This is a genomic window from Synechococcus sp. 60AY4M2 (assembly GCF_002760375.1).
In the GTDB taxonomy this organism is placed as follows: domain Bacteria; phylum Cyanobacteriota; class Cyanobacteriia; order Thermostichales; family Thermostichaceae; genus Thermostichus.
This window is the reverse complement of the sequence record NZ_AUMZ01000001.1, coordinates 2554136-2602368: the sequence shown is the minus strand read 5'-3', so window position 1 is coordinate 2602368 and position 48233 is coordinate 2554136. Positions and strand designations below refer to the sequence as shown.

Sequence of the window (48233 nt, the reverse complement as noted above, 5' to 3'; positions counted from 1 at the left end):
GTGTGGAGACACACCCCAAAATAATCCGCCGCTTCTCTCGGTTTTACATATCTAGCCATACCAAGCAGCCATACTGAACATACTGTACATTATTTTCAGTATAGTCCAGCGTATCATTGACTAGAGTCATGCTCCCGCTCGTCTTGCCTCCAATTCCCTTAGGATCTGCCGGTGGCGCTGCCGGGTGATGGGGTACAGCCACACCAGCAGGATCCCACCGATTAAAGCCACTGCCGGCAGGGGGCCGATGGCGAGGCGGATGGCCAGCAAGGCCAATTCTGGCTGGAGGGGTGGGGCCTCTCCGGCCACCGAAGGGATAAAGCCGGCCCAATCCAGAGCTTGTCCCACGAAAAACAGCCCTAGCGCCAGGCCCACCTTTTGCAAGAACACCATGAAGGCATAGAAGATCCCTTCCCGCCGCTCCCCAGTGTGCAGCTCGTCCAGGTCGATGACATCCGGCAGCATTGACCAAGGGCCAAGATACACTGTGGCGGAAACCCCGATCCCTGCCAACAGGGCTAGTGCAATCATGAGCCGCTCCTGGCCGGCCTGCAGGAAAAATAGGCCCGCCTGCGAGATGAGCCAAAACCCCGCCCCGATCAGGTACATGGCGCGCTTGCCCAGCCGAGCGCTCAGGCATGTCCAGGCAAACAGGGTCAGCACGGCAACACTCTGAACCGCCAACACCACCAGAGAAATCCACACCTCGGGCAGGCCCATCCAGAAGACGATGAAATAGGGGATGATCGTGGCTGTGAACTGAAAGGCCAGCCAAGAACACAGGTAGATGCCGCTGACAAACAGGTAGGGGCGATTGCTGAAGGCCACCCGCAGTTGCTGCAGCAGAGGCAGCGGATCCCGTTGGGATTGAAAACGTTCTCGTACTCCCCAAAAGCAGAGCAGCAGGGGCACAGCCGAGATGGCCCCAAAACAAGCCCCCGCCAGCAGATGGCCGGCAGCCCGATCCGGCAGCAGGTTAAACAGCAGCGGAAAGGTAACCACGGCAACCATGCTGCCCCCCACCGAGAAGGCAAAGCGAAATTGGTTGAGCCGGGTGCGCTCGTCGTAATCCTGGGTTAGCTCCGCCGTCAGGGAGGCGTAGGGGATGTTGGCGGCAGAATAAAAGGTGTTGAACAGCAGGGACACCGCCAGGTAGTAGGCGAAAAGGGGGCCCATCTGACCGGGAAAAGGGATCCACCACTGAGCTGCAAAAGTCAGGCCAAAGGGGATGGCCGAAAACAGCAGCCAGGGGCGGCGACGGCCCCAACGGCTGCGGGTGCGGTCGCTGAGGATGCCGATGATGGGATCGTTGACGGCATCCCAAAAGCGGGTGATGGCGTAGATGCTGCCGGCCAAGCCTGCCGCCATGCCGACGGTATTGGTGAGAAAGGGCAGCAGGAAAAAGATGAGGATATTGGCCGTCATGCCCGTGCCCAGATCCCCCACCCCATAGGCCAGCTTCGTCCGCAAGCTCAGTCGTTCTCCGGTCATGGCCTGCCTTGGCAAAGGAGAGTCTTACTTAGTCTAGGGGGAAGGGGCAGGCGAGAGGGCTAATTGCCCTTTTCGCGGAGGGGCTAAGAGCGCATCTGGCTCATCGCCTCCAGATTCAACGCCTTGGCCACCTGTTCCGGGCTCATCAAGTTGCGCTCCAACACGATCTGGCGGATGGGCTTGCCGGTTTCCAGGGAGATCTTAGCCACCTCTGCCGCCTGCAGGTAGCCAATGTAGGGATTGAGGGCAGTCACCAAAGCCAGCGTCCCCTCAGCATAGCTGCGGCAGCGATCCGCCTGGGCGGTGATGCCGCGGACGCAGCGCTCGGTAAAGACGCGCAGGCTGTTGTTGAGGATCTGCAAGCTATGCAGGAGGTTATAGGCAATCAGCGGCATCATCGCGTTGAGCTCAAATTGGCCTGCCTGGGCGGCGAGGAGAATGGCGGTGTCCAGGCCGATCACCTGAAAGCAGACCATGTTCAGCATCTCGGCCATCACCGGGTTGTACTTGCCGGGCATGATGGAGGAGCCGGGCTGTACCGGCGGCAGTTGGATCTCTTTGAGGCCAGTCTTGGGGCCGGAATCCATCAGGCGTAGGTCGTTGGCCATTTTGATGGCATCTTGGGCCAGGTTGCGCAGGGATCCCGACAGGTGCACAAAGGGGGCCATGCTCTGCATCGCCGCCATGGGATGGGGGGCCGGGGTAAGGGGCAACTGGGTGTACTCTGCCAGCCGTTGCACCACCTTTTGCCGGTACTGGGGATGGGTATTGAGGCCGGTGCCGACGGCGCTGCCCCCCAGCCCCAAGCTGCCCAGAGCCTGGCTGGCCTCCTCGATCCAGCGGCGGTGCTGGGCAAAGATGGCCGCATAGGCGCCGAAGCTATCTCCCAGCCTTATGGGGACAGCATCCTGCAAATGGGTGCGGCCCGCCTTGAGAATGCCGTGGAACTCCTGTGCTTTCTGCTCCAGCGCCGCCACCAGGTTGTCCAGCGTGCCCAAAAGATCCCGCCGCACCCGCAGCAGGGCCGCCAGGCGAATGGCGGTGGGGATGACGTCGTTGGTGGATTGGCCGTAGTTGACATGGTCGTTGGGGCTGACCCGCTCGTAGCGCCCCTTGGGCTCTCCCAGGATCTCCAGGGCGCGGTTGGCCAACACCTCATTGACGTTCATGTGGTGGGAGGTGCCCGCCCCGGCCTGGTACACATCCACCACAAACTGATCCCGCAGGGATCCCTGGAGGATCTCGTCTGCCGCTTGGACAATGGCCTTGGCCACGTCGGGGGGAATGCAGCCCAGCTCGCCGTTGACCTCCGCCGCCGCTTTTTTGATGAGCACGCAGGCCTCCACGTACTCCGGCAGCGGCTTGAGGCCGCTGATGGGAAAATTCTCCAGGGCGCGGGCGGTTTGGATGCCGTAGTACACCGACTGCGGCAGTTGCCGCTCCCCCATCGCGTCCCGCTCGCTGCGCACTTGCAGTGGGTCTGTCTCTGGAACCATGGCACAGCTCTAGCTGGCAGGTTTTTGGGAAGGTTCCTGTAGAGGTAGGGATCCCTTTTCCTGGAGAGCAGCCAACTGCTGGCTAATCCGCTCGTTGTTTTCCGCCAAGACGAGCACCATGGCCGCGCAGGCCAGATGAACTCCTGCCCGGAATTCGGCCGAGGCTTTGTACTGAGCCAGCGCCTCGCTATCTCCTTCTCGCGGGCTCAGGATCAGTTGCACCGACTTTTGGGCCAACTCTTTCAGTTCCCGTTCCGTTAAACCGAGCTGCACCACTTTTGCCCTCCCTGCTAACCGGAAAACAAGCCCCCCCCTGCCCTCTCACCGGCAGGAGCGCCACTTTGGTTATCCTACCGCGGTTGCTGCCCCAATCCAGCATCCTTCTTCCTTCCAGTGGGTCGGCGAACCCCTAGAAGAAAACAAAAAATGCCGGCTAGTATAGGTGCAGCATGCCTTGCCCTCCTGGCCGATAGACCACTTGGGGGTGCAAGTCCGTCGGCCAGCAAGGGCGCAAAAGAGGCTGCTATTCTCTGAGTACTACCATCTAGGTTGTTGTTCACAGAGAGGAAAACTTGTCCGTAGAACGTCCACTTGACCGCTTGCCCCGCAAGCAGCGCGCAGAGCTGCCGGCCATCAACGAGCGCATCCGCTTCCCCAAAATTCGCCTCATCGACACCGATGGCACCCAGTTGGGGATCATGAGCCCGCGCGAAGCCCTGCGCCTGGCCGAAGAAAAAGATCTGGACTTGGTCTTGGTCAGCGACAAGGCGGATCCTCCCGTCTGCCGCATCATGGACTACGGCAAGTTCAAGTTTGAGAAGGAGAAAAAAGAACGGGAGGCCCGCAAAAAACAACACACCGCCGAGATCAAGGAAGTGAAGTTTCGCTACAACATCGGCGAGCACGACTACCACGTCCGCCTGCGCAGCGCTCAGCAGTTTTTGGGGGATGGAGACAAGGTAAAAGCCACGGTGATGTTTCGCGGTCGCGAGGCCCAGCACGCCGAGTTGGGGGAAGAGTTGCTGCAGCGCTTGTTCAAAGACCTAGAAGGCGTGGCGGAAATGCAGCAGCCCCCCCAAAAGGAAGGGCGAAACATCACGATGATCCTCTCCCCCAAAAAATCCACCTGAGGAGGGATCCCGTCTATGGCTCTTGCTGTTGGGGATCCGGCGCCGGAGTTTACCCTGCCCGATGCCGAGGGCAATTTGGTCAGCCTGAGCCAGCTGCGGGGCCGGCGGGTGGTGCTCTACTTCTACCCGCGGGACAACACTCCCGGCTGCACCCGAGAAGCCTGTGGCTTTCGCGATGCCTACGCCGAGTATCAGGCGCACGGGATCCACGTCTTGGGGGTGAGCGCCGACGACGCCCGTTCCCACCAAAAGTTTGCCCAAAAACTGCAGCTTCCCTTTCCGCTGCTGGTGGACGAGGGGGCCAAGGTGGCCAGCGCCTACGGCGTCTATGGCCCGAAAAAGTTCATGGGCAAAGTCTATAACGGCATTCACCGCACCACCTTTGTCATCGATCCGGAGGGGAAGATCGAGGCCATCATCACCAAGGTCAAGGTGGAGGCTCACGCGGCGGAGCTGCTCAAGCAGTTAACCGGCTCCTAAGCTCTCTGTTGGGGGGTGCAGGGGGAGCAGCCCTGTCGGCAAAGGTGCCTAGGTGTCCAGCGTTCCCGTGCCGAGATTAGGACAAGAAGAGAGCGGGCAGGGGATATAACGATACAAGGTGCCGGTATGGATTCCCCTGGGGCCGTGTCCCGACGCACCCGTACCACCAAGTCGATTCACGACAGCTACCAAATTTTGGGTTTGGCCGGCCAAGGGCAGTATGGGCGCGTGTTCTGTGCCCGGCCCCGCCACGGGGGGGATCTGGTGGCCCTCAAGGAGCTGCCGGCAGAGCGCTTTCCCACCCCCAACCTGCTGCGGGAGCTGCGCTACCTGCTGACATTGAACCACCCCAACATCACCCGCTGCTACGCCCTCGAACATGCCCGTGAGGGGCGCTATTTGGTGTTGGAGTACTGCGAAGGGGGCACGCTGCGGGAGCTGATCGACCAGGTGGAGCGGGGGCTGTGGCTGCCGGTCAAGCAGGTTTTGGGCTTTGTGGATCAGATCTTGGCCGGCTTGGATCATGCCCATCGACAGGGGGTAATCCACTGCGATGTCAAGCCAGAGAATATCTTGCTCAAGCCCACGCCCCAGGGTTGGCAACTGAAGCTGACGGACTTTGGCATCGCTCGTCACCCCCAGCCTGCTCCCGGCGAGATCTCTGCCACCGGCTCCCCCGCCTACATGGCGCCAGAGCGGTTCTACGGCCAGTTCAGCCCCGCTTCTGACCTCTACGCGGTGGGGATCATCCTCCTGGAGCTGTTGACGGGCCGGCGACCCTTTTCCGGCTCCCCCAGCCAGTTGATGCACGCCCACCTCAACCAGCCGTTTGTCTGTCCGGAAGGGATCCCGGCCCCGCTGCAGGAACTGCTGGAGATCACGTTGCGCAAGTTGCCCCTGCGGCGGTTTCGCACCGCGGCCCAGATGCGTTCGGCCCTGGCAACCTTTGCCCGGGAGTGGCAGGAGCCAGCCGGTTGTTGGGTCGGCCCTCGCCTGTCCAGGCGGTCACCTCCCGGCCTGCAGGTCTGGGATCTGCCGGATCCGGGTTTTGTTGGCGAGGGCGGGAGGGAGTCCCTGCCTGAGCAAAAGTTCTGCATCTGTGAAGATCCGAGCGGCTCCCGATCCCCGCTGCTGCTGCGGGTAACCCCTCAGCGGCTGGAGTGGCTGGATCTGCAGACCCTTGCCTCAGGAGCGCCGCCTCTGGCCTGTTTCTCCTTGGCCGAACCGTTGCAGCAAGTGCTGCCCTTGCCGAGCTTCCCGGAGGCTTTGGCTTTTTCCAAAAGCAACCTTTTGCACCTGAGTCCCGCGCGCGTCCGTACCTTGCTGAGTTTTGCGGAGGATTGGCGAGCCACCTGGCTGGCGGAGCGGCAGGAGTTGGTCTGGGCCACTGCCAAAGAAATTGGGGCAGTGCAATGGCTGCCGGCTGGGCCAACCGTAGCTCAACCTTTTCCGGAGTTCCACTGCTACTTTCGCTGGCCTTGGCAGGTGCCAACGGGATCCCTGCTCCGCTTGCTGGCTCTCTCGGAGCATCTGGTGCTGTTGGCGGGATTGGGGCGGCAGTGGGTGGAAATGACTGTGTTGCCCTATCCGGCGGCCTGGCCTCCGCAGACGGGCTCCCAGCCGCTGCGCTATCGCCTACCCCTGGATCCCAGGGGGAGAGTGCTCAGCTTGGGGGAGCGGCTGCTTTTTGCCGGCGGGGATGGAGGAGGCCAGGGATGCTGCCCCCACCTTTGCTCGGTGCAGGTCAACCCGCTGCGGCTGCGCCGCTGGTTTTTGAAGGGGTGGCCCCTGCAAATGGCCAAGGCCCCTTGGGGCGTGCTGCTCCTGTGTCGCGAGGGGGAGGAGTTCTCTTCCCTCTGGCTGTATAGCGAGGGGGGGTATCCCTTGGCCCAGGTGGCCGTGCCCGTCGGATCCGAGGTGTTGCAGGTGGGGCAAAGGGGACTGGTCTGGCTGCAAGTGCCCAAGGCCGGGAAGCCGCAGCAATTTCAGCTTTGGCAGTTGGATCTCAACCAGTTGCCGGCGAATGGCCATGCCGCCGAGGGGGTTGCTTTGGGCTAGCGACGGGTTTTTTGCTTTTGAAATGGCCCTAGCTGAGCTTGGGCTGTTCGGCTAGCTGCTGGAGTGGGCTTGGCGAGCCAATTGCTTGAGAAAGGCCAGCGGATAACGGCTGTGAAGCTGCTGCTTGAGCCGCTCTTGCAGGAGCTCCTCTTGCCAGGGATCCCCCGATTGCAGCCACTCCAGGTAGCTCAGCCCCGCCACCCGCGTCAGATAGGCTCCGCTGGCCGCCTGCAGCGGGATCCCCATGAGCATCCAGGGACTGGCTTTGAGGGCAGAGCCCAGGGCCTGGGTGGCCAGCTCCAGTCCCCCAAGCTGCACGATCATTTGCGCCAGGCTGTGGGCCATTTGTTGAGCCTGCTGCAGGGTGATGCGGCGATCGAACACCTGATGCAGCTCCCCGATCATGCGCGCCTGGATGACCACCCCCGCCAGCATATCCAAAGCCGGAAGGGGGGTCACGGCCAGGGCAGCAGCGGTGGCCCACTGCATCCGCTCCACGATCTGGCGACCCTGGTGGTAGCGCTCTTCCCGCAGGGCCTGTTGGACGGCCTCGCTCAAGGTTTGGGTTTGCAACAGGGCGTTGGCCAGGCGCAGATGGGATCCCTTTTGCTGCAGCAGGCGGGCCATCTGCTGGACCAGGGCGCCTGTATCGGGGGGCTGCGGCTCCCAGGTTTCTTGTCTGGAGCCATCGGGGAAGCAGTAGCGAACCTTCAAGGGCTCCGGGTCGGCGGCAATGGCCACCACCTGCTCAGGGGGAATGACGCCGGCGGTGCGCTGGCGCAGGTGGGCCAAGATGATCTCCACCTCCTCCGGCAACATCTGATCCGTCTTGTTAAGGGCCAGGATGGTGGATTTCCCCAGCCGGGCCAGCTCGAGCAGCTCGGCATATTCTGAGGCCAGCAGATCCCCGGCCACCACCAAAATCAACAGATCCGCCTTCTGGGCCAGGGCGCGGGCCTCCGCCTCGCCGGCGCCGCCGATGGTCAGCAGGCCAGGGGTATCGGTGAGGGAGATGGGGCCACTCCAGCCCTCCAGTTGATAGGTGTGAATGGATCCCTGCTGGGTGGTGCCCAGGGTGGGAGCGGTTTCCCCCACAGGCTGCCCCAGCAGAGCGTTGATGAGAGAGGTTTTGCCGGCAGAAGCGGTGCCGAACACCACCAGGTGCAATTCTTCCTGGGCCAGCCGTCGATCGATCTCCCGCGCCTTGGCCTGCAAGGCGCGACGGCTAATGTCGTCCTGCAGCTTCTGGATAAGGCGATCGACATCCTGCAGATCTGCTTGCACCTGATCCCGCGTCAACTTAACCCGCCGCCGCGGCTTAGCCGCTGGGGTGGGATCCTGTTGCGGTCGGCGAACCTGTTGCCACCAATGGCGTGCCACCAGCCCTGCCGCCACTGTTCCGCCCAGGATGCCGGCCACCGCTAGATCCGCCAGCGGCACCGAATAGGGAGCCACAAAGCTGTAGATGCCCTCAACCCATTGCAGGTATTGGCTGAGAGCCGCCAAGCCCAGCCCCGTCAACAACCACAGCCAAGTGGAGCGCGACAACACCATGCCAACCCACAGCTTGCCCAAATGCCCAATCGGGAACAGATCCTGATCCCCAGGCAAACCCTGAAGATCTATCTAGTCTAGAGATCTGCAAAGGCGAGAGAAGCGTTCGCGAATTTAGGACGGCTGAACCCTCTCCGCTGGCAACCCCGGCGCAAGCGGGCTCCGCAGCCGCTTCTCTAGCATAGGGCTAGCTGTAGCTGGGCATACAGTTTTTGCAAGAAGCTTTGTTTAGGAACAGCTACCCACCGGCAAAACCAGAAGCTGAAGACAGAAAACGCCAATCGAGATCGCCCTCAGCCCAAGTGGCCAAAAAGGACAGGGATCCCTGGCAAAACCGCCGGCGGCTCCAGCGGCGCTGGCAAAAACTCGCCCCCCCGGTAGTCCAATAGCTGCACCAACAACAAATAGCCCACCCCCAGGGCAATGGCCAAAGCTCCCGTCATAATGGCTACCCACTTGGGCCGTTCCACGCTGGGCCTCCCAATCACTGCCGGATTAATAATGCCTGAAGCCTTAGCGAGGTGGGATCAAGACGGTGTCGATGACGTGGATGATGCCGTTGGCAGCTTGAATATCCGCGGTGATCACGTTGGCGTTGTTGATGCGAATCCGTCCGCCCTCAAGAAGGGTGACAGTGACAGGGGATCCCTGCAAAGTCGTCACCTGCTGGCCGGATCTGAGGGCGCTGGAGGGGGCCAAGCCGGGAACCACGTGGTAGGTGAGAATGCGCACCAGCTCTGCCCGGTTCTCAGGCCGCAGCAAGGCTTCCACCGTGCCAGGGGGCAAAGCGGCAAAGGCAGCATTGGTGGGAGCAAAGACCGTGAAGGGGCCTTCTTGCTGCAAAGCCCCCACCAAGCCCGCTGCCTGCAGGGCCGTCACCAAGGTACTGAAGTTAGGGTTAGCAGCGGCAACGGCGACGATATTGGGCAGCGGCGTAGGGCTGGGAGAGAGAGTCGGAGTGGGCGTCGGCAGGGCAATGGCTGTATCGTTGCTGGAACTGTCACAACCGACCAAGGCCAAGCAGGTGGCCGCCGTCAGTCCAAGGGTGAGGGTTTTGCGATTCATAACAAAAGTTAATAACTCAAAACATTCGTCTCCATCTTAGGGTCAAAAGCCGTTCTCGCACGGGTGGCCCTAGAGCAGAGCAGGGGTCACTTTTGCGTAGAAGTGGCTACGGTAAAGTTCGGTATTCTGGGTGTGGTTGCTGGAGGGGAGAAAGGGGATGAACGGGATCGGGATCCCATCTTGGCGGCGGCAACTGCGTCGTTGGCTGCCCTGGGCTGCCCTGCTGCTGCTCCTGGTGGCCATTGGCTACTGGGTGGGCCCCCGACCTCGGCCTTATCCCCAAGAGCCAGAGCTGCCCACCCTGGCCCCTCTGCCGCAGCACCCCCGCATCCGGGTGGCGTTCAACCAAAGCCGCGAGAGCACCTATCGGGATCCCTATCGCCAGGTCTATCGCTACGGCTACAACCTGGAGGAGCTGATCCTCTCCCAGATCCGCTCCGCCCAGCAGTCGCTGGATGTGGCGGTGCAAGAGTTGAACCTGCCCCTGATTGCCCAGGCCCTGGCCGAGCGGCGCCAGGCCGGGATCCCGGTGCGGGTGATTACCGAAAATACCTATGTGCGGGCCTGGCACCAGCTCACCCCTGCCGAAGTGCGGGCGTTGGACGAGCGCAGCCGCCGCAAGTACGAGGAGTACCGCAACTTGGTGGATGTGAACCGGGATGGGCGCCTCTCCCCAGAAGAGATCGCCACGCGGGATGTCTATGCCCTGCTCGATGGGGGGCAGGTGCCCTGGCTGGACGACACTGCCGACGGCTCCAAGGGCAGCGGCCTGATGCACCACAAGTTTGTGATTATCGACGGGCAGCGGGTGCTGACCGGATCGGCCAATTTTACCCTCTCCGATATCCACGGGGATTTCGATGCCCCCGGCAGTGTGGGCAACGCCAACCACCTGCTGCTGCTGGATAGCCCCGAGCTGGCTCGCCTCTACACCGAGGAGTTCAACCTCATGTGGGGAGATGGGCCGGGAGGGTTGCCCGACAGCCGCTTCGGGGTGCAAAAGCTCAAGCGTCCCCTGGAGACGGTTTACCTTGGCGATGCCATCGTGGGGGTACATTTTTCTCCCAGCAGCCGCTCCCTGCCCTACGAGGCCACTTCCAACGGCATCATCGCGGCCACCCTGGCCCAAGCGCAGCAGCAGGTGGATCTGGCCCTGTTGGTCTTTACGGACTCAGGCATTGCCAACCAGCTCAGGCAACTGCGCCAGGAGCGCAACGTGCTGATCCGCGGCGTGTTCGATCCCGGCTTTGCCTTTCGCGACTACAGCCGCACCCTGGAGATGTGGGGGCTGCTGCTCCCGGACGAAAACTGCCGGGTGGACGCGGCCCGCCTGCCTTGGACAGTGCCCGCTTCATCCGTGGGCGTGCCCAACCTCGCCCCGGGAGACAAGCTGCACCACAAGTTCGCCATCGTCGATCCCGGCACTCCTCAGGCCACGGTGATCACCGGATCCCACAACTGGTCAATGGCGGCCAACCACATCAACGACGAAAACCTTTTGATCATCCGTAATGAGCGGGTGGTGGATCACTTTGTGCGCGAGTTCGAGCGGCTCATTGCCGAGGCCCGCTTTGGCCCCAGCCGCCGCCTGCAGCAACAGGCGGAAGAGAGAGCCCGCCTCTGCCCCAGCCCTGTCCCCGTCGCCCTCTCCTCATCTGAAGCAGAGCCGGAGCTGCTGGAAGTCGAGGTGATCTCCGTTCCTGACAGGGGATCCCCTTCCCAGCCGGCTACCCCGCAAGCTTCCCGCGTGAACTTAAACACCGCCACCGCAGCAGAGCTGCAGCAGTTGCCCGGCATTGGCCCGGCCCTGGCGCAGCGCATCATCGAGGCCCGTCCCTTTTCCTCCTTGGAAGATCTACAGCGGGTCAAGGGCATCGGGCCGGCCCGGATTGAGCAACTGCGGGATCGGGTCACCTGGTAGGGATCCGGTCTAGCTCTCTTGAGCCAGCTCCAGAAAGGCCCCCATGCGGCGAAACTTCTGGTAGCGCTCCTCCCGCAGCTCCCGCCCGCTCAGAGCAGATAGCTCCTTGAGATGCCGCAGGAGAGCTTCTTTCAGCGTCTGGGCAGCTTCCAGGGGGGCGCGGTGGGCGCCGCCAACCGGCTCCGGCAAGATCTCGTCAATGACCTCTAGCTGCAGCAGGTCTTGGGCGGTAATGCGCAGGGCTGCCGCTGCTTGCGGCGCTTTCTTGGCATCTTTCCAAAGGATGGCCGCACAGCCTTCCGGCGAGATCACCGAATAGACGGCGTGCTCAAACATCAAGATGCGATCCCCAATGCCAATGGCCAAAGCCCCCCCGGATCCCCCTTCGCCGATGACGGTGCAGATGATGGGGATCTCCAGCCGAAACAGGGTCTGCAGGTTGGTGGCGATCGCTTCCCCCTGGCCCTCGGCTTCTGCCTTAACCCCTGGGTAGGCCCCCGGCGTGTCGATAAAGGTCAATAGGGGCAGGCCGAAGCGGTGGGCATGTTCCATCAGCCGCAGGGCTTTGCGGTAGCCGGCGGGGTTGGGCATGCCGAAGTTGCGGTGGATGTTGTCTTTGGTGTCGCGGCCTTTTTGGTGGCCGAGGATCATCACCGGCTGATCCCCCAGTTTGGCCAGGCCGCCGACGATGGCCGGATCGTCTTGGCCGTGGCGATCCCCGTGCAGCTCAAACCAGTCGTCGCAGATGGTCTGGACGTAGTCCAAGGTGGTGGGGCGGCGGGGATGGCGGGCCACCTGCAGCCGTTCTACGGGGGTGAGCTGGCTGAAGATCTCGCGGCGCAGCTCTTCGGCTTTGGCCTCTAGTTGGCGAATCTGCTCAGAGGCGTCGATGTCGTTTTCTTCGGCCAAGGCGCGAATTTCCTGGATGCGCTGTTCGAGGGCGGCAACAGGCTGCTCAAACTCCAGCAGTAGGCGGTCGTTGGACTTGGTCATGACCGGTTGGCTAAATTTCGGGAGCGTGCTGTGACCGGCAGAGGCTGCACAGATTTCGGGGTCAGGCTTTGATCTTCTCACATGTAGATCCCGTAGGCTAGAGGGAGCAATCCCCCTACTGCCCAAGAGGGATCCCTTGTCTGCTTCTGTCTCTTCTCCCCCTTCACCCCTTCCCCCCTGGCTGCGCTGGGGGGTGGTGGGATCCGTCGTCTTGGCTATCGGGGTGGGAGCCTTTTGGCAATACGGGCGGCCTGAGCGACAAATCCGCGTCCACACGGAGAAATTGCTGCGGGCGGTGGAGCAGCGCAACTGGGATCAGGTGGAGATGCTGGTCTCTGAGGCCTATAGCGATGGTTGGGGCCTGGATAAGCAGCGGGCGCTGGCCTACAGCCGCGAGATCTTCGGGCAATTTTTTCGCTTGCGCTTCCAACCCCAAGCGCTGCAGGTGCAGCTCGGCCCAGGGGATCCCAGTCGCCAAGGACAGGCCACTCTCTGGTTTGTGATCGAGGGATCCGGCGGCCCCTTAGCCAACCTGACGCGGGATCAGGTGAACGCCTTGGAGCAACCCTTCCGATTGAATTGGCAGCGACGGGGTGGGGAGCACTTCCGCTGGGAGCTAACCCGCGTGGAGAATCCAGAACTGCAACTGCCCCCTCTCCCCGCTCAAGAACAGACAGGCCAGAGATGAGGGTCGAACACCAACAGGGGGAGCTGGCCTTCGGCTGGCGGGATCCACTGCACAATACCCCGTTGGCGGGCCTGAGCTGCATAGCGGCTGGGGAGAGGCTGCAACTGGGAAGAGGGCAGACGGCGCAGGAGGGGCTGAGTGGGAATGGGCAGAGCCCCTGTTTCTGGGTTGTCGATCTGGTCGGACAATCCGTCCTCAGAACTGCCTGGCTGCAACAGAATAACCCCTTCCGGTTGAAAAGGGATCCCTCGGCCCAGCAACAAACGACCGGTATCCAAAAGCTGGGGGCCGCCCTCCTGAGCAAGCTGAAACTCTGCCCAGCTAAAAACTCGCCGCGCCCGATCAACAGGGAGGCCGAAGCAGTAGGAGCCCAGTTGGAAAGTAATCAAGGTCTGCCGGTTTCTCAGTTGTTCTTGCCGAGCCAGACGACGCAGGCGCAGAGGGGAAAGCAGGGGCATGGACTACCTCGCCATCAAAACGCCGGTGGAAGGTGCCGAAGAGGCTGGTTGCAGCAGTTGCCGCAGCTTTTGGATCAGCTCCTGTTCCTGGAAGGGCTTGGAGAGGTAGGCGCTGGCTCCCAGCCGCTGGGCCAGTTGGCGGTGTTTCTCGCCACTGCGGGAGGTGAGCATGACCACGGGAAGCTGGTCATACAGGGGGTGGGCACGAATCTGGGCCAGCAAGCCAAAGCCATCCAGCCGCGGCATTTCAATGTCGGTAATCACCGCTCGGATGGGAATTCCTCTCTGCAAGTGCTCGAGGGCCTCTTGTCCGTCGCGAGCCTGTTCAACCCGGAACCCTGCTCTTTCTAGGGTCATGGCCAAGAAGCGGCGCACGTTGACCGAATCTTCCACCACCAGCAGGGTGGGCTGGGCGGCAAACCTGGGCTGGGGAAGGGGATCCCTTGCCGACTGACAGGGCTGATCCCGCTGGGCGAGCAGCCAGCTCAAGAGGGCAGGCGGATCCACGAAAAGAGCGATTCGCCCATCGGCCAAAACCGTACAGCCGGAGAATCCCGACGGCAGAGGCAGACCTCCCTCCACCGGGCGCAGAGTTACCTCTTGCTCCCGCCAAAAGCGATCCACCAACAGGCCATAGGGCCGGTTGTCTTCTACCACCAGCAGCACCACAGGTCGGTCGAGAAGGGGGGTCTCGTCAATTTCCCGGCGAGGCTGCCAGCGCGCGAAGCGAAACCAGTGGCCCACAGGAATTAAAGGGATCTGCTCCCCTTCCCAGAGAAAGGAATCGGCAGGCAACTGCGGGGGGATAAGCAATTCTTCCACTGCGTTGGCCGGAAAAGCCAACATCAACCCCTGGCATTCTGTCAGCAGCACGCGGGTGACGCTCAAAGAAACGGGCAGAGTGAGGGTAAACAGCGTGCCCCGTCCCGGCCAAGATTCCACCTGCACCTGGCCGCCAATTCGTTGCAGGTTGGTGCGTACCACGTCTAGACCCACTCCCCGTCCAGATAGCTCGCTGACTCGCTCGGCGGTGCTGAAGCCCGGCTGGAAGATCAACTCCAGCAGCTCCTGGGAGCTGGCCTCAGCCAGGTCGGCAGCGGAAAACCCTATCTGCAAGGCGCGGGCCCGGATTTTATCCAGACAGATCCCTGCCCCATCGTCTCGCACCGTGATCAGAGTGCGGTTGCCCCGTTGGCTGGCGGCAATTTCGATGAGGCCCTTGGCCGGCTTGCCCTGGGCCAGGCGGGTGTCTGGAGCCTCGATGCCGTGGTCAAAGGCGTTGCGCACCAAGTGCAACAAGGGATCCGCCAAGGCCTCCAAAATCGAGCGCTCGATTAGGGTGGATCCCCCCAAGACCCGCAGCTCCACGGGCTTGCCATGGGCTAAGCTCAGCTCCCGCAGCGCTCTGGGGAAGCGATCCGTCAAATCCGATAGAGGCTGCATGCGCACCTGGTCGAGACGGGTTTGCATTTGCCTGGAGAGGCGGCTGAGCTGGCGGGCGCTGCCTTCGGTCTCCTGCAGGGTGGTGTCGATATCGTGGGTTACCTCATCAATTTGCACAACGGTTTCCATCACCTCTTGGGTCAGCAGGTGCATCTCTCCATAGCGATCCATCTCCAAGAGGTCAAAGGTATCGGCCAAGGTCAGGCCGGGATCCCCTTCTTTTTTCAAGAGCACAGAAGCAGGCACGGTGGCAGCGACGCGGTCGTAGCTGCTGCGCAGGCGGCTGTTGGTTTCTTCTAGAGTGCGAACCCGCCGTTTGAACAAGCTGACCAGCTCCCGCAGCCGTTGCAGGCGACTGTTTAAGCGGTTGCGCTCCCCTATGAGCTCTCCCAACAGCTCCCCCAACTGTTCCAGAGGGCGAGCCGGCACCCGTAGCATCTCGGCAGCGCTTTTGGCCCCGGCTGGAATCGAATCCGGCAGCTCGGTGGCTCCTGCCATTGCAGGGGGAGGGGCTTCTGGCGGGGGGGAAACTGGAGGCTCTGCCGGATCCCAGGAGCTGGGGAGAAGAGCGACCTGACCGACTAGCACCAGGGCCTGCGAGCGTCGCCAAGCTTGTAAAGCCGCCTGAGCAACGGGCAACACCTGCTCCTTGGCATTTGGCGGCAGCGTCTCCAGAGCTTGGACTACTGAGCCGCACAGGGTGGCAAAGGCAGGCAGATCCAACATTTCCCCCAGCGCCCCCAGCTCTTGGGCAGCAATGAGAAACTCCTCCCGCAAACAGGGCTGCTCGGGGTGGGCCAGCACACCTTCCAACCGCTGCAGACAGGCCTCCACCTCGGTTGCAAACAGCAGCACCCGCATATCGCCCCCGGCCTCTGCTGCCAGGACTTGGACGTTGTCCTCAGGCTGCAACTCTCCCAACTGCTCTCGCAATTGATCGAAAAGAGGCTGCACCCGCTCTGCCAGCCAAGATTCGTCCAAAAGCCGCTGCTGGCGGTGCTGCTGGGCTATTTGGCGCATGCAATCCAACGCCGCCAAGAGGTTGCGCTCCACTGCGGGGTCGGCTTTTTGGGGATCCACCTGCAAGATCTTGAAACCATCTTCCAGGCGATGGGCCAAGTCGCTAAGCACCGGAAAGCCCATCATGGCCGCCCCGCCCTTGATGGAATGAGCAGCCCGCAGCAAGCGATCCAAACGGGGGCGATCCAAACTCTGGGATCCCAGGCCCAACACCCCTGCCTCCAGGGTGTCGAGGTAAGCCTGGGCTTCGTCCAAAAACTGCAGCCTAACCTGCCACTCGCGTGGGTCGAGGGAAGTGGGATTCGGCCCCATGCTAAACCGCCTCCCCCACCTTGAAGGTGGACACAGAAGTCTGCAACTGACGGGCAACCGCCACCGTAGCCTGGAGAGAGTTGGCCACCTGCTGCGAGGCTGCCGCCGTCTGGGCGGCAATGTTGGCGATTTGCTGCATCAACTGGCGCACCGTTTGAGATGCATCTGCCTGGGCATCGGTGGAGCGGGCAATGGCCTGAAAGAGCTGGTTCACCTGCCGCGAGACTTCCACAATTTGTCCCAGGCTCTGCTTGGCTGCTTCCACCAAGCGGGTTCCCTCCACCACCTGGCCGGTGCTGGTTTCCATCGCCTGTACCACCTCGCCGGTTTCCCGTTGGATCCCTTCCACAATGCGCTCGATCTCGCGGGTGGCTTCTGCCGACTGGGCCGCCAGTGCCCCGACTTCCTCGGCGACCACCGCAAAACCTCGCCCTTCTTCGCCGGCACGGGCTGCCTCGATACTGGCGTTCACCGCCAAGAGGTTGGTTTTCAGCGCAATCTGGTTGATCAAGGACACCACCTTGGAAATCTGCTGGGAAGATTCCCCCAGCCGCTTCACCTTCTTGGCCGTTTCGGCCACCGTTTCCCGCAGTTGCAGGATGTTTTGCACTGTGCGATCCATAGTCAAGCTGCTGTTGATGGCCGTGGCGGCGGCAGATTCGGCAACGGTGGCGGCCTGTTGGGCTTTATCGGCTACCTCCTCGATTGAGAGCGTCATTTGCTCGACAGAGCGCAAGGTCTCTTCGATTTGGGTGGCCTGTCGGAGAGCGGCTTCGGCCAACTCGCGAATGGCTGCCTCGTCACGAACAATGGATTGGTTGACTTGACCGGCGGCCTGCTGCACTTGAATCACGATGTCGCGCAAGCTCTCGATAATGACGTTGAAAAAGTCCGCCATGATGCCAACTTGTCCGGCTGTTAGCTGCGCCCGCACCGTGAGATCCCCCCGCGAGGCTTCTTTGACCTCGCTGATAAGCTGCAGCAGCTCTCTTTGCAGCGCTTCCGACCGCTCCCGTTCCTGGGCGGCCACGGCTTTTTGCTCCAGCGCCCCCAGGTTACCCAAAGCTTGACCCAGGCGGTTGGCCAGCTCTGCCAAGGTTTTCTGTTCTTCGTCAGACCAGCTCTGGCTTTGGGCGCGGCCTATTGCCAAAAAACCGTAAAGCTCATCGCCACGCACCACCGGCGCTATCATCTCGGCTTTCAGTTGGGCTGTGGCCAGCCTCTGCAGGTAGTCGGCGCCCAGATCTGGCCTAGGCACCGGGCCAAAAGCGTAAACTTGCCCGCCGTGGAGAGCCTGCTGGATCGGAGCCGGGATCCTGCGGAGGAGGGTGCCCAAGGTGTCGGGCAGGCGGCTGTCGTGAGATTCAGCGATAACCTGCGCCTCTTCGGGAGCGGTCAAGCGATAGAAGGCCACTCGTTCGGCACCGAAGCGCTGGCGCATCTCGCCCAACAAGTCAGTTAGGGGATCGATCAGCTCTTGCTCTTGGCGAATCCGGGCAATATCGGCAAACCGCTGGGCCAGTCGGGTGTCGGAAACTTGTCGCTCGTAGGTGGCGTTGCGTTCCCGCACAAAGTTGCGCACCAGGATCAAAATGATCCCCCAGCTCAGCAGCAGAATCGGGAAGCTGATGCCGGAAAAGATCAAAGCCTGCAGCAGCTCTTGCTCGTAAAGCTGGACGCTGGCCTGAATGTTGCTGCGAATGGCCTCCAGGGTTTGGTTGATCCCTTCGGCGTAGATGCGCTTTTGCTCTTCGTACTCAGGGCTGTGCAGCAAGTTGAAAGCCCGTTCCTGCTCGCCGGCCCGAATCAGATCAAAAGCCTGCACTTCCCACTCCACCAGCTTGATGTTGGCTGCTGTGGTTTTGGCTGCATAGGCTTCGTAAGAGGCGGGATCCAATTGCTGAATCTCCGCCAGCACCTCATCCAACTGAGGGACATGGATGTTGTAGCGCTCTTCCCAGGACAGATCCCCGCTGGCAGCGGCCATGCGGGCAGACATGGTCAAGACTTCATCCAAATAGATCACCTGATCGCTCAGGTTTTGCAGGGTGAACTGCCGCGAGATCGCCGGCTCGAACTCGAAATAGGTGCGGGCTACGCTGCCGGCAGAGACGGCAAACAGCAGGGAGCTGATGCCCAGAGGAAAACTGATTGCCAGGGCCAGGCGGGATCCCGCGACTTTGCGTTGGGGCCGGGAAGATGGAGCAGGCCTGAGAAAGAGGGGACGGAAGGAAACCATAGAATTTTGCCTTTAAGTGAGGGTAAGTCGGGGAAAAGGTCGCCAAGATCAAGGGTTTGCCGAGGAATCAACTGAGTTGAGCTTTTGGACAATGGCAAGAGGGTCGAGCACCCAGAGAGGCTCATCCCCTTCCAACACCAGCCCTTTGCAAGAGTCGTAGAAGTTCTCCAGTCGAAAGTTGTTTTGTGCTGCCTGGGCTTTTGTTAAGGGTTGGATCTCCTCGGCGGGCACTCGAGCTACTCCTTTCACGTGTTGGGTTGCCAGGCCCAAGCCTGTTCGCACTGGCGATGCAGAGCCCCCAAATTCTGGGCGCATCACCACCAAGTGGTGTTCGGGCTGCCCAAAGTCCAAGGGCTCTAGGCCGAGAAATTGCGGCAGATCCAGTCCCCAGAGAATGCGATTGCGATAGTTGAACAAGCCCAGCACCCATGCGGGCTGGTTGGGGAGAAGGGTAAAGTGGTGCGGGCCAACAATTAGAGCTTCCTGGGCAAATGCCATGGGCAAAAGGGCCCGACAGTCTACCCCCAACTGTAGATGTAAGTACAGCTCGCCGGTACGGGTAGAAGTAGGGCTGTGTGGGGAGAAAGCTACCGCCATTGCCGTTCTCGCTCTGCCAATTCTAAGACATCTCCTAAGAACAATTCGTGATAATCACAGGGATCCTAACTGGAGGCGCAGCTCAGCAAGGACAGGAGTGGCAAAAATCATGAGCTCGGGCTGAGCACTACTGATTTCACGGCCCGCAAAATGTCTTCGCGGGTAAAAGGCTTGGTCAGATAAAGATCGATCCCTTGCTTCATGCCCCAGAGTTTGTCCAGCTCTTGATTTTTAGAAGTACAGGCCACAACGGGCAACTTTTGGGTTTCCGGGTTTTTCTTGATTTGGCGGCACAATTCCAGCCCGCTCATGCCTTCCATGACCAAGTCCGTCAGCACCACATCGGGTTTGTCGTTGCGGATCTGCTGCAATGCCTCTTGGGCGTTGGCCACCGCTACCACCTGATAGCCTTCTGAGCGGAGGTAATCGCTGATGAGCTGTCGCTCCGAGGCCACATCTTCCACCACAAGAACTTTCACCATGATCGACATCTCCTTATCTCTTTTTCGACGAACCTTTAGAGGGATCCCTAGCTGAGATAGCGAAACACCATCTGCAGCAATTCTTCCTGCCGAAAGGGCTTGGTCAGGTAATCGGTGGCACCGGCCAGGCGCGCCTTCACCCGATCGATCAGACCTTTGTGGCCTGTGACCATCACCACCGGCACATCCTTTAACACGGAGGATTTGCGGATGAGGCTGCACAATTGGTAGCCATCCACGTTGGGCATACCCACGTCCAGCAGGATCAAATCTGGCTTGAGGGTGGTCAGCTTCATCAGGGCTTTCAAAGAGTCGCTGATGGTGTGAATGACCAGGTTGTGCCCTTCCAACAACCGCTGCAACTCGCTGAGCATGGCTTCGCTGTCGTCAATACAGGCCACAATCCAGGTTTTCGAGGCTTGGGGAGATGGGCCTAGATCTGCAAGCCCGTTGGCCAGGTGAAGAGGGACGGTGGGAGTTTCTGAGGGCTGTGATTCTGTCTCAAGCTTGGCCGAGTAGGTTTTGGGCAGCCGATCAAAGGGGGGCTGGGGATCCCGCAGGACAAGGATACCGGCTTTGACCAGAGGATGTAGGCGGCGAGCGATCTGGAGGTCGTCTTGATCGAGAAGGGCGCTCAACTGGCGGAAGCTAAACCCCTTCAGTAACCGGCCTAGCCGTTCCTGTTGCTCGGCGGGAAGGCGTTCTGCCTGGGCCCGGCTGGCAAAGTAGGGCCGTTGGTAGGGGGAGGTGATCTCAGGCCCCAAAGATTGCCATGCCCGTAGCCGCTTTTGGATCAGGTCGAGCAGGGATCCCCCATCCCACTGGCCCAGGGTGGGCACGTTGTCCAGTGGGATGATCTCCTGCTGAAAGCCCCCTGGAACCAGCAACAGATTTTGCAGCACCTCCTCGCCGATCCAAGCATTCAACCTGCGCGCAGCTTCCCAAGGCAGCAGTTGCTCCGTTACCATCCAACTCAGCCCCAGAAGGTCTGCAGGTAGAGGCCCAGTCTCCTGAGCCAATAGCGCCTCCACCTGCCGATGGATGCGTAGGCAATTTTGGCGAGTCAGAGAAAAGACTTGATGGCTGAGCCGACGCAGGTGGCGATCCAAGCGCTCCAAGGGCTCCAAGCTGTGGTGAGCAAACCCCAGGCGACCTTGGTGAAACACCAATGACCAAGTGCCCAGCCCCTCCCCTTTGTCCAAGGCACTGAAATACCGAACAACTCCTGTGAAGCTGACCTCTGCGTTCAGCAGATGGGCCGAGACTTCTGTACAGACGGGGGGACGGTTCATGGGTCGAGAGGACGTGCTCGGACAATTTCCTGCGCTGAGGTTGATGACACGACTGAAGTCTTAGCTACCCCACAAGCCGGTGAAAAAATGCTTTCCAGAATACAGTTCAAGCCCAGCCCTGACCCAGACGAGATCTTTAGATGAGCCAAGCCCAACAAGACGGCCAAGGCTGCACGAACTCAAAGGCAGTTTCAGCGTTCAATTCGTATTCAGAAAAACTCTCCTCCTGGGGAGATCGATGACTATTGCTCATCAGCCAATCTCTAAAGGTGAAGGCTAGCCCTCAGATTGTCTGCTGGCTTTCTTACTCGGGAACTTCCCACGGAAAGCCTGCAAGACAAGATAAAGGTAACCCCGATAAACCTCTTCCGTAAAAATACGGAATTTAGGTCTTCTCCAATTTCCAAAGCTGCTCCAGGTGGGCTTGGCAGCGGCGCAGGAGCTGGCGACTTTCTTCAAAGCTGATCTGCTCCAACGCCTCGGGGTAGGAGCACCAGCGGTAGGCGGCCACCTCCTCCGGTTGCACCTGCAGGGCCGGAGGAGGAAATTGGGGCGGCAACAAGGCCACGTAGTAGGTAACGGTTTTGGCCACTCGGTTCCCCTCTGGATCCGTAAAGGTGTAGGCTTCCTGCAGCGTCAAAGGGTCAGACTGGCCGGGCAGGGTCAGGAGCTGGTAGTCGGTTAGGCCGGTTTCTTCCCGCAACTCCCGCTGGGCTGCCGCCAAGTCGCTTTCCCCCTCATCTTTGTGGCCTTTGGGAAAGGCCCAGTGCCCCTTCTGATGCTGGATGAGCAGGTAGAGATGGGATCCCTGGGCGGGCGGGAGGGGCAGGATCGGGATTACGCCGTAGGCGGCATCGGTCAGCATGGGGAGCTAGTCTCCAAAGAGTTTGATGGCGGGCGGCCTGGGATCGAAAACCCCGTTGGGATCCACCCGCGGGCGCTCCACCCCTTGCAGGGGATAGAGAGGGCGACCCGTGTCGAATTGAAAGAGGTAGATAGGCAACTGGCTGCTCCCCAAAGGCAAGAAGGCTAGGGTATCGATCTGGGTAAGGGCGTTGCGGCTGGCCGGTCGGGTGAGGTTAAAGGCGGCGATGCGGTCTTCCAAGGGGGTCTTGGCCTCGCTGCGTCGGCCTAGGCCAATGCTAAATTGCTGGTTTCCCTGCTCATCCACCCCCAAAACCTGCACATCTCCTAGCTCCACTGGGGGCGTGCTCTCCGGCAGGCCGGCCACCACCGGCGGCGCATCCACCGGCGGCTGCGAGGGCAAAAAGCGCAGCTGCACCCCCTCCGGCAGGATGCGGTAGTCCTGGTAGTCGTGCCGGATGGAAAGGGATCCCCTGAACAGGCGGCGGGTCAGGCCCTCCAGCGTCCAAAACCCGTAGGCCAAATTGATGCGGGTGCTCTCCGGCAGCCAGTAGCTAACCCCTGCCTGGGGATCCGGCACTGCCGCAAACCCTATCAGGGCATAGGCCTGTCCCCACACCCCCGACAAAAACAAGAGCACCTGCCGCGGCAGCCCCGACTCCGGATCCAGCCACAGCTCCCGCACCTGGCCCTCTTGGAGAGGCTCTAAACGCAGATGCTGGACAGGGGATCCCGCCAGAGTTACCCGTTCTGAGGAGAGGACGCGGTAGCGGCTGGGATCAGCCTCTAGATGAAAGCTCACCGAGGGCAGGAGCGCTTCGGGCCGGCTCACGTACACGGAATACAGCTTGAGCAAGTCCGATTGGTTCACCGCTTCCAGTTGCCGCGAATCCAACAGGCGAACACGATCCCCCTCGGCTACCCAAGCCTGCCAACTGCCGTCGCGGCAATAGAGCACATCCAAGGTGGCTGTAAAGGTTTGGGATCCCTCCACCCGCACCTGCTGGCGGTACTGCAAGTTGGGCAAAGGGGGCAGTTGCTTCAAAGCAGCGTTGTAGCGCTCCAGCCAAAGCTGGGGATCCTGGTCAGAGCCTCTCGAGGAAATGAGCTCCGCTTGGGCCAAAGCCAAATCTGCTGAGGGTAAGCCAACTAGCCCCGCAAGCAAAAGCACAACCCCGCCCAGATAGCCATAGAGGGATCCCTGCCGTCGCCACCTTCTTACAGATTGTCCGGGGGGCATCAGCTCACCTTGGCCTACTTTGCTGAATGGGGAGGCTCTCTCCTGTCTCCATGCCTACTCAATGGCAATAGACTGGGGGCCTTGCGTGGAGGCCGGCGGATCCTCCACCCTCAAGCCCTGCGACTCTAGCCAACTGCGCAGCGGATCCTGCCTTACATCCAAACGCAGCAGGCCGCTGAGAAAGCCCCCGCAGAAGACAACAGGGTTGCTCAGAAAGGTCTTCCAGACCTCATTCATCTCCATAGCCGCAACACCAACCACCCCCCCAATCCTAGCAAGGCCGGCAGGTGGGGATCCCCTCCCTTGGCTAGACGGCAATCAACTTCTCTCGGTTTATGTTCTGCAGCACACTAAAAATGCTGTTGCCAATGCGCTGGAACTCTTTACTGCTTTTGTCGGCAAAGTGCAACACCCAAGGGAGCCTGCAAGGCTGAAACCCACTAGCAGGATGAAGCTGGGAGAGATGGTAAGTTTGTATAGCCAGAACTTCCAAAGGAGTGTTGCCGTGTTCATGGACAACTCGCAGCGGTCTTGCGCTGCCAATTGGCACCGAGGACTTCTTAATAGGCTGGCTTGTTACGAGCATAAATGACCTTCGTTCATGGTCAAAAATGACAGTGCCCATTGCAGCATCTTTATATCTGCCTTCTTCTTGAATCCCCATTCTTCCCGCGCCACTTTTGCGCACTCCAACAATATCCACAGCAATCTTTTCTTTTCTTAGTTCCTCAATTGTTTTATCAAATTCGCCTCTTTGAACTAAGCCATCCCTCATCAAAAGAACCTTTCTAGGGTATCGATGAAATTTGTTGTAGAATCTATTGACGAGCTTGGACACGGTTTGATAAATTGCCTCGCCGGAAAAAGTTTCTCCTCTTTGTATATCGGGCAACTCCCAGCCTAAGCTTTGACCATTGGCCAGTACCGCGAAGGCAGAGGTTCCGTAGTAAAGCTCTCGATTCGTCCCCACATCAAAACCAATGGTAAGCTCGGAGCACTCAGGATGATCGAGGGGTTCAAGCAACACGGGTTGCCACGCAGCTTTACACAGAAGTCCTAGTACGACATTTAGAGCTTTGTAGGGGTCAGCTCCAGGAATCATAAACTGAGTTGCTATTCCTGCTCGAAGTGCTTGCAAGCGGATCTTTTGCTTGTGCTCATCAGGCGACAAGGGCATGACAACCAGAACAGTTTTGATCCCTTTGTCGGCCCAGCTTTGCCAAAACCTCTGTTGAGCAAGGTCGCCTTCAGGTAAATCTTGACGGGTTGCGTAAAAGTCTATTTCAACTCTTGCTCCGCTCTTTTTAGCTACTTCAAGTAGGCACTTGCGAACCTCAGTAGGATACTCATGTTTATTATCGTCAAGATTTAGAAGTCCAAACTTTGTCTCGCCAACCCTTGCACATCCTTTGTACCTAACTCTGGCTGGGTTCTCGATTGCTTGATTGTTGCGACCCAGTAGTCTTGGCCTTGGCAGGATATAGCCCTCTATTTTCAGAGGCTGAATTCTCTCTTGAGCAATGGGAGATTTGTAGATTCTTCTTATGATAGTCTCTGCAACTTTTTTAGACTCTTGAAGTCTATATTCTAAACTTTTTCTAAAATGCTCGATGACCGAAGCACTGACTTTTTTACCAGGATTTCTAGCATCTTCTATGCTGGCCAGCATCTCCAAAGTTAAGACAGGCGATAGCCTTCGAGACAGATGGGGAAAACACCCTCGACCTGAAGATACTTTGACTACCCAGGAGCTTTCCACTTCCTCTCTAGGTGCACTGTGCTTCTGCAAATGATACTCCGCTAGACTCATGTTCAGCTCTGGCAATTGAATCTCCCACGGCGACTGTTTGGAAAGGATACCCAGATATTCCCAAGTCTGGCGTTTATCGTATGTATTCTGGACCCACTGGATCGGGACATCTGGATAGTTCTCAAGCCACTCATGCAAGGTCCATGGCGTGTAGAAATGGTACTGAACATCTATCTCTATGTACAGCTCACTGTCCTGGTTGACAACAACATCTATTCTTCTTCCTTCGTGGATTTTCCAACCCTCTCCACAATCAACTTCTTCCTTCTTCCACCAAAGTAAGCTGCCTCCTGATGTTTCAACTTCGGTTTTCCCAGAGTACAAAGATTTGAGACACAGCCGTAGCCTCCTACGCTCAAAGCTTTCGAGGGCATCTTTTTCTTGGACATTGGTGCAGTTTAGAACTCTCTGTCCAATTTCCTCTAGTTCCCCGTCCTTTGTCTTAAGTTTATCGGGGTCAACCTTTTCCCGGGCTATAATGCAGCCCTCTAGAGGAACAGCCACTACACCTAGCTGATTACAAACCCTTGCGAGGGCTTTGTGCTCTTCCCCCGGAGCGGGGAGAGGGTTTGGCTTGCAATGGTATCCGTAGAAGGTGAGATCCTCCTGAGTTAGCCTCTTAACGAAGAAGCGATTAAGAGTAACCTCAACTTTCTTCTGGAGTAAATTCATTGGCAGACTCTAGTTTCAAGTTTCTCTCTAGGATCTCTAGGATAAGCTCTAATTCTCCTGCTCTTCACGAGGGATCTCCAAACAACCCTGGCGGAGCCAAATCTCTGCTGATCGCCTCCGCCTGAAACCGACCGCTCATGCCCACCACCTGCCACTCGGCGCTGCGATTTCCCTGGCGGAAGCGCAGCCGTCGGGCTCGCAACGGCACCACTTCTACAGCTTCTACCAGAAATTGTTGGTATTCGCCCAAATAGTCTCGGTAATCCGGGGGCAAGTCAGCGCTGCTGTTGATTTGAATCCAAAACACCCGTCCTGCTTCGTTGCCATAGGCGCGGATTTGTTCCTGGCCGCGGTATTGCTCCACCCCGCGCAAGCGCTGTCGCCCCACCGGCATGGGCTGTGCCCATTCGGGCAAGGGATCCCCTAAGCTGATCGACCAAGCCGGCCCGCTCAGCCCTAGCCAACAGAGCAGCAGTAGCCCCCAAACCCAAGGCCATCTGTGCAGCGTGCTGTTCCCGGTTTTCAAGGCTCGGCCGAACATGGCAAGTTCTTCTCCGCAAGTGATCCCAATGCTTTTGGATGTTGAAAACAACTTCGTCTCAACGCAGGCGAAAGCCAATCCGACCACGTTCACTATCGAAAGCAACGTCGGCGTTGAAAAACAGGGGCATGCCCAACAGTTGCACGCTCTGGTTGCCGTTGACAAAGATCCGATCCCGGCTGGGCGTTACCGGAAAGCCAACCCGGATGCGGTAGTCAAAGGCTCCTCCCAGCACAGCTCGCCACTCCGAGCCTGGGGGTAGGGTGGCGGTGGGAAAAGGAGCGGATCCCAACAGTCGAACGTTGAGGAAGATGTCGGAAGCGCCGCTGTCAAATACGGTGGGGCTGAGGACATTTTGGATAGAAGTATTGCTGATGCGGTAGGCCACTTGCAGAGCTTCATCCCGCCAGATGGGCGTGCCATCGGGAAAGCTACCCACCTGGGGCAGTGGCCGAAAACTGAAGCCAGCGGTGTTGGCCTCGGTCAGGCCGACGGTGAAAAGGCCCTGAGCAGACTCAAAGCCGCCGGTTTGGATGATGTACCCCGAGCGAAAATTGCCCGGCAGGCGAGTGAGAGGGCTAAACAGGTCGCGGTCAGGGCTGCGTTCGTCCAAAGAGGTGCCCAGGATCCCAGCAAAGGGCCGCCCTGGTCCAAACAGCCTGTCGGAACAGCTGGCCACCAGCGGCTCCACACAGGTGATTTGGTCAATCAACTGAATCGTGACCGGCTCTCGGCTCTGGATCCCACCCAAGCTGAAGGGAGCGCGAGCCAGCACGCCAATAAATCGCGTGCCATCAGCGAAGGTTACCGTGGAAGGGATCCCCGTCCGCTCTAAGCCAAAGCGCCCTGCCACCGACGACAGAATACGCAGCCCCGCTGAGCCGGTATCCAGAAGCACTTCAGCCTCGCTTCCAGCCACACCCACTGTCAAGCCCAGCAACTTAAAGCGGCTGGTGCCCAGAGTGCGCACCGCTAGAGGAATCGACCGGCTGCCCGGCTCAGGCGGAGGAGGGATCAATCCAGGAGGGGAGGTCCCAGAGCCCTTGAGGCTAGAACAGGCGATCCCCAGCAGCACCACCAGCGCCAGCACCAGCCCCCTTAGCCTGCGCCAGATTTCCACCGTCCAGGCTTTCCTCGGGAGCTGCGCTCCTGTCTGCATCAGATCCTCCAGCCACCAAACGCTCGAGCAGGGAAAACCGGACCGTGCCAACCCCCCCTGCCCCTAGCTTGCCGAGGGGGCTGCCAAGGCGCGCAGTGCTCGGATTCCCGGCCAAGAACAGTGTAGCCAGAGCCCGAGGCGGGATCCCCCCTTCTGCTAACGGGACGGGTTCTCGCCCTGCGGGCTAGCCTCCGGCATCAGACAGCCGAGGGCATCACACCCTGCTGGACCCTCCGCGGTTAGGGCGAGGTTGCGGTCATAGCGCGCCAGCGCCTCGTAAAAGTTGTCGGTCTTTCGTCTTTGCTTGACCTCGGCCATCAGCCGCTCGTAGGTGGCCTTGTCGATTTTCTCGAAGGGCAAGCGGGGGAAGGGAGCGTCGAAGCGGGCCAGCAGTGCTGCGCTGATGTAGCCCTCGTCGTCGCGGATGGCCTCGTAAATGCGGGATCCCAGCGCCTCGATCTCGTCCTCCCGCAGCTCGAGGGTGGCCGAGGTGTTGTGGGTGGTGTAGTACTTTTGCACCTGCATGTAGAAGTCGAACTGGGCCAGGGCAGAAAAGCGCTCAATCTCAATCTCCTCAGCGCCGGGCAAGTTGGCCCACTCCACCTCCACCGGCAGCTCCACCAGCCACTCGGTGCAGCGGGGATCAAAGGGGTCGTTGAGCAGGTTGCCGTTTTCATCCTTATCAGACTGGGCGGGCACCACCGAGTAGCCGTAGTCCAGACAGGCGAGGGCCACGGGGTCGTTTTTGGCAAAGGTGATGCGGCGGATGTAGCGCTGGGCCTTGGGCGGGTGCCAGCCGGGGGAGGCGTTGGTGAGCAGGGACTTGGTGCCGGCGGGCTGAACAGTGGTGCAGCGGTTGGGGCGGCGCAACCCGTGACGGTCGCAGTAGTCCCAAACCACGCGGTGAACGACCTCCTTCCAGAAGCTGAGGTATTCCCGCTCCTGCTGCTTAAACTCCCGCCCCAGAGGCGTATCGGGCCTCCCTTCCTGCCACCAGCGCAGCCAGTCCACCCCAAAGGCTTTGACGCAAAAGTCAAATAGACCAGTAAACGAGACGCCCACGATGGGATCCCACTCCCGCGAGCGCTGGAAGCGGGGCTCAACAAAGCGGTGGTGCAATAGCGCCGCAGCCGACAGGGCCCCTGCCGTAAAGGCCTCCTCTTGCTCCTGGCGGTTGTGGGGATCTAGCCGGTTGAGGTGGATCTCGGCCAGATTGCAGTGGAAGTCGCATCCGATGATCTCACCGCAGTTGTGGACAACCAACCCATTGGCATCAAAGCAGCTTGGGCCGGGCACGGTGCAGTCATAGACCGGTTCCACGCCGTCAGGCTCCAGGGCTGCAACTGTAACCGTAAACCGCTCCCGGTTGAGCCGGCGCTGGTAGCTGCCGAGCAGTTCACCTAGCTTCTGAGCTTTGCGCGGTTCTCGAAAGCCCACCACTGCCTGAAACTGGTGCAGGTTGTCCCCGCTAATGACCAGCTCGTGCTGCACCTGGCAGGCGTAGGGGGCTGGCTGGCGCTTGCTATCAGGCAGCAGACGATACCCAGCGGGACGGCGATTCTCGTAGATGACCGAGACAATCCCTAGACGCGCCAGCATGCGCTGCACAGCTTTGAGGGTGTCCAGGTTGCTTTGGGAAAGCCGCACACTAACTCCCTTCTCTTGACCGCCCTGCACACTGCCGTCTGCGTCAAACAGGCCGCACAAAAAGCCGCGGTGGAAATCAAAGCTTGTGGCTTCCAGTGCCGCAGTCATTTGCTTCTGTCCTGGAGCCATGCCGAACTTAGCTGCCAGTTTCGCCAAGCCGGTGGAATGGATAACCCGGCACTTCAGCTTGGGGTGATAATAGGTCTCTGGCCGGCGAGGTTCGTACCCTACCGCAGCCTGCAACAACTGAGCCGCATGGAGGCTCATCTCCTGCTGCGTATCCTGCCAATAGCGCAGTACAGCCGTGTCATTCCACTGGGTTGTGGCAAGGCTGCCGTCGCCCAGCAAATTCCCCAAGAGCCAGCCTTCCTCCCAGGTCCCCTCACCATCCCAGGGGGCTAGGTCGCGATGGTTGTGCAGCAGAATGCGGTCGCCCGGGCGGAGCCCTTCTGCCGGCACCCATTCCGTGTATTGCGCCTTTGGAGTCTGGGCAATGACTTTGAGAACACGATGGTTGCCCGTCAGCCGAAGAGAAAATCCCTCCTGGGTCACCAGCTTGAGCACGGGCTTGGTGCCGGAGTAGAAAAACCCCTCTGGGGTCGTGCTGAATAGCTCGCCGTTGACGTAGGTGCTGTGCTGCTTGCCAATAAGGTCTTTCACCTGGCGCGGGCCGTCGCCCGTGTGGATCCAAGTGTCTGCGGTAACGCAGGGGTTCAGCCCATACCGTTGCACCCTATGCCACGTTGGCGGTTGGACAGACGGAGAGCTACTAGCTGCCTGCCGCTCCTCTATCCAGCGCCTAGCTCCCTCGGGTCCCTCCGAGGCATAGACGTTGAGGAACTCCCGCTTCAGCTCGGGGGTGTTGATTAGGTCGGCGTTGGCCCGCGCTACGGCTTCCCCAGCCCACTGGATAGCCCCCTCGCCGGAGTAAAACTGCTTGCGCACGGCAGCAATGCACTCTTCCCGCGTTGGCTTGCGGTGAAATACCCGGGTGTGGTTGGCCATGCGCAGGGCATCTCGCTCAGGGTCAATTCTCCAGTTGCCCTGCTCGTCCTGCTGCCAGAGATTGTCTTTGGCGCTAGATCCCAGCTCGTCGTCGGCGGCAAACTGGCGCATACCTGCACTACGGCGGATATTCCCCGCCACCACCGTTGCGGCCGCCTCATCAATGAGCAGGCAGCACTCCACCGAGTTCAGTTGCCTGCCCACGGCTTTGTTGAGGATGGCGGCACAGCGCTGGTACAAGCCGGGCAGCTTGATGGGGTTGGCCACGCCCCCAAACCCTTTTAGCCGCTCCCCAGCGGGGCGCACATGGCTGAGATCCACCGTCACCTCCACCTGACCCCCAAAACTGGGATCCGCCGCCAGCTCCAGCAGCGCCTGGTAGGACTCCACCCAGCCCCGCCGGCTATCCCCCACCTGGATGTGCACCCGGGATCCCTGCCGCTGGATGGGGGTGTGCTCCTGCCGAGAATGCCGCGGCGTGGCGCCGATGGATCCCACCACCTGCACCTGCAGGCGGTTGAGGATGGGGGGCAAGCGGTTGATGAACTGGGGCTCCAGCACCGCCCCCGTGCCGCAGCCCATCATGGCCAAATCCATCATCAGGCCAAAAGAGCGCCAGTCCACCACGGTGAGGCTGGTGCAGTTGTAGGCACCGGAGTAGTTTTCCGGCTTCTGGATCCACTCGGTGCCCATCACCCACAGGGCCCGACCGGAGATCAAGGCCTTCAACTGCCGCTGCAGACGTTCCACCAGCTCCCGCTCTTGGGGAGTAAAACGCCCTAAGCGGGCAATGTCAGCCAGGGTGCGATCGCAGACGTCGCTCCAGGTCTCGCGGCTGCTATCTGGGCGACGCCGACTGTAGGTACGGTAGAACACGGGGGCAGCCGCCGGGGCCGTGGCTGGAAATTCGCCCAGGGAGCCCATACCAAGTCCCTGGATTGCCGGAGAATGTGCTTCCTTGCTCTGAACCATAGTTACACCCCTTCTGCAAAGCTGCCTTTGGGAAAGCTCCTTTGAGCGCCGGTTTACAACCCTGCCGAGCCAATGCCCAACCACGTTATCACAATCTTCAGAAGCCTGGTGTTGTAGGTGGTGGTGTTCTCTAGGCAACTCCTCAGGATCCCCTAGGGATAGGGCAAGCTCGGTTACCTCCCCCCGCTGTTCCCCTGGGCTGGCGGCGGCGGGTGGGGAAGGAAGACCAGGCAAAAGGGCTACAGTGGAAAAGAGGGATCCCACGTCAAGTCTGCAATGGCACCTTCCTGGGCCTTCTCCCAAGTAAGAGCTTTGTAAGGAGTTGCATCGCCATGACCAGTCGCCTGCGCATCGGTAGCCTGTGGGGGATCCCCCTCTTCCTTGACTACACCTGGTTTCCGGCGGCCCTGTTGCTGGTGCTCTCCTATGGCGTGGTGACGGCCCTGGGGCTGTTTCTCTCTTTGCTGGCTCACGAGCTGGCCCACAGCCTGGTGGCCCGCGCCTATGGGGTACGGGTGAGTTCCATCACCCTGTTCATCTTTGGCGGCATGGCGGCCATTGAGCGGGAAGTCCCCCGTCCCCTGGGCGCTTTTTGGGTGGCCCTGGCAGGGCCCCTTCTCAGTTTGGGCTTGTTTGTCCTCTTTAGCGTGGCCGGAGCTTGGGCTGGGCCGGGGTCGCCCCTGACCTCAACCCTCGCCAGCCTGGCTGCCATCAACCTAATGATTGCCCTGTTTAATCTGCTGCCGGGACTGCCCCTGGATGGGGGGCAGATGCTCAAAGCGGCGATCTGGGGTTGGACAGGGGATCGGCAAAAGGGCATGCTGTGGGCGGCTCGCGCTGGGCAAGGGGTAGGCTGGGGGTTGGTGGCCCTGGGGTTGTGGGTGGTGTTCTTAGGGAGCCTCAACGGCCTGTGGATAGGCCTGATTGGCCTATTTATCGTCAACAGCGCCCGCCGCTATGAGCAGTATGCGCAACTGCAGCAGGTGCTGGCCCGCCTAAAAGCTGCGGATGTGATGACCCGCCGGTTTCGGGTGGTGGATGCGGGCATGAGCCTGCGGGAGTTTGTCGATCGCTACCTGGTGCCTTCTTCCCTCAGGCCGGAAGCCCCAGCTCAGCCAGCGGACGTTTATTTTGCCGAAGAAGATGGCCGCTACCGCGGCCTGGTCAGGCCGGAACTGCTCAACGACATCGAGCGTAGCCAGTGGGATCACCTCACCCTCAAAGCCATTCTCAAGCCGATGGAGCAACTGCAGGGGGTGCAAGAGGAAACCCCCATCCCCCAGGTGATTCAGATGATGCGCCAGGCAGAGCCGCGCCGCATTCTGGTCTTCACCCCCAGCGGCGCCATTGCCGGCTTGATCGACCGCGGCGATGTGGTAGCGGTGGCGGCGCGGGAGTTGGGGGTGGTACTGCCCCAGGAGGTGGTGCAGAGGCTGCGCGACAGCGAAGAATGGCCCCCTGGCTTCCAGGTAGAAGAAAACCTCGCCGGCGAGGGATCCCCTAATCCACAGCAGCAAGCGTGACGAGAGAGGGGCTGTGGCAGGTTTTTGATGAAAGGTGACCTCACATACTGTCTTGAGCGGCTTTCGTCGTTAAGATTTAATAAGATTAAGGATGATCTCTATCGATTAAGAATTTTGAATCGCACACACCGTCTTTTGCCTGCCCATACCTATTGCCTGAGCAACGGGCTGGGCGTCATTCTTCACCCTATCCCAATTGCCGATTCTGCAACTGTCGATGTCTGGGTTCGGACAGGCGGGCGCAACGAGCCACCAGAGTGGCTAGGCATCTCCCATTTTCTGGAGCACATGGTCTTCAAGGGCAGCGAGCGACTGGCCCCCGGCGAGCTGGATCGGGCCATCGAGGGCCGGGGGGGAATTGCCAACGCTGCTACTGGCCAGGATTACACCCACTACTACATGACAGTAGCTGCCGCCGATCTGCCGGAGACTTTGCCCTATCTGGCGGAGGCAGTGTTGCGGGCCGGGATCCCCGATCAGGAGTTTGAGCAAGAGCAGCAGGTGATTTTGGAGGAGATTCGCCGCGCTGCTGACAACCTGGGCTACACCGCCTATCAGCTCCTCATGGAAACTGCCTTTGGGGTGGAGCACCCCTATGGGCGACCTGTGCTGGGCACGCCGGCAAGCCTGATGGGGTTGACCCCAGAGCTACTACGCGCCTACCACCGCGGCTGGTACCGACCCGAATTCATGACGGTGGTGGTGACGGGAGGCATTGATCCTGAGCGAGCTCTGGCCTTGGTGGAAAAGGAGTTTGGCGGCTCCGCCGGTGGCCCTGGTTGGATTGCCCCTCCGATCTCTCCTCAGCCCCGCCCGCAGGGGGTTCTGCGCCGCGAAAGCGCCCACGCCCGCGCAGAAGAGGCCCGCCTGAAATTAGCCTGGCCCACTGTCAGCCTCGACGCCTGGGAGCAGGTGTGCGGCCTAGAGCTGTTGGCCGTAGTGCTGGGGGAGGGCCGTAGTTCGCGGCTGGTGCATCTGTTGCGCGAGCAGCGGGGCTGGGTGAGGGCTATCGGCTGCTCTTCGCTGGTGCTGAAGGAGGGGGGGCTCTTTTGCATCAGCGCTCAACTGGAGGTAGAGGATTTGGCACAGGTGGAGTCAACCATCCTGCACGAGATCGAGAAGTTACAGCAGGACGGCATTGGCCAAGCGGAGCTGGATCGCGCCCGGCGCATGCTCACCCACGAGCTGCTCTTCTCCGCCGAGTCCCCCAGTCAACTGGCCAGCCTCTACGGCTACTACGAGACCCTGGTTGGGGTACAGCGCCTGCAGGAGTACCTGGAGCTGTTGCAAGCGTTTACTCCGGCGCAAATCCGCGAGCTGGCGCAGCAGTATCTCTCCCCTCAGGCTTACGTGGTCGCTCTGCTCAAGCCGGCTGCCTCTGACGCTGCCGCGGCTTCGGAGCTGCAACTGGCCTGCCGTTGATGGCCTTTCAGTCTTGGATCCCTTGCCCAATGCACCCCACCCTGTCCACCACCCAACGCGGCCATCTGCAGCGCCTCTGCTTGACCAACGGCATCACGCTGCTGGTGGGCCAGAACGCGGCGGTGGAGATCCTGGCTGCCCACTGTTTTTTTCGCGGCGGCAGCCGGGTAGAGCAACCGCAGCAGGCGGGCTTGAGCCAGTTGCTGGCCGCTGTCCTCACCAAGGGCAGCCGGCAGCGCGACTCCCAGGCTATTGCCGCTGGGGTGGAATCGTTGGGAGCTTCCCTTTCGGTAGACAGCGCCGCCGATCATTTCGAGGTCGCCCTGCGCTGTGTAGCGGAGGATTTTCCGGAGCTGTTGCAGTTGCTGGCGGAGATCCTCCGCGATCCCAGCTTTCCCGAGGCAGAGGTGGCGCGGGAGCGGGACTTGATGCTGCAAGCCATTCGCGCCCGACAGGAACGGCCTTTCAGCTTGGCTTTTGATCAGGTGCGGCGGGCCCTCTATGGGGATCACCCCTACGCCCTGCCAGAGCTGGGAGGAGTGGAAACAGTGGGATCCCTGACCCGCGAGGATTTGCTGGCCTACCACGCCACCTACTGCCGCCCAGAGGGCATGGTGATGGCGGTGATCGGCCCAGAGCCGCCCGAGACAGTGGCGGCCCAAGTGGAAGCGGCTCTGGGAGATTGGGTGAGCGCCGGCCCGCCCGCCCCCGACCCAGCCCTGCCGCTGTCTCCCTTGGAGAGGCCGCAACTGCTGAAGCTGCCCCAGCCCACCCAGCAGACGACGATCTTGATGGGCTTCCGCGGCTCCCCTGCCGCTTCCGCCGACTATCCGGCCCTGAAGCTATTGGCCACCTACCTGGGCAGCGGCCTGTCCAGCCGCCTGTTTGTGGAGCTGCGCGAGCGCAGCGGCCTGGCCTATGAGGTCTCGGCCTTTTTTGCCACCCGCCGGGATCCCGCCCCTTTTGGGGCCTACCTGGGCACGGCACCGGAGAACACTTTGGTGGCCCTGGAGCGCCTGCAAGCGGAGATCCGTCGCCTCCACGACACCCTCCTGAGCGGCGAGGAAGTGGAGATGGCCCAGCGCAAGCTCTTGGGCCAATATGCCCTCAGCAAACAAACCAACGCCCAAGTGGCCCAACTGGCCGGTTGGTACGAGATTTTGGGCCTGGGCCTGGAGTTCGACCAGCAGTATTTGCAGCGAGTAAGGCAGCTCACCCCTGCCCATCTCCATCAGGCCGCAACAACCTACCTGGTCAACCCGGCCATTGCCCTGGTGGGGCCGGAAGAAGCTTTGGCAAAAGTTGAACTGTAGGTGGGTGCCACGAGGCAGGCTGCCGACTTCTGCGCAGCGGCACGACGGGGCTTGCCGCGCACCGGGTCAGTTTCCGGATCAGGCTTTTTCAAGACGCGACCCTTACTGCTGCTGGCCCCCAGCAGCTAGGACGGCGGTCAGGGTAGGGCTTAGAGGATAGAGAGGGAGGTTCCAGACGCTCTTGTGCTGGGTTCCCTTCTCCCCCAGGGCGAGAGCCCCCTCCAGTTCCCTAGAAGTCGAGATCCCAGAGGGGGAAAAATCCCACCAGCAGCTCCACAATCACCAAAGCGGGCAGCAGGTTGGCCACCCGCAGGCGGGCCAGGCCGAGCAGGTTAATGCCAATACCCAGGATGAGGATCCCGCCAGTGGCTTCCAAGGCGGCGAGCAGGTCTGGGCGCAACAGCGGCTGCAGTTGCCGCGCCAGCAGGGCCACGCCTCCCTGAACCAAGAGCACCGGCAGGGCGGAAAACAGCGTGCCCCAGCCGAGGCTGGCCGTAAAGGCAAGGGTGGCAATGCCATCCAAGGCGGCCTTGACCAAGAGCAGCGAGGGATCCCCCAGGCCATCCTGGATAGCTCCCAGCAGAGTCATGGGGCCGACCACAAACAGGATGGTGGTGGTCACGAAGGCGCGGGCGATAGGGCTGGGGCCCAGCCAGGGGCTCACCCGCTTTTCCAGGCCCTGTCCCAGCCGCTCAAAGGCGGCCTCGAGGTCGATCCCTTCCCCCAGCAAAGCCCCCCCGATCAGGGCCAGCAAAACCGTTACCGCCTGGGCAGCGCTGCTGAGGGTGAGAGCCATCTGGATCCCCAAGACCAACACCAGGGATCCCAGGGCTTGCAACAGGGTTTGGCTTATGCGTTCGGGCAGGCGACGGCCCGCCGCCCAACCGAGGCCGCTGCCCACTAGGATCGCGAGGGCATTGACAAGGGTGCCGGTGCCGGGAGGAGCCATACAACGTGCCCAGAGCTAAGCTTTCTCGATTATTTCTCAGTCTCGGATATAAGGTTCGTCCCAAGCCTGCGCGGAAACACCTGGGCAGATGCACCATTTCTGCTGCCGATCCTGGCTATACTGAGGACACGCCCGCCCAGGCTAGAGGTGGGCTTTTACTCGGCAAAAATTCAGATGAGCTTTTGGAAAGGCCTGTTTGGGGCAGCAGGGGCCGCTACAACCAAAGAGCCGGCGCAAACAGCCAAAGCCGACCGTCGCCAGGAAACGTTGGCGGTGGGGGGGGAGACTATTGTCTTTAGCCTGGATCCCAACTTGGATCTGTATGAGCTGGAGGAACTTTGCGATGCAGTAGGGTGGTCGCGTCGCCCCATCCACAAGGTTAGGAAAGCCCTGCAACACAGTTTTCTGGTGGTGTCGATGTGGCAGCAGCGGGGCAGCTACCGTCGCCTCATCGGCTTTGCCCGCGCCACCTCTGACCACGCCTTCAATGCCACCATCTGGGATGTGGTGGTGCATCCTGAGTTTCAGGGCCGGGGGCTGGGCAGGCGGCTGATGGAAAAGGTGATCCACGAGCTGCGCGCCCAAGACATCAGCAACATCACCCTCTTTGCCGACCGCGATGTGGTTAGCTTCTACGAGCGGCTGGGCTTTACGCCCGACCCGGAGGGGATCAAGGGCATGTTCTGGTACCCCCGCTAGCCCATGGCTGCTCTGCCCACGGTGATCTTGCCCGGTTATCTGGCGGGCGCCTCTGAGTATGAGCCTTTGCGTCGGGAGCTGGAGGCCCGCGGTTACCCGGCTCGGGTGGTGCCGCTGCAGGTGCGCAGTTGGCTGCCTACCCTGGGAGGAAGGCCCGTCACGCCCATCTTGCAGGCGCTGCAGGCCACGATTCGGCGTACCCAAGCCGAGTTTGAAGTGGACCGGGTTAACCTGGTGGCCCACTCCGCGGGCGGCTGGATTGCCCGCATCTACCTGGGATCCGTGCCCTACGGGGGGCAGGTCTGGCAGGGGCGGGAGCACGTTTCCACCCTAATTAGCCTGGGATCCCCGCACACCAGCCGGGAGCGCTGGACAAGGCGCAACCTGGACTTCGTTAACACCCACTACCCGGGAGCCTTCTGGCCACAGGTCAAATACGTCTGTGTGGCGGGCAAGGCCATCCAAGGGCGGCGCGTGGGCCTGGGATCGCTATGGCGGCAGGAGCATTATCTGGCTTGGCTGGCCTACAACAGCTACCGGCTTACCGCCGGCCAAGGGGAGCTGTGGGGAGATGGCATCACCCCCATCGAGGCCGCCCATCTGCCAGGGGCCATCAACCTCACCCTTCCCGACTGTCACCATTCTGGTCGAGGCGGGCGGCGCTGGTACGGCTCGCCTGAGGTGGTGGACAGGTGGGCCCCCTATTTGGTCTAGGGGGTTTTAGCCGCTGGACTCCCTGCGATCGGCGGCGGGAGTCTCGGGCAGCGAGGCGGTGGATTGGCGGCGCTCCTGTTGGCGCCGGGCCGCTTTCACCATCTCCTCGACGATGGCCCGCGCCTGCTTCAGGCGATCCAAGTTGCTGCGGTAAAGCTCCAGATCTTTTTTGACTCGCTCCGGCGAAAAGGGTAGGTTGCCGATCACGTCCTCCAGAAAGTGGCGGGTGCGCTCTTCCGGCTCCTTGTAGAGCGAGGTGGCCACCGCTTCGTAGGCCGTGTAGAGGCCAACCGCCAAAACTCGGCTGTAGGCGTAGGGGGGCTGGGTCATGCGCTGCAAAATCGCCTTCAGCCCGCCCACATCTTCTGCCTCCGGCTTGAGACAGAGCAGGTTGTATCGCTGGACGGGATCCCCGCTGCGCATCAGCTCCAGCAGGTCGCGGGCGTTCTTGCGCAACACCTCCGGCTTCAGGTGCAGCGCCTTGCAGAGGGCGTTGAAGATGGCCTCGCGCTGCTCTGGGGGATGGTAGGCTTCCATCAGGCTGTCGTAGAGAGTAACCAGACCCAGGGCAAAAAAAGGATCGTAGACGAAGGCGCTGTTGACGGTGGTCAGGTGCAGCTCCACCAGCAACTCCTCCACCACTCGCCGGTAGGCGGCGTTGATCGGACGAGGGTAGGCGCTGAAAAAGGCCGCTTTGGTGGCGGAGAGGGTACGAACAGGGTTCACAGGCAGAGAAAGAGAGACCTTGAGGCAGATTTATTGCTTTCCTCTATTGTCCCCTGCAGCGACTCTGAGGGCAAGCAAGGGCCCCGGTTCCGCTATGGTGGGATACGGATGGGGAACCCTGGCTGGATCGAACAAGTGGATCGAATGAGAAGATGGCAGCAACAGAGGGAACAGTGGTGGTGAAGATCGGCACCTCCAGCTTGACAGACATGCAGACGGGCTCGCTGCGCCTTTCCGTGCTGGGGCCGCTGGTGGAGGTGCTGACTCGGCTGCGCAGCCAGGGCTATGCGGTAATCCTTGTCTCCTCCGGAGCGGTAGGGGTAGGCTGTGCCCGCCTGGGCCTGCGCCAACGACCCACGGCAATTGCAGAAAAACAGGCGGTGGCAGCAGTGGGGCAGGGACGGCTAATTCGCCTATACGATGATCTCTTCTCTGCTCTCAACCAACCCATTGCTCAGGTGCTGCTTACCCGCGGCGACTTTGTGGAGCGCAGCCGCTATGTCAATGCCAATCGCACCTTTGCCCAGCTGTTGCAGATGGGGGTTATCCCTATCGTCAACGAGAACGATACGGTGGCAGTGGAGGAGCTGAAGTTTGGTGACAATGATTCCCTCTCTGCCCTCGTGGCCAGCATGGTACAGGCCAAGTGGCTGATCCTGCTCACCGACGTGGACAGGCTCTATTCGGCGGATCCCCATCGGGACCCCTCCGCCGAGCCGATCGAACGGGTGTGGCGCGGGATGCCGCTGCAGATAAAGGCGGAAGCCCAAGGCAAAAGTGGCTGGGGCACGGGCGGCATGGCCACCAAGCTCACGGCGGCTCAAATCGCCACAGCCGCCGGCGTGACGGTGGTGATCACCAACGGCAAACGGCCCGATCAGATCCCGGCCATCTTGGCCGGAGAGCCCATCGGCACCCGCTTTGAGCCAGCTCCCCAGCCCGTTAGTGCTCGCAAGCGGTGGATTGCCTACGGCCTCATCCCCGAGGGATCCCTGACTCTGGATGAGGGAGCTGTAAGGGCAGTCTGTGAGCAGGGGCGCTCGCTGCTGCCGGCAGGGATCACCGACGTTTCTGGCGACTTTGAGGCAGGGGCAGCCGTGCGCCTGTGCGATCCCGGCGGACGGGAGGTGGGGCGGGGCCTGGTCAACTACAGCGCCGAGGAACTGCGGCGGATCAAAGGCAAGAAAACCGCCGAGATCCCCTACATCTTGGGCTACGAGGGAGTCGATACAGCGGTTCACCGGGATAACCTGGCCCTGCTTGACTAACACCTCAATCCCCCGGCTTAACCACCCACTCCACGGGGGTTTTGCTGGGATCGGGCAATTTCAGCGAAAACAGCCCTGCCATCAAAATCAACAGGGTGGAAAACCAGAGGCAGCCCTCCAGACCGTAAAGCTGGAAGAGGATCCCCGAAGTCACCGTCCCCAGCAGGCGCCCACCGGAGTTGGCCATGTAGTAAAAGCCCACGTTGAGGGCGACATCGTCATCCTCTGTGTAGGCCAGTACCAGATAGGAGTGCACCGCCGAGTTGAAGGCAAAGACGATCCCGAAGAGGATGAGGCCGCCGGTAACCACCCATTGCGGCGGCAGGCCGGCCATAAAAGCGGTAGCAATGAGTGCCGGCACCGCCGTCAAGGTGAACGTCCAGATCTGGATGGTGCGGGCCTTGGGGGCGCGACCCGGGCGACCTCCTCCCAGGAGCTGGGGCGCTAGGAACTGGATGATCCCATAGCCAATGACCCAGAGGGCCATGTAGCTGCCCACCTGCATAAAGCTCCAGCCTAGGCTGTCGTAGAGGAACACCGGCAGGGCCACCACAAACCACACATCGCGCGACCCAAAGAGGAAAAAGCGGGCGGCTGAGAGGAGGTTGATCTCGCGGCTTTTGGAAAACAGCCGCTTGAAGGGGATCTTGGCCTTGACCTTGCCCATGTCCGCCGGCAGCAGGATCCCGGAACAGAAGATCAAAGCCAGCGCCCCCGCCTGGACGAAATTGGCCATGCGGAAGCCCATGGGATCCCCGTAGATCTCAGTGAAGATCTGCAGCAGGGCCGCCCCGACGAAAAACCCTACCCCCTTGAGGGCGTTTTTGGATCCCGTCAGCATGGCCACCCAGCGGAAGAGGCGGGACTCGGCCTCCTTGGGCACCACCAGGCGGATGGCGCTTTTGGAGCTCATCTTGGTGAGATCTTTGGCGATCCCGGCCAGGGCTTGGGCCGTCATCACATAGGCCACCTGGCCCCAGACCGGCCATTGCAGGTTGATCACCCCCAGCATCACCAAGCCGAAGATCTGGATGGCGATGCCCCCGTACAGCGTCAGCCGCAGGCCAAACAGGGATCCAATCCAGCCGCCCAGAAAGTTGGTGATCACCCCAAAGATCTCGTAGAAGAGAAACAGCATGGCAATCTGAATCGGGGTGAAGCCCAACTTGTGGAAGTGGAGCAGCACCAACATGCGGATGGCGCCGTCGGTGAGGGTAAAGCCCCAGTAGGCAGCCGTTACCAGGGCATAGTTGCGCACGGCGGCAGCTTGGGCGCTCGAGACAGCAGTCATGGGCAGGCCTCCAAGGGGGATGCTTCAAAAAACGCTTCTATAAACTGAGGGCCACCTTGCGGGCCAATTCCGCCATGCGGTTGGCGTAGCCCCATTCGTTGTCGTACCAGGCCAGGATCTTCACCTGCGTGCCATCTACCACCATGGTGGAAGGGGCATCCACAATGCTGGAGCGGGGATCCCCCTTGAAATCCACCGAGACCAGCGGCAGCTCCTCATAGCCAAGGATGCCCTTGAGTTCCCCCTCGGCTGCCGTTTTTAAGAGATGATTCACCTCTTCCACCGTGGTGGGCCGCTTTACCTCGAACACCGCGTCGGTCAAAGAGGCATTGAGCAGGGGCACGCGCACGGCAAGGCCGTTGAGCTTTCCCTTCAGCTCAGGGTAGATGAGGCCGATGGCCTTGGCCGAGCCGGTGGTGGTGGGCACCAAAGACAGCAGAGCCGAGCGGGCCCGCCGCAGGTCTTTGTGGGGGGCATCCACCATACTTTGGGTATTGGTGACGTCGTGGACGGTGGTGATCACCCCGTGCAGGATGCCGATCCCCTCGTGGATGACCTTTACCAAGGGGGCCAGGCAGTTGGTGGTGCAGGAGGCGGCTGTGAGCAAATGGTGGCGAGCGGGGTCGTAGAGGTGGTCGTTGACGCCCATGACGATGTTGAGGGCCTCTTCATCCTGGACGGGGGCAGCCACAATGACTTTGCGCACCCCTGCTTTGAAGTAGGCATCCAGCTCTGCCGCCTTGACGAATTTGCCCGAGCACTCCAGCACCAGGTCGATCCCCAGATCCGCCCAAGGGACTTCGCCGGGAGATTTGAACTCGCTGAAGGTAAGGGTTTTGTCTTGGATGCGCAGCCGTTGCTCAGATGCCTCGATGTCGGTGTTCCAGCGGCCCTGCACTGAGTCGAACTTGAGCAGGTGAGCCGCAGTAGCAGGCCCACCTTTGATCTCGTTGATGTGGGCAAACTCCAGCTCCGGCCAACCCCAAGCCGCCCGCAGCACCAAACGCCCAATGCGGCCAAAACCGTTGATACCCACCCGTGCCGCCATAGATCCCCTCCCCCCAGCCGAATCTCGCCTAAAGCCTAGCAGAGCTAACTCGGGGTTATCAAGTTAAGGAGAATCGGCCAGGCCCTGGGCAACCTTGCACTCTTCCAATTCCAAAGCCACCCAAAGGGCCTTTCCCTGTCCCTTGCTCCGTGTCGACCTGGCTGCAGGCAGGGAACCTGTGGGATCGCTGCAGCAACAGGGGGGCAAGTAGGGCCAATTTGCCTGGGCTGGCCTGCTGCTCTCGCCTAGGGCCGGCGGGAGTTGTTGACGTCCAAGGCCGGCCATTCCACCCGTTCCACCTGGGGTCGAAAGCCCAGCCAAGGAGTGGCCAACTGGGCAAACCGCTCCGGATCCCCACTCACATAGAAGCGGTGAGGTTCTGCCTGGCTAGCAGTTGAGGGTCGGCGCAGGCCCCAGAGGCTGAGTTCCCGGGCCAGGGATCCCACCAGCGCCACGCCGGGATCCACCCGTCTGACCGAAGAGGGCAGCAAGGACTTCAGGAGAGGATCCAGCAGCGGGTAGTGGGTGCAGCCGTAGACGAGGGTGTCGATCCCCTGTTGCAGGAGCGGCTGCAAATAGCGTTCAGCCGCTTGGCGCAGCTCGGGGCCGTCCAACTGGCCGGCTTCGATGAGGGGGACGAACTCCGGGCAGGCCTGCTCCCAGCACTGGACAGGTTGGGGAAAGCGCCGGGGATCCAGGGCGCTGTACTCTTGAATGGCCTTGGAGTAGGCGCGGCTTTTGACCGTGGCTGCCGTGGCAATGACCCCAATGCGGGATCCCTGGGCCAGGGCCGCCTGGGCGCCGGGCAGGATCAGCCCCAGAATGGGCAGGGCAAACTCCTGCTGCACCTGCTCCAGGGCCAGCGCCGAGCTGGTGTTGCAGGCCATCACCACCACCTTCACCGGCTGCGCCTGCATCCAGCGGAGGATCTGCCGCACAAAAGTCAAGATCTCCTCGGCGGAGCGATCCCCATAGGGCAGCCGCGCCGTGTCGGCAAAGTAGACAAGGCGCTCCTGGGGCAAGCGACGGCGCAGGGCCCGCCAGACGGTGAGCCCGCCCAAGCCACTGTCAAACACCCCAATTGGCCAACTGGGATCCGGATCTGATCCCCACTCCCAACGCATGCTCCGTTCTCCTCAACACCTTGGCTGAAGCTGCTGTATCCTACCCTGCTTCCGAGAGTCTCGGCGACAGCTTCCCTACCCTGGGACTTCGTCCCTTCACGGAGTGGGCCGTAGGGGCGAACGGCTCAAACCAAAGATCCGACCGAGTCCCTATCTTTGGCGGCTACGCAGAAAGGCCTCGATGCCCTCGGCAATGGCCCGCGCCAAAATGGCCTGGTATTCGGGGGTAGCCAACTTTCGCCCTTCGGTTGGGTTGGTTACATACCCCAGCTCCAGCAGCACCGAAGGCATGCCCACCGGCGTTTCCCGCACCATGAAGAAGCGGGCCCGTCGCACCCCCCGGTCGGCGGCGCCGCTGGCCCTCACCAAGCTGCGGTGCAAGACCACAGCCAGCTCGGCGCTGTCGGGCCGCAGGTAGTAGGTCTCAATGCCGTGGATGCTGGAGCGCTCTAGAGCATTGGCGTGGATGCTCACCAGCAGAGTGGCGTTGGCCTGCACGGCCATATCCACCCGCGGCTGCAGCAGCACTTCCCGGTCGTCGGTGCGGGTCATCACCACCTCATACCCCCGCTCTTGCAACAGGTGTCGTACCTGGTGGGAAACGGAGAGCACGATGTCCTTTTCCTGGATCCCACCCACCCCAATGGCACCGGGATCCCGTCCGCCGTGGCCTGGATCGATGGCGATGACCGTCCGGCCCCGGCGGGAAGGAAGGGAAGCTTGGGCAGGCGGTTGCGGCTGGGGTGCGGACGGCGGAGCGTGGAGGGGGCGCAGCTCCAGGGTGATGCGGCGGGATCCCTGGCCGGGATTGGGCTCAAAGACGTTGAACTCTTCGGCAGGTTGCACCAGAATGCTGACCGTGCGGGCATCTTCCTGCACAAAGCGGATCCGCTGCACCGGCCCTCCAATTGGCAAGCCGGGATCCGGCAAGGACTCGGGTAGGCGGGCCGGTGCCACGTTGATGCGGTAGCCGCCGCTTTCCGGATCCCAGCCGGCCCGGTAGAACATGAACCCATCGGCGCTGATGATGAGCTGATTCCCCCGCAGCTCCACAGAGCGCAAGGTAGCCAGGGGCCCTTGGGAGTCGGCAGAGCTGAGATCGGGCAGAAGGCTGGCCTGGGCAGCACCCCCGGCGGGCTGGATCCAGATTCCTCCCTGCTGCGGGTCGTAGCGGGCCTCCCAGTCGCCACTGGAAGGATCCACATCCAAGACCACGCGGGCGATGGTGGGCTCGAATTGCCCCACCCGCAGCCGCGAAACCCCCAGGCGGTTGACGGTATAGACCCGCTGGGTGAGGGCGGGGCTGAGGGTGGTGTTGAGAAAATCCACCACCACTCGATCCGGATCGAGGATGCGCCGCACCGTGGTGGAAGGGCTACCCTGAGTGCGGATGAAAAAGCCCTCCGCTTGCGGAGAAATGGCCAAGATCCGATGGCTGGAAGGGGAGGTTGCAGGAGGAGAGAGTGGGCTGGCTTCGGGGCGGCGGGGCAGCGGCGGGGACGGTGAGATGGGATCCCTGGGGCCGGCTGCCGAGGGAAATAGCGGTGCTGCTGCGGGCAAGGGCTGCTCGGGTTGGAGGAACTGGACAGCCCAGCGGGAGGGACCAGCCGTGAGCAGTTGCAGTTGGTCGAGGCTGAGAGGCTGATCCGGCTGCAGGTGCAGCACAAAGCGAGTGATCGTTGGGGTGAACTGTTTGATCTCCAACGAGGTAACCCGCCCCGGAAAGGTCTGGGTTTGGGGCTCCCGCCCAAAGAGAGTGTTGGGAAAATCCAGCACTACCCTAGGAGGGTTTTGCAGCACAAACAGAAAAGGACGCACCTCTCCCTGGGTGTTGACCTCTAGCCATCCCCGCTGCGGGTCGTAGTGCCAACTCTCGATGCGAGACAAGCCAGGAACGGCGGTCAGCTCTGCTTGAGCGGGCAAGGGGGAAAATAAACCTGCTCCGGCCAAGCCCAGCAGCAGCGTTGCCCCCCACAGAGAGCTCTGCCTAGACAGTTTGGGCTCCCGTTCCAATCCAGGCATGAATTGCACCCACTCCGGCACACCTGCTGCCCTCAACTATACCAAGCTCCCCCCAGAGCGGCCTGAGAGGGAGCGCAATTTCGCCGTTGCCAGTCGGCCCAGGCCACAATGGGTAGGGATCCTCGTCCTGCCTCTGGAGTGTGGATGTCCCCCCTACCTGATCCCCTCCCCCTGGCCCGCGCTGGGGACAGCCAAGCGATCCTGCGGGTGGTTCGGGCAGAGCTCCTGAAGTGGCGCTGGCCCGCGCAAGTGTATCTTGCCGACAACACCTTGCGCATCGACCTGCTGGGATCCCCGTCCCAAAGCCCCTCTCCGCCGGTTGTTGTGGCCCGGCTGTTTTTGATGGTGAAGCAACTGCGGATTCCACGCCTAGAGCAATTGGAAATCCGCGCTTTCTGTGGCTCTCAGTTGCTTTGGCAGCGCAGCCTGCGTTTGAGATCCCAAAAGCGATGGGATCGGTTTTCTTTTGATAGCTGGGCGATAAATATCTGGGCTTACCCAGTTGCATTTGTGGTAGCCCTGCTGGTAAACAGCATTGCCCTATTGGAGTTGTTACATTTGCCTTGGCACATTTGGATTCACGAGCTGGGCCATGCCAGCATTGCCTGGTGGAGCGGGCATCGAGCTTTGCCCTTACCTTTTGGCTGGACCAGCATCAGTCCGGAAAAGGATCCCTTTGTGTACTTTGGGATCCTCTTTTTGCTGAGCTTGCTATTCTGGTCGACCCGCAAGGAGCGGATTCGATGGCTACAGGCATTGGTTGTTGTTCTTGCGCTGCTGCAGTTTTATATGACCTGGCTAATGCCCAATCGCACCAAAGAAATGCTAATTACCTTTGGCGGCGTGGGCGGCGAGTTTTACATCAGCACCTTCTTGATGGCCTGCTTTTATCTTCGCTTGCCAGATCGCTGGCGGTGGGACTTTTGGCGATTCGTCGTTCTGGGAGTTGCAGCCAGCAGCCTCTGGAGAAGCTTTTGGCAATGGCACAGAATCCAAAAAGGGCTAGCTCCGATCCCGTGGGGAACTCTGCTGTGTGGCCAGGGGGATGCTGGTGGGGATATGAACCGCTTGGTTGATGATTTTGGCTGGAGTGCCGACCAAATTATCCAGACCTACAAATGGTTAGGGAACTTGTGCATTTTGTTTATATTGGGCTTGTATATCGTATTTTTATTGCGAATGAACGATGGGATTTGGCTAAACCTACAAGCAAGGCTGATCCTCTGGGCTGATGCTCTTTCTGTGCCAAGCAAACACCGCTGAGGTAGGGCAGAGCAGGATCCTACCGGCATCGCATTCTAGGTAGGATCTCAGGCAATTAAGCCGGCTGGGGAGGACACCAGAAAAGATTGCGGCTGGAAACTCCCAGAGAATGGAGGATCTCTCTCATGATCTCTGTGCAGTACCGCCAATGCTCGGGATCCGCACACATGCGGTCGGGGTTGAACTCCATATCGTAGTGGATGACATTGGGGATCCCGGCAAACTCCTCTGAAGGCTGAGGGGAAATGATAAGGAGTAGGAAGGGCTTGCCCTTTCGCTTAGCGGACAATTTATCCATCAAGTCGATCACCGCGCCCCGCTGACAGCCGCCTGTGCGCACGAACAAGATCTTGTCCGCCTTTTCCAAGACATATAGAAAGCGCTTGGCGCGAGCTGTATAACGAGTCCGCATCCGCTCATGGATTGGATTCATATTCTGCAGGGGGTCTTCCCCCTCTTCCACCTCATGGCCGAAAGAAAGACCTGTCCACTTGCTGTGATAAATTCGCCTGTCTTCAGGGCTGTAGTGCAAATATTGCGGATCCCACATGCCCTGAAACTCGTGGTGGATCATATCGGCTACATCCGCTAGGTTGCTGGTGCGGGTTAGATCAAACGGAAAGGCAGGCCCGTCGTATTCCAACTTGTAGAGCAGCATCCGCACCGCACAGCGATCCCCCAGGGGAACAACAGCAACGCGATGAATATCAGATAAGGCGCATGTGTATTCCAATAGCATGACCGAGTTGGGAGCAGCCTTGACCCGGCTTTCCAACCCCCCCTCTCCAATCATCAACGTGCGAAAGGGAGCATCGCGATAGAGGGGATCCTCATAAACGCCTGTTGGCAGAGCTTTGAGGGCAGCCCGCACTTCTTTCCACATAGGGTGGATGTTGTACTCATAGCTGCTTTGGTTAATCACACACAGGCGGGGCTTGGGATCCAAGCCGGCGGATGGGTAGCTAAGTTTGAGGAGTGTTAGAGTCCCGTCACTAAAGACTATTTCTGAGGATTCCGGAGAGAAAAAATCGGCTGCCGGAGAAAAGACAAGGTCGGCATCTGGGGGAATGGAAAGGGTTGTTTGAATCAAGCCATTCTCATGAATGGAGAGGGAGTACAAAGGTTGATCTTGCCCTTTCTCACCGCTTTTACCAATATATAAGCCTGGCTGTAGTCGAGCTTCTTGAAAAGCAGCTTGTAAAGATTGCCAAGTCGGTGTCAAGGTGTAATCATAAGGAGTAATATTAACAAGGCGGAATCGATTCTGACCCTCCAAGGCCGCCCAAAAGCCAGAGGGATCCTCAAAAATCAGCTTTTCTTTGGATGATGCCAGCTTTAGGGGGGCTGACTTCACAGTGTTGGGATCAAAAATCGAGAGGTCAATAGCCGCAAACATGAGTTGGTGCCCCTTGGTATTAGGGTGGGCCGCGTCAAAAGCCAGATCCGGCTTCCAGCGCCCCTGGCCATCGTCTAAGATGGGCAGCCAGTTGAACACGGGGCATCCCCAACTGAGCATCCTTTGCTGAGTTTCCTGCAAAAGCAGATGCTGTTCTAGGCCGTAGTCTGCATGGGGGTAAACCCCTCCCAAAACTGGCAAGGCTCCAATGTCTTGAATTCGCTGAATTAACCGCTGCAGGCCGTTTTCAAACCGCCTTTGGACGGCACGGCGATGCTCCGGCAGAGCCGTGGCCAAGCCTTCATTTCCCAAAGACAAGGCAACAATAACGACATCGGGATGTTCAGGGATCACCACCTGCTCAAATCGGGCCAGGGTTCGGCTGACGTTTGCCCCCAATTCGGAGAGGTTCCGCACTTGATGGCCATAGCGTTCTCGTAGAGCTTTCTGCAACAGCCAGGCCCATCCTCGCAACAGCCAGGCGCTGCACCCCAGGGCCACCGAACTGCCCAAGACGACTATCTTCAGTCCCGGACAATCTTCGGGCTCAGGCTCGCTCACCGGCAAGGCAAAATAGCCGTATGGATAGAAAGGGATCCGGCCAAACTCGCCATCTTCCACGATCAAAACTGCCGGCAAAGGTTCCGGCTCAAGCGGCACCCAGCGATTCCTATCGGTGGCTTCCCAAATAACTTCGCCATCGGCCTGAACGCGCAGGTACCGGTACTGATACATTTACGCTGAACACTGCTGAGCATTACTGCTCAGCGGTGAAGCGATAGCATTCTGTCCGTTTCCGTTGTCACTACGCGACGCTGACGCGACCGCGCTACTCGGACGGAGTCC

At 60.5% G+C, this 48233-nt stretch carries 39 protein-coding genes; 12 read left to right on the top strand and 27 right to left on the bottom strand.

Translation table 11 applies throughout. From position 1 onward, the window contains the following. Positions 1 to 126: 126 nt before the first annotated feature. The 3 genes from SYN60AY4M2_RS11410 to SYN60AY4M2_RS11400 all read right to left on the bottom strand — a co-directional run bounded on the left by SYN60AY4M2_RS11410 (position 127) and on the right by SYN60AY4M2_RS11400 (position 3263). Positions 127 to 1491, bottom strand: a complete 1365-nt coding sequence (locus SYN60AY4M2_RS11410; RefSeq protein WP_099812961.1) for an MFS transporter — start codon at positions 1489 to 1491, stop codon at positions 127 to 129. A gap of 83 nt (positions 1492 to 1574) precedes the next feature. Further along, positions 1575 to 2987 carry an aspartate ammonia-lyase gene (locus SYN60AY4M2_RS11405; RefSeq protein ID WP_041438484.1) on the bottom strand — a complete coding sequence of 471 codons (1413 nt, stop codon included), beginning with the start codon at positions 2985 to 2987 and terminating at the stop codon, positions 1575 to 1577. A gap of 9 nt (positions 2988 to 2996) precedes the next feature. Continuing rightward, the gene (locus SYN60AY4M2_RS11400) at positions 2997 to 3263 is read right to left on the bottom strand and encodes a hypothetical protein (RefSeq protein WP_011430957.1); all 267 of its coding nucleotides are present in this window, start codon (positions 3261 to 3263) and stop codon (positions 2997 to 2999) included. A 296-nt stretch (positions 3264 to 3559) separates the two neighbouring features. Here SYN60AY4M2_RS11400 and infC point away from each other — a divergent pair, with 296 nt between their 5' ends. The 3 genes from infC to SYN60AY4M2_RS11385 all read left to right on the top strand — a co-directional run bounded on the left by infC (position 3560) and on the right by SYN60AY4M2_RS11385 (position 6655). Then, positions 3560 to 4117 (top strand): translation initiation factor IF-3, encoded by a 558-nt coding sequence (gene infC / locus SYN60AY4M2_RS11395; protein WP_011430958.1) that lies wholly within the window; start codon positions 3560 to 3562, stop codon positions 4115 to 4117. 15 nt (positions 4118 to 4132) lie between these two features. Then, entirely contained in the window at positions 4133 to 4597 is a 465-nt protein-coding gene (bcp, locus tag SYN60AY4M2_RS11390; RefSeq protein WP_011430959.1) for a thioredoxin-dependent thiol peroxidase, read from the top strand. 126 nt (positions 4598 to 4723) lie between these two features. Beyond that, positions 4724 to 6655, top strand: coding sequence for a serine/threonine-protein kinase (locus SYN60AY4M2_RS11385; protein WP_011430960.1), 1932 nt, complete (start codon positions 4724 to 4726; stop codon positions 6653 to 6655). A 51-nt stretch (positions 6656 to 6706) separates the two neighbouring features. On the opposite strand, the gene SYN60AY4M2_RS11380 is transcribed toward SYN60AY4M2_RS11385, so the two are convergent. The 3 genes from SYN60AY4M2_RS11380 to SYN60AY4M2_RS11370 all read right to left on the bottom strand — a co-directional run bounded on the left by SYN60AY4M2_RS11380 (position 6707) and on the right by SYN60AY4M2_RS11370 (position 9274). Further along, positions 6707 to 8266, bottom strand: coding sequence for a GTP-binding protein (locus tag SYN60AY4M2_RS11380; protein WP_240527342.1), 1560 nt, complete (start codon positions 8264 to 8266; stop codon positions 6707 to 6709). A 236-nt stretch (positions 8267 to 8502) separates the two neighbouring features. Further along, positions 8503 to 8679 carry a hypothetical protein gene (locus SYN60AY4M2_RS11375; RefSeq protein WP_099812959.1) on the bottom strand — a complete coding sequence of 59 codons (177 nt, stop codon included), beginning with the start codon at positions 8677 to 8679 and terminating at the stop codon, positions 8503 to 8505. Between the two features lie 43 nt (positions 8680 to 8722). Beyond that, positions 8723 to 9274, bottom strand: a complete 552-nt coding sequence (locus tag SYN60AY4M2_RS11370) for a fasciclin domain-containing protein (RefSeq protein WP_099812957.1) — start codon at positions 9272 to 9274, stop codon at positions 8723 to 8725. Between the two features lie 157 nt (positions 9275 to 9431). On the opposite strand from SYN60AY4M2_RS11370, the gene SYN60AY4M2_RS11365 reads away from it, so the two are divergent. Further along, positions 9432 to 11195 (top strand): phospholipase D-like domain-containing protein, encoded by a 1764-nt coding sequence (locus SYN60AY4M2_RS11365; RefSeq protein ID WP_099812955.1) that lies wholly within the window; start codon positions 9432 to 9434, stop codon positions 11193 to 11195. Between the two features lie 9 nt (positions 11196 to 11204). Here the strand turns inward: SYN60AY4M2_RS11365 and SYN60AY4M2_RS11360 are convergent, their stop codons facing one another. Continuing rightward, positions 11205 to 12188 carry an acetyl-CoA carboxylase carboxyltransferase subunit alpha gene (locus tag SYN60AY4M2_RS11360; protein WP_099812954.1) on the bottom strand — a complete coding sequence of 328 codons (984 nt, stop codon included), beginning with the start codon at positions 12186 to 12188 and terminating at the stop codon, positions 11205 to 11207. Positions 12189 to 12324: 136 nt separating this feature from the next. Between SYN60AY4M2_RS11360 and SYN60AY4M2_RS11355 the strand changes: the two genes are divergently transcribed. Further along, positions 12325 to 12876 (top strand): hypothetical protein, encoded by a 552-nt coding sequence (locus SYN60AY4M2_RS11355; protein ID WP_099812952.1) that lies wholly within the window; start codon positions 12325 to 12327, stop codon positions 12874 to 12876. Here SYN60AY4M2_RS11355 and SYN60AY4M2_RS11350 read toward each other — a convergent pair. The 13 genes from SYN60AY4M2_RS11350 to nrdJ form a co-directional block, all read right to left on the bottom strand. After that, positions 12852 to 13334 carry a hypothetical protein gene (locus tag SYN60AY4M2_RS11350; RefSeq protein ID WP_099812950.1) on the bottom strand — a complete coding sequence of 161 codons (483 nt, stop codon included), beginning with the start codon at positions 13332 to 13334 and terminating at the stop codon, positions 12852 to 12854. The two genes, SYN60AY4M2_RS11355 and SYN60AY4M2_RS11350, sit on opposite strands and share 25 nt — an antisense overlap. Before the next feature lie 3 nt (positions 13335 to 13337). Beyond that, a complete protein-coding gene (locus SYN60AY4M2_RS11345; protein WP_011434294.1) occupies positions 13338 to 16109 on the bottom strand; it encodes a hybrid sensor histidine kinase/response regulator in 2772 nt (923 codons plus the stop codon). 1 nt (position 16110) lies between these two features. Further along, on the bottom strand, positions 16111 to 18348 hold the full coding sequence (locus SYN60AY4M2_RS14245) for a methyl-accepting chemotaxis protein (protein ID WP_099812947.1): 2238 nt from the start codon (positions 18346 to 18348) through the stop codon (positions 16111 to 16113). A gap of 48 nt (positions 18349 to 18396) precedes the next feature. Continuing rightward, positions 18397 to 18945: a chemotaxis protein CheW gene (locus SYN60AY4M2_RS11335; RefSeq protein WP_011430974.1), complete on the bottom strand. Its 549-nt coding sequence runs from the start codon at positions 18943 to 18945 to the stop codon at positions 18397 to 18399. 107 nt (positions 18946 to 19052) lie between these two features. Then, positions 19053 to 19427, bottom strand: a complete 375-nt coding sequence (locus SYN60AY4M2_RS11330) for a response regulator (RefSeq protein WP_011434291.1) — start codon at positions 19425 to 19427, stop codon at positions 19053 to 19055. Between the two features lie 47 nt (positions 19428 to 19474). Beyond that, positions 19475 to 20719, bottom strand: a complete 1245-nt coding sequence (locus SYN60AY4M2_RS11325; protein WP_011434290.1) for a response regulator — start codon at positions 20717 to 20719, stop codon at positions 19475 to 19477. 385 nt (positions 20720 to 21104) lie between these two features. Continuing rightward, complete coding sequence (locus tag SYN60AY4M2_RS11320; RefSeq protein WP_099812945.1) at positions 21105 to 21584, bottom strand: NUDIX domain-containing protein; 480 nt, start codon at positions 21582 to 21584, stop codon at positions 21105 to 21107. Between the two features lie 6 nt (positions 21585 to 21590). After that, positions 21591 to 22823, bottom strand: coding sequence for a hypothetical protein (locus SYN60AY4M2_RS11315; protein WP_099812943.1), 1233 nt, complete (start codon positions 22821 to 22823; stop codon positions 21591 to 21593). Positions 22824 to 22877: 54 nt separating this feature from the next. Next, positions 22878 to 23060: a hypothetical protein gene (locus SYN60AY4M2_RS11310; RefSeq protein ID WP_240527838.1), complete on the bottom strand. Its 183-nt coding sequence runs from the start codon at positions 23058 to 23060 to the stop codon at positions 22878 to 22880. A 70-nt stretch (positions 23061 to 23130) separates the two neighbouring features. Continuing rightward, positions 23131 to 25305, bottom strand: coding sequence for an argonaute PAZ domain-containing protein (locus SYN60AY4M2_RS11305; protein ID WP_099812941.1), 2175 nt, complete (start codon positions 25303 to 25305; stop codon positions 23131 to 23133). A gap of 64 nt (positions 25306 to 25369) precedes the next feature. After that, positions 25370 to 25846, bottom strand: a complete 477-nt coding sequence (locus SYN60AY4M2_RS11300; RefSeq protein WP_099812939.1) for a hypothetical protein — start codon at positions 25844 to 25846, stop codon at positions 25370 to 25372. 58 nt (positions 25847 to 25904) lie between these two features. Further along, positions 25905 to 27005 carry an aspartyl protease family protein gene (locus SYN60AY4M2_RS11295; RefSeq protein ID WP_099812937.1) on the bottom strand — a complete coding sequence of 367 codons (1101 nt, stop codon included), beginning with the start codon at positions 27003 to 27005 and terminating at the stop codon, positions 25905 to 25907. A 156-nt stretch (positions 27006 to 27161) separates the two neighbouring features. Continuing rightward, positions 27162 to 30581 carry a ribonucleoside-triphosphate reductase, adenosylcobalamin-dependent gene (gene nrdJ / locus SYN60AY4M2_RS11290; protein WP_240527837.1) on the bottom strand — a complete coding sequence of 1140 codons (3420 nt, stop codon included), beginning with the start codon at positions 30579 to 30581 and terminating at the stop codon, positions 27162 to 27164. 380 nt (positions 30582 to 30961) lie between these two features. Between nrdJ and SYN60AY4M2_RS11285 the strand changes: the two genes are divergently transcribed. The 3 genes from SYN60AY4M2_RS11285 to SYN60AY4M2_RS11275 all read left to right on the top strand — a co-directional run bounded on the left by SYN60AY4M2_RS11285 (position 30962) and on the right by SYN60AY4M2_RS11275 (position 34887). After that, complete coding sequence (locus tag SYN60AY4M2_RS11285; protein ID WP_011430984.1) at positions 30962 to 32152, top strand: site-2 protease family protein; 1191 nt, start codon at positions 30962 to 30964, stop codon at positions 32150 to 32152. Between the two features lie 114 nt (positions 32153 to 32266). Continuing rightward, positions 32267 to 33574 carry a pitrilysin family protein gene (locus SYN60AY4M2_RS11280; RefSeq protein WP_011430985.1) on the top strand — a complete coding sequence of 436 codons (1308 nt, stop codon included), beginning with the start codon at positions 32267 to 32269 and terminating at the stop codon, positions 33572 to 33574. Between the two features lie 29 nt (positions 33575 to 33603). Then, positions 33604 to 34887 (top strand): pitrilysin family protein, encoded by a 1284-nt coding sequence (locus SYN60AY4M2_RS11275; protein WP_168173339.1) that lies wholly within the window; start codon positions 33604 to 33606, stop codon positions 34885 to 34887. Positions 34888 to 35116: 229 nt separating this feature from the next. Here SYN60AY4M2_RS11275 and SYN60AY4M2_RS11270 read toward each other — a convergent pair whose 3' ends face one another. Continuing rightward, positions 35117 to 35836: a DUF554 domain-containing protein gene (locus SYN60AY4M2_RS11270; RefSeq protein WP_011430987.1), complete on the bottom strand. Its 720-nt coding sequence runs from the start codon at positions 35834 to 35836 to the stop codon at positions 35117 to 35119. A gap of 174 nt (positions 35837 to 36010) precedes the next feature. On the opposite strand from SYN60AY4M2_RS11270, the gene SYN60AY4M2_RS11265 reads away from it, so the two are divergent. Both SYN60AY4M2_RS11265 and SYN60AY4M2_RS11260 read left to right on the top strand, forming a co-directional pair. Next, a complete protein-coding gene (locus SYN60AY4M2_RS11265; protein ID WP_099812932.1) occupies positions 36011 to 36535 on the top strand; it encodes a GNAT family N-acetyltransferase in 525 nt (174 codons plus the stop codon). A gap of 3 nt (positions 36536 to 36538) precedes the next feature. Then, positions 36539 to 37249: a hypothetical protein gene (locus SYN60AY4M2_RS11260; protein ID WP_011430989.1), complete on the top strand. Its 711-nt coding sequence runs from the start codon at positions 36539 to 36541 to the stop codon at positions 37247 to 37249. Positions 37250 to 37255: 6 nt separating this feature from the next. Here SYN60AY4M2_RS11260 and psb29 read toward each other — a convergent pair whose 3' ends face one another. Next, entirely contained in the window at positions 37256 to 37975 is a 720-nt protein-coding gene (psb29, locus tag SYN60AY4M2_RS11255) for a photosystem II biogenesis protein Psp29 (RefSeq protein WP_011430990.1), read from the bottom strand. A 152-nt stretch (positions 37976 to 38127) separates the two neighbouring features. On the opposite strand from psb29, the gene proB reads away from it, so the two are divergent. Then, positions 38128 to 39243: a glutamate 5-kinase gene (gene proB, locus SYN60AY4M2_RS11250; RefSeq protein ID WP_099812931.1), complete on the top strand. Its 1116-nt coding sequence runs from the start codon at positions 38128 to 38130 to the stop codon at positions 39241 to 39243. 4 nt (positions 39244 to 39247) lie between these two features. Here proB and arsJ read toward each other — a convergent pair whose 3' ends face one another. From arsJ to SYN60AY4M2_RS11230, 4 genes are all read right to left on the bottom strand, one after another. Next, positions 39248 to 40534, bottom strand: coding sequence for an organoarsenical effux MFS transporter ArsJ (gene arsJ / locus SYN60AY4M2_RS11245; RefSeq protein WP_011430992.1), 1287 nt, complete (start codon positions 40532 to 40534; stop codon positions 39248 to 39250). Positions 40535 to 40571: 37 nt separating this feature from the next. Further along, complete coding sequence (locus SYN60AY4M2_RS11240; protein WP_011430993.1) at positions 40572 to 41582, bottom strand: ArsJ-associated glyceraldehyde-3-phosphate dehydrogenase; 1011 nt, start codon at positions 41580 to 41582, stop codon at positions 40572 to 40574. A 245-nt stretch (positions 41583 to 41827) separates the two neighbouring features. Next, positions 41828 to 42706, bottom strand: a complete 879-nt coding sequence (murI, locus tag SYN60AY4M2_RS11235) for a glutamate racemase (RefSeq protein ID WP_011430994.1) — start codon at positions 42704 to 42706, stop codon at positions 41828 to 41830. A gap of 150 nt (positions 42707 to 42856) precedes the next feature. Beyond that, positions 42857 to 44728 (bottom strand): N-acetylmuramoyl-L-alanine amidase, encoded by a 1872-nt coding sequence (locus SYN60AY4M2_RS11230; protein WP_011430995.1) that lies wholly within the window; start codon positions 44726 to 44728, stop codon positions 42857 to 42859. 342 nt (positions 44729 to 45070) lie between these two features. Here SYN60AY4M2_RS11230 and SYN60AY4M2_RS11225 point away from each other — a divergent pair, with 342 nt between their 5' ends. Continuing rightward, positions 45071 to 45991: a hypothetical protein gene (locus SYN60AY4M2_RS11225; protein WP_240527338.1), complete on the top strand. Its 921-nt coding sequence runs from the start codon at positions 45071 to 45073 to the stop codon at positions 45989 to 45991. Between the two features lie 55 nt (positions 45992 to 46046). Here SYN60AY4M2_RS11225 and SYN60AY4M2_RS11220 read toward each other — a convergent pair whose 3' ends face one another. Next, entirely contained in the window at positions 46047 to 48122 is a 2076-nt protein-coding gene (locus SYN60AY4M2_RS11220; RefSeq protein WP_240527836.1) for a DUF1796 family putative cysteine peptidase, read from the bottom strand. Positions 48123 to 48233 lie beyond the last annotated feature (111 nt).

Excerpts from the sequence above, each read along its gene's own strand:
- SYN60AY4M2_RS11360 (WP_099812954.1), bottom strand. The coding sequence starts at position 12,188 with ATGACCAAGTCCAACGACCGCCTACTGCTGGAGTTTGAGCAGCCTGTT.
- SYN60AY4M2_RS11305 (WP_099812941.1), bottom strand. The coding sequence starts at position 25,305 with ATGAATTTACTCCAGAAGAAAGTTGAGGTTACTCTTAATCGCTTCTTC.
- SYN60AY4M2_RS11310 (WP_240527838.1), bottom strand. The coding sequence starts at position 23,060 with ATGAATGAGGTCTGGAAGACCTTTCTGAGCAACCCTGTTGTCTTCTGC.
- SYN60AY4M2_RS11345 (WP_011434294.1), bottom strand. The coding sequence starts at position 16,109 with ATGGGGCCGAATCCCACTTCCCTCGACCCACGCGAGTGGCAGGTTAGG.
- arsJ (WP_011430992.1), bottom strand. The coding sequence starts at position 40,534 with ATGACTGCTGTCTCGAGCGCCCAAGCTGCCGCCGTGCGCAACTATGCC.
- murI (WP_011430994.1), bottom strand. The coding sequence starts at position 42,706 with ATGCGTTGGGAGTGGGGATCAGATCCGGATCCCAGTTGGCCAATTGGG.
- SYN60AY4M2_RS11405 (WP_041438484.1), bottom strand. The coding sequence starts at position 2,987 with ATGGTTCCAGAGACAGACCCACTGCAAGTGCGCAGCGAGCGGGACGCG.
- bcp (WP_011430959.1), top strand. The coding sequence starts at position 4,133 with ATGGCTCTTGCTGTTGGGGATCCGGCGCCGGAGTTTACCCTGCCCGAT.
- SYN60AY4M2_RS11285 (WP_011430984.1), top strand. The coding sequence starts at position 30,962 with ATGACCAGTCGCCTGCGCATCGGTAGCCTGTGGGGGATCCCCCTCTTC.
- SYN60AY4M2_RS11315 (WP_099812943.1), bottom strand. The coding sequence starts at position 22,823 with ATGCCCCCCGGACAATCTGTAAGAAGGTGGCGACGGCAGGGATCCCTC.
- SYN60AY4M2_RS11220 (WP_240527836.1), bottom strand. The coding sequence starts at position 48,122 with ATGTATCAGTACCGGTACCTGCGCGTTCAGGCCGATGGCGAAGTTATT.
- SYN60AY4M2_RS11320 (WP_099812945.1), bottom strand. The coding sequence starts at position 21,584 with ATGCTGACCGATGCCGCCTACGGCGTAATCCCGATCCTGCCCCTCCCG.
- proB (WP_099812931.1), top strand. The coding sequence starts at position 38,128 with ATGGCAGCAACAGAGGGAACAGTGGTGGTGAAGATCGGCACCTCCAGC.
- SYN60AY4M2_RS11335 (WP_011430974.1), bottom strand. The coding sequence starts at position 18,945 with ATGGCGGTAGCTTTCTCCCCACACAGCCCTACTTCTACCCGTACCGGC.
- SYN60AY4M2_RS11300 (WP_099812939.1), bottom strand. The coding sequence starts at position 25,846 with ATGTTCGGCCGAGCCTTGAAAACCGGGAACAGCACGCTGCACAGATGG.
- SYN60AY4M2_RS14245 (WP_099812947.1), bottom strand. The coding sequence starts at position 18,348 with ATGGTTTCCTTCCGTCCCCTCTTTCTCAGGCCTGCTCCATCTTCCCGG.
- SYN60AY4M2_RS11265 (WP_099812932.1), top strand. The coding sequence starts at position 36,011 with ATGAGCTTTTGGAAAGGCCTGTTTGGGGCAGCAGGGGCCGCTACAACC.
- SYN60AY4M2_RS11410 (WP_099812961.1), bottom strand. The coding sequence starts at position 1,491 with ATGACCGGAGAACGACTGAGCTTGCGGACGAAGCTGGCCTATGGGGTG.
- SYN60AY4M2_RS11270 (WP_011430987.1), bottom strand. The coding sequence starts at position 35,836 with ATGGCTCCTCCCGGCACCGGCACCCTTGTCAATGCCCTCGCGATCCTA.
- SYN60AY4M2_RS11295 (WP_099812937.1), bottom strand. The coding sequence starts at position 27,005 with ATGCAGACAGGAGCGCAGCTCCCGAGGAAAGCCTGGACGGTGGAAATC.
- SYN60AY4M2_RS11370 (WP_099812957.1), bottom strand. The coding sequence starts at position 9,274 with ATGAATCGCAAAACCCTCACCCTTGGACTGACGGCGGCCACCTGCTTG.
- SYN60AY4M2_RS11325 (WP_011434290.1), bottom strand. The coding sequence starts at position 20,719 with ATGAACCGTCCCCCCGTCTGTACAGAAGTCTCGGCCCATCTGCTGAAC.
- SYN60AY4M2_RS11350 (WP_099812950.1), bottom strand. The coding sequence starts at position 13,334 with ATGCCCCTGCTTTCCCCTCTGCGCCTGCGTCGTCTGGCTCGGCAAGAA.
- SYN60AY4M2_RS11365 (WP_099812955.1), top strand. The coding sequence starts at position 9,432 with ATGAACGGGATCGGGATCCCATCTTGGCGGCGGCAACTGCGTCGTTGG.
- SYN60AY4M2_RS11225 (WP_240527338.1), top strand. The coding sequence starts at position 45,071 with ATGGTGAAGCAACTGCGGATTCCACGCCTAGAGCAATTGGAAATCCGC.
- SYN60AY4M2_RS11385 (WP_011430960.1), top strand. The coding sequence starts at position 4,724 with ATGGATTCCCCTGGGGCCGTGTCCCGACGCACCCGTACCACCAAGTCG.
- SYN60AY4M2_RS11240 (WP_011430993.1), bottom strand. The coding sequence starts at position 41,582 with ATGGCGGCACGGGTGGGTATCAACGGTTTTGGCCGCATTGGGCGTTTG.
- SYN60AY4M2_RS11330 (WP_011434291.1), bottom strand. The coding sequence starts at position 19,427 with ATGGTGAAAGTTCTTGTGGTGGAAGATGTGGCCTCGGAGCGACAGCTC.
- nrdJ (WP_240527837.1), bottom strand. The coding sequence starts at position 30,581 with ATGGGCTCCCTGGGCGAATTTCCAGCCACGGCCCCGGCGGCTGCCCCC.
- SYN60AY4M2_RS11230 (WP_011430995.1), bottom strand. The coding sequence starts at position 44,728 with ATGCCTGGATTGGAACGGGAGCCCAAACTGTCTAGGCAGAGCTCTCTG.
- SYN60AY4M2_RS11260 (WP_011430989.1), top strand. The coding sequence starts at position 36,539 with ATGGCTGCTCTGCCCACGGTGATCTTGCCCGGTTATCTGGCGGGCGCC.
- SYN60AY4M2_RS11275 (WP_168173339.1), top strand. The coding sequence starts at position 33,604 with ATGCACCCCACCCTGTCCACCACCCAACGCGGCCATCTGCAGCGCCTC.